At 32.6% G+C, this 57,671-nt stretch carries 50 protein-coding genes (2 of these 50 cut by a window edge); 19 read left to right on the top strand and 31 right to left on the bottom strand.

The genetic code is table 11. The annotated features are described in order from the left end of the window. The 5 genes from HRU50_RS09745 to HRU50_RS09765 all read left to right on the top strand — a co-directional run. Positions 1 to 592 carry the 3' portion of an FkbM family methyltransferase gene (locus tag HRU50_RS09745; protein ID WP_296350676.1) on the top strand. 209 nt of this gene lie to the left of the window's left edge, so the window shows 592 of its 801 coding nt (coding positions 210-801); its start codon lies beyond the left edge, outside the window; the stop codon is at positions 590 to 592. Positions 593 to 601: 9 nt separating this feature from the next. Continuing rightward, entirely contained in the window at positions 602 to 1,483 is an 882-nt protein-coding gene (locus HRU50_RS09750; protein ID WP_296350678.1) for a sterol desaturase family protein, read from the top strand. Between the two features lie 25 nt (positions 1,484 to 1,508). Further along, entirely contained in the window at positions 1,509 to 2,408 is a 900-nt protein-coding gene (locus HRU50_RS09755) for a DUF547 domain-containing protein (RefSeq protein WP_296350680.1), read from the top strand. Then, positions 2,401 to 3,144 carry a TIGR04283 family arsenosugar biosynthesis glycosyltransferase gene (locus HRU50_RS09760; RefSeq protein ID WP_296350682.1) on the top strand — a complete coding sequence of 248 codons (744 nt, stop codon included), beginning with the start codon at positions 2,401 to 2,403 and terminating at the stop codon, positions 3,142 to 3,144. Before HRU50_RS09755 ends, HRU50_RS09760 begins: the two co-directional genes overlap by 8 nt. A 127-nt stretch (positions 3,145 to 3,271) precedes the next feature. Continuing rightward, entirely contained in the window at positions 3,272 to 4,870 is a 1,599-nt protein-coding gene (locus tag HRU50_RS09765; RefSeq protein WP_296350684.1) for a carboxypeptidase-like regulatory domain-containing protein, read from the top strand. Positions 4,871 to 4,901: 31 nt separating this feature from the next. Here the strand turns inward: HRU50_RS09765 and HRU50_RS09770 are convergent, their stop codons facing one another. The 3 genes from HRU50_RS09770 to HRU50_RS09780 form a co-directional block, all read right to left on the bottom strand. After that, positions 4,902 to 5,630, bottom strand: a complete 729-nt coding sequence (locus HRU50_RS09770) for a metallophosphoesterase family protein (protein ID WP_296350688.1) — start codon at positions 5,628 to 5,630, stop codon at positions 4,902 to 4,904. Positions 5,631 to 5,702: 72 nt separating this feature from the next. Beyond that, positions 5,703 to 6,980 carry a POTRA domain-containing protein gene (locus HRU50_RS09775; protein ID WP_296350691.1) on the bottom strand — a complete coding sequence of 426 codons (1,278 nt, stop codon included), beginning with the start codon at positions 6,978 to 6,980 and terminating at the stop codon, positions 5,703 to 5,705. A 75-nt stretch (positions 6,981 to 7,055) separates the two neighbouring features. Continuing rightward, positions 7,056 to 8,069 (bottom strand): glycoside hydrolase, encoded by a 1,014-nt coding sequence (locus HRU50_RS09780; RefSeq protein ID WP_296350693.1) that lies wholly within the window; start codon positions 8,067 to 8,069, stop codon positions 7,056 to 7,058. A 172-nt stretch (positions 8,070 to 8,241) separates the two neighbouring features. On the opposite strand from HRU50_RS09780, the gene HRU50_RS09785 reads away from it, so the two are divergent. The 5 genes from HRU50_RS09785 (at position 8,242) to HRU50_RS09805 (ending at position 13,867) form a co-directional block, all read left to right on the top strand. Continuing rightward, positions 8,242 to 9,546 (top strand): FAD/NAD(P)-binding oxidoreductase, encoded by a 1,305-nt coding sequence (locus tag HRU50_RS09785; protein WP_296350695.1) that lies wholly within the window; start codon positions 8,242 to 8,244, stop codon positions 9,544 to 9,546. Between the two features lie 2 nt (positions 9,547 to 9,548). Further along, positions 9,549 to 11,144, top strand: coding sequence for a 4Fe-4S dicluster domain-containing protein (locus tag HRU50_RS09790; RefSeq protein ID WP_296350697.1), 1,596 nt, complete (start codon positions 9,549 to 9,551; stop codon positions 11,142 to 11,144). Continuing rightward, positions 11,144 to 11,614, top strand: coding sequence for a hypothetical protein (locus tag HRU50_RS09795; RefSeq protein WP_296350701.1), 471 nt, complete (start codon positions 11,144 to 11,146; stop codon positions 11,612 to 11,614). The genes HRU50_RS09790 and HRU50_RS09795 overlap by 1 nt, the downstream gene beginning before the upstream one ends. Before the next feature lie 73 nt (positions 11,615 to 11,687). After that, a complete protein-coding gene (locus HRU50_RS09800; RefSeq protein WP_296350703.1) occupies positions 11,688 to 12,377 on the top strand; it encodes a glycosyltransferase family 2 protein in 690 nt (229 codons plus the stop codon). Continuing rightward, positions 12,377 to 13,867 (top strand): cellulose synthase family protein, encoded by a 1,491-nt coding sequence (locus tag HRU50_RS09805; protein ID WP_296350894.1) that lies wholly within the window; start codon positions 12,377 to 12,379, stop codon positions 13,865 to 13,867. Before HRU50_RS09800 ends, HRU50_RS09805 begins: the two co-directional genes overlap by 1 nt. 7 nt (positions 13,868 to 13,874) lie before the next feature. Here the strand turns inward: HRU50_RS09805 and HRU50_RS09810 are convergent, their stop codons facing one another. Then, complete coding sequence (locus HRU50_RS09810) at positions 13,875 to 14,303, bottom strand: SRPBCC domain-containing protein (RefSeq protein WP_296350705.1); 429 nt, start codon at positions 14,301 to 14,303, stop codon at positions 13,875 to 13,877. A 323-nt stretch (positions 14,304 to 14,626) separates the two neighbouring features. Here HRU50_RS09810 and HRU50_RS09815 point away from each other — a divergent pair, with 323 nt between their 5' ends. After that, complete coding sequence (locus HRU50_RS09815; protein WP_366927372.1) at positions 14,627 to 15,772, top strand: mannosyltransferase; 1,146 nt, start codon at positions 14,627 to 14,629, stop codon at positions 15,770 to 15,772. Here HRU50_RS09815 and HRU50_RS09820 read toward each other — a convergent pair. Further along, positions 15,769 to 16,065 (bottom strand): hypothetical protein, encoded by a 297-nt coding sequence (locus HRU50_RS09820; RefSeq protein WP_296350708.1) that lies wholly within the window; start codon positions 16,063 to 16,065, stop codon positions 15,769 to 15,771. The two genes, HRU50_RS09815 and HRU50_RS09820, sit on opposite strands and share 4 nt — an antisense overlap. A 199-nt stretch (positions 16,066 to 16,264) precedes the next feature. Here HRU50_RS09820 and HRU50_RS09825 point away from each other — a divergent pair, with 199 nt between their 5' ends. After that, positions 16,265 to 16,678, top strand: coding sequence for a carboxypeptidase-like regulatory domain-containing protein (locus HRU50_RS09825; protein WP_296350709.1), 414 nt, complete (start codon positions 16,265 to 16,267; stop codon positions 16,676 to 16,678). An 83-nt stretch (positions 16,679 to 16,761) separates the two neighbouring features. Continuing rightward, positions 16,762 to 17,784: a transglutaminase domain-containing protein gene (locus tag HRU50_RS09830; protein WP_296350710.1), complete on the top strand. Its 1,023-nt coding sequence runs from the start codon at positions 16,762 to 16,764 to the stop codon at positions 17,782 to 17,784. Here HRU50_RS09830 and HRU50_RS09835 read toward each other — a convergent pair. The 13 genes from HRU50_RS09835 to HRU50_RS09895 form a co-directional block, all read right to left on the bottom strand. After that, positions 17,781 to 18,587: a pseudouridine synthase gene (locus HRU50_RS09835; protein WP_296350711.1), complete on the bottom strand. Its 807-nt coding sequence runs from the start codon at positions 18,585 to 18,587 to the stop codon at positions 17,781 to 17,783. The two genes, HRU50_RS09830 and HRU50_RS09835, sit on opposite strands and share 4 nt — an antisense overlap. Positions 18,588 to 18,628: 41 nt before the next feature. Next, complete coding sequence (locus tag HRU50_RS09840) at positions 18,629 to 19,576, bottom strand: carbon-nitrogen hydrolase family protein (protein ID WP_296350713.1); 948 nt, start codon at positions 19,574 to 19,576, stop codon at positions 18,629 to 18,631. After that, positions 19,576 to 20,478: a geranylgeranylglycerol-phosphate geranylgeranyltransferase gene (locus HRU50_RS09845; RefSeq protein WP_296350716.1), complete on the bottom strand. Its 903-nt coding sequence runs from the start codon at positions 20,476 to 20,478 to the stop codon at positions 19,576 to 19,578. The genes HRU50_RS09840 and HRU50_RS09845 overlap by 1 nt, the downstream gene beginning before the upstream one ends. Positions 20,479 to 20,544: 66 nt before the next feature. Beyond that, complete coding sequence (locus tag HRU50_RS09850; protein WP_296350718.1) at positions 20,545 to 21,474, bottom strand: mevalonate kinase; 930 nt, start codon at positions 21,472 to 21,474, stop codon at positions 20,545 to 20,547. Between the two features lie 75 nt (positions 21,475 to 21,549). After that, positions 21,550 to 22,629 (bottom strand): diphosphomevalonate decarboxylase, encoded by a 1,080-nt coding sequence (gene mvaD / locus HRU50_RS09855; protein WP_296350720.1) that lies wholly within the window; start codon positions 22,627 to 22,629, stop codon positions 21,550 to 21,552. A 201-nt stretch (positions 22,630 to 22,830) separates the two neighbouring features. Next, positions 22,831 to 26,520: a T9SS type A sorting domain-containing protein gene (locus HRU50_RS09860; protein WP_296350722.1), complete on the bottom strand. Its 3,690-nt coding sequence runs from the start codon at positions 26,518 to 26,520 to the stop codon at positions 22,831 to 22,833. A 226-nt stretch (positions 26,521 to 26,746) separates the two neighbouring features. Continuing rightward, the gene (locus tag HRU50_RS09865; RefSeq protein ID WP_296350724.1) at positions 26,747 to 27,100 is read right to left on the bottom strand and encodes a hypothetical protein; all 354 of its coding nucleotides are present in this window, start codon (positions 27,098 to 27,100) and stop codon (positions 26,747 to 26,749) included. 37 nt (positions 27,101 to 27,137) lie between these two features. Next, positions 27,138 to 28,217, bottom strand: coding sequence for a hypothetical protein (locus HRU50_RS09870; protein ID WP_296350726.1), 1,080 nt, complete (start codon positions 28,215 to 28,217; stop codon positions 27,138 to 27,140). Between the two features lie 27 nt (positions 28,218 to 28,244). After that, positions 28,245 to 28,925, bottom strand: a complete 681-nt coding sequence (locus HRU50_RS09875; protein ID WP_296350729.1) for a hypothetical protein — start codon at positions 28,923 to 28,925, stop codon at positions 28,245 to 28,247. Between the two features lie 146 nt (positions 28,926 to 29,071). Continuing rightward, positions 29,072 to 29,821, bottom strand: a complete 750-nt coding sequence (locus tag HRU50_RS09880) for a response regulator (protein WP_296350731.1) — start codon at positions 29,819 to 29,821, stop codon at positions 29,072 to 29,074. After that, a complete protein-coding gene (locus HRU50_RS09885) occupies positions 29,811 to 31,742 on the bottom strand; it encodes a histidine kinase (protein WP_296350733.1) in 1,932 nt (643 codons plus the stop codon). Before HRU50_RS09885 ends, HRU50_RS09880 begins: the two co-directional genes overlap by 11 nt. A gap of 411 nt (positions 31,743 to 32,153) precedes the next feature. Continuing rightward, positions 32,154 to 32,696: a DUF1697 domain-containing protein gene (locus tag HRU50_RS09890; RefSeq protein ID WP_296350735.1), complete on the bottom strand. Its 543-nt coding sequence runs from the start codon at positions 32,694 to 32,696 to the stop codon at positions 32,154 to 32,156. Continuing rightward, complete coding sequence (locus HRU50_RS09895; protein WP_296350896.1) at positions 32,696 to 33,904, bottom strand: NAD(P)/FAD-dependent oxidoreductase; 1,209 nt, start codon at positions 33,902 to 33,904, stop codon at positions 32,696 to 32,698. The genes HRU50_RS09890 and HRU50_RS09895 overlap by 1 nt, the downstream gene beginning before the upstream one ends. 30 nt (positions 33,905 to 33,934) lie before the next feature. Between HRU50_RS09895 and HRU50_RS09900 the strand changes: the two genes are divergently transcribed. Continuing rightward, complete coding sequence (locus HRU50_RS09900) at positions 33,935 to 34,792, top strand: hypothetical protein (protein ID WP_296350737.1); 858 nt, start codon at positions 33,935 to 33,937, stop codon at positions 34,790 to 34,792. On the opposite strand, the gene trxA is transcribed toward HRU50_RS09900, so the two are convergent. From trxA to HRU50_RS09945, 9 genes are all read right to left on the bottom strand, one after another. Further along, complete coding sequence (trxA, locus tag HRU50_RS09905; RefSeq protein WP_296350740.1) at positions 34,789 to 35,100, bottom strand: thioredoxin; 312 nt, start codon at positions 35,098 to 35,100, stop codon at positions 34,789 to 34,791. The two genes, HRU50_RS09900 and trxA, sit on opposite strands and share 4 nt — an antisense overlap. A 76-nt stretch (positions 35,101 to 35,176) precedes the next feature. Next, a complete protein-coding gene (locus HRU50_RS09910; protein WP_296350742.1) occupies positions 35,177 to 38,875 on the bottom strand; it encodes a metallophosphoesterase in 3,699 nt (1,232 codons plus the stop codon). Positions 38,876 to 38,918: 43 nt separating this feature from the next. Further along, positions 38,919 to 39,857 carry an L-histidine N(alpha)-methyltransferase gene (locus tag HRU50_RS09915; protein WP_296350745.1) on the bottom strand — a complete coding sequence of 313 codons (939 nt, stop codon included), beginning with the start codon at positions 39,855 to 39,857 and terminating at the stop codon, positions 38,919 to 38,921. Then, on the bottom strand, positions 39,857 to 41,026 hold the full coding sequence (egtB, locus tag HRU50_RS09920; protein WP_366927373.1) for an ergothioneine biosynthesis protein EgtB: 1,170 nt from the start codon (positions 41,024 to 41,026) through the stop codon (positions 39,857 to 39,859). Before egtB ends, HRU50_RS09915 begins: the two co-directional genes overlap by 1 nt. Positions 41,027 to 41,028: 2 nt before the next feature. Next, the gene (locus HRU50_RS09925) at positions 41,029 to 42,252 is read right to left on the bottom strand and encodes a bifunctional alpha/beta hydrolase/OsmC family protein (protein WP_296350747.1); all 1,224 of its coding nucleotides are present in this window, start codon (positions 42,250 to 42,252) and stop codon (positions 41,029 to 41,031) included. 19 nt (positions 42,253 to 42,271) lie between these two features. Beyond that, positions 42,272 to 42,553 carry a DUF427 domain-containing protein gene (locus HRU50_RS09930; RefSeq protein WP_296350748.1) on the bottom strand — a complete coding sequence of 94 codons (282 nt, stop codon included), beginning with the start codon at positions 42,551 to 42,553 and terminating at the stop codon, positions 42,272 to 42,274. 17 nt (positions 42,554 to 42,570) lie between these two features. After that, positions 42,571 to 44,133 carry a YdiU family protein gene (locus HRU50_RS09935; RefSeq protein ID WP_296350751.1) on the bottom strand — a complete coding sequence of 521 codons (1,563 nt, stop codon included), beginning with the start codon at positions 44,131 to 44,133 and terminating at the stop codon, positions 42,571 to 42,573. Between the two features lie 111 nt (positions 44,134 to 44,244). Continuing rightward, the gene (locus tag HRU50_RS09940) at positions 44,245 to 45,501 is read right to left on the bottom strand and encodes a hypothetical protein (RefSeq protein ID WP_296350753.1); all 1,257 of its coding nucleotides are present in this window, start codon (positions 45,499 to 45,501) and stop codon (positions 44,245 to 44,247) included. Next, complete coding sequence (locus tag HRU50_RS09945) at positions 45,491 to 46,816, bottom strand: DUF4270 family protein (RefSeq protein ID WP_296350755.1); 1,326 nt, start codon at positions 46,814 to 46,816, stop codon at positions 45,491 to 45,493. Before HRU50_RS09945 ends, HRU50_RS09940 begins: the two co-directional genes overlap by 11 nt. 403 nt (positions 46,817 to 47,219) lie before the next feature. On the opposite strand from HRU50_RS09945, the gene HRU50_RS09950 reads away from it, so the two are divergent. From HRU50_RS09950 to HRU50_RS09970, 5 genes are all read left to right on the top strand, one after another. Further along, on the top strand, positions 47,220 to 48,230 hold the full coding sequence (locus tag HRU50_RS09950; RefSeq protein WP_296350757.1) for a kelch repeat-containing protein: 1,011 nt from the start codon (positions 47,220 to 47,222) through the stop codon (positions 48,228 to 48,230). A 143-nt stretch (positions 48,231 to 48,373) separates the two neighbouring features. Beyond that, the gene (locus tag HRU50_RS09955) at positions 48,374 to 48,673 is read left to right on the top strand and encodes a DUF4907 domain-containing protein (RefSeq protein WP_296350760.1); all 300 of its coding nucleotides are present in this window, start codon (positions 48,374 to 48,376) and stop codon (positions 48,671 to 48,673) included. 262 nt (positions 48,674 to 48,935) lie between these two features. Beyond that, on the top strand, positions 48,936 to 49,712 hold the full coding sequence (locus HRU50_RS09960; RefSeq protein WP_296350762.1) for a sensor histidine kinase: 777 nt from the start codon (positions 48,936 to 48,938) through the stop codon (positions 49,710 to 49,712). Then, positions 49,712 to 50,440 (top strand): LytTR family DNA-binding domain-containing protein, encoded by a 729-nt coding sequence (locus tag HRU50_RS09965; protein ID WP_296350764.1) that lies wholly within the window; start codon positions 49,712 to 49,714, stop codon positions 50,438 to 50,440. Before HRU50_RS09960 ends, HRU50_RS09965 begins: the two co-directional genes overlap by 1 nt. 75 nt (positions 50,441 to 50,515) lie before the next feature. Continuing rightward, positions 50,516 to 51,733, top strand: a complete 1,218-nt coding sequence (locus tag HRU50_RS09970) for a Pycsar system effector family protein (protein WP_296350766.1) — start codon at positions 50,516 to 50,518, stop codon at positions 51,731 to 51,733. A gap of 5 nt (positions 51,734 to 51,738) precedes the next feature. On the opposite strand, the gene HRU50_RS09975 is transcribed toward HRU50_RS09970, so the two are convergent. The 4 genes from HRU50_RS09975 to HRU50_RS09990 form a co-directional block, all read right to left on the bottom strand. Beyond that, positions 51,739 to 54,111 carry a GAF domain-containing protein gene (locus HRU50_RS09975; RefSeq protein WP_296350769.1) on the bottom strand — a complete coding sequence of 791 codons (2,373 nt, stop codon included), beginning with the start codon at positions 54,109 to 54,111 and terminating at the stop codon, positions 51,739 to 51,741. Positions 54,112 to 54,202: 91 nt separating this feature from the next. Further along, positions 54,203 to 54,658 carry a hypothetical protein gene (locus HRU50_RS09980; protein ID WP_296350771.1) on the bottom strand — a complete coding sequence of 152 codons (456 nt, stop codon included), beginning with the start codon at positions 54,656 to 54,658 and terminating at the stop codon, positions 54,203 to 54,205. Between the two features lie 24 nt (positions 54,659 to 54,682). Then, positions 54,683 to 56,806 (bottom strand): glycoside hydrolase family 97 protein, encoded by a 2,124-nt coding sequence (locus HRU50_RS09985; protein ID WP_296350774.1) that lies wholly within the window; start codon positions 56,804 to 56,806, stop codon positions 54,683 to 54,685. 2 nt (positions 56,807 to 56,808) lie between these two features. Further along, positions 56,809 to 57,671 carry the 3' portion of an alpha-amylase family glycosyl hydrolase gene (locus HRU50_RS09990; protein WP_296350777.1) on the bottom strand. 796 nt of this gene lie beyond the right edge of the window, so only the last 863 of its 1,659 coding nucleotides appear in the window; its start codon lies off the right edge, out of view — the gene reads right to left on this strand; the stop codon is at positions 56,809 to 56,811.

The raw sequence follows: 57,671 nt of genomic DNA on the forward strand, positions 1-57,671 counted from the left end.
TAATAAATGGAATGTTCTTTTTGTAGAACCTGTACCGGAAAGTTTCAAAGCATTAAAACAGAATTATGGTAATGCATCAAGATTCAGTTTTGAAAATGCCGGAATTAATAAAACTGGTGAATCTCAACCCTTTTATAAAATAAGTGATAAAGCTTTTTTAGATATCGACGATTTATCAATAAGCTATAGGCAAATTAGCTCTTTTTCTTTAGCACATGTAAAAGCACTATCTAAAGATGTAATTCCAGAAAATTATATACATAGTATAGATATAAACTGTTTATCACTAAATGACTTATTTAAAAAACATAAAATAGACGCATTAGACCTATTTGTTATTGATGCCGAAGGCTACGATTGGGAAATTGTTTCTCAGTTAGACCTCAATTTATATCAACCTAAAGTCATTATTTTTGAAGCTGTAAATCTAAATCAAGATGAACTTTCTGAAGCTAAAAACAATTTAGGTAAACTGTACTTCATATTTAAAATGGGTATTAATTATGTGTGTTTCAGAAAAGACATCGTTAAGCAAAATGACTATAATCACCTTAACAAATTGAAAGCAATAAGCTTTAATAACGACCATTAGCAATAAGAAATGGACAAGTATATAGATATCATAGAAAAATCATATTTAGGGTATTGGAATTACCTTAAGCATGAACTTGTTGACGTTAGTCATTGGGATAATTATTTTTACGGTTTAATTGCAATTTCCATAATAGTTTGGTTGCTTGAAATGGCATTTCCATGGCGTAAAAATCAAGCGATTTTCAGAAAAGACTTTTGGTTAGATACATTCTACATGTTTTTCAATTTCTTCTTATTGAATTTGATTGTATTAATTGCATTATCAAACACAGCAGCTCAGTTTTTTAATGATATTCTAGGTGTCTTAGGTCTTTCAATTTCAAGTTTTCAATGGTTTGATGTAGACCAACTTCCAACCGTTTTAGGATTGCTTGTATTCTTTCTAGTATCAGATTTTGTACAATGGAACACACATCGCTTATTGCATCGTGTCCCTTTTTTATGGAACTTCCATAAAGTACATCATTCAGTAAAACAAATGGGATTTGCCGCACATTTACGTTACCATTGGATGGAACCTATAGTTTATAAATCCTTACTCTATATTCCTATTGCAATTATTGGTGGATTTGATGCTCAAGATGTTGCAATAGTGCACTTTTTCGCTTTAACGGTCGGTCATTTAAACCATGCCAATTTAGGTTGGGATTACGGCATTCTAAAGTACATTTTTAACAATCCTAAAATGCACATTTGGCATCATGCAAAAGCATTACCAGATAGTGCAAGGTTTGGGATTAATTTTGGTATTTCTTTGAGTCTTTGGGACTACATTTTTAAAACCGACTATGTACCAAGTAATGGTAGAGATATTGAACTTGGATTTAAAGGTGACGAGGATTTTCCACAAGATTTTATTAGTCAAGAATTGTATCCATTAAAAAAGTAAGAATACAACTGCATCTCAAATCGTAATGAAACATTTAGGTACCATACTAATTCTGACTTTTTTGATAGTTTCTTGTTCAAGCTCAAAGAAGGTTTTAGAAGATGCTTCCTTACCACAATCCAACCCAATCTCTGAACCGACTGTATCAGAAGAAAAGGTACTAACCGACAGTAGTCAACAAACAACTGTTATGCAAAATCAAAAAGAGTTAGAGTCTTTTACTGATGGATATATCACTGATGACAGCATCTCTGTTTCAATTGAAATTGTAAAACCGATTCAATTATTTGACCATTCAACCTTCAACATTCTTTTGAGCAAACATGTTTCAATAAACGGAAATGTTGATTATGAAGCTATTAAAAGTGATTGGAAAGCACTTAAAGATTATATTACTCAATTAAGTAACAATTTGCCTAATAATACTTGGACTAAAGAAGAGAAATTGGTGTATTGGATCAATACTTACAATGCGCTTACTATAGATTTAATATTACGCCATTACCCATTAAAAAGCATTAAAGACATCAAAGACCCTTGGAAACAACGTTATTGGAAACTTGGTAATAAATGGTATAATTTAGATGAAATTGAACATCAAATTCTGAGAAAAATGGATGAACCTCGTATTCACTTTGCTATCGTTTGCGCCTCTTTTTCTTGCCCAAAATTACTTAATGAGGCGTACATTGCTTCAAAACTAGAAACTCAACTTACTGAAGCCACAAAAGGATTCCTCTCTGACGGTGATAGAAACATTATATCAGAAAAAAGGATTCAATTGTCTAAGATTTTTAAGTGGTTTGCTAAAGATTTTAAACAAGATGGTTCACTTATCGATTTTTTAAATCAGTATTCCGAAGTAGAGATTTCAGCTTCTGCTAAAAAGAGCTATTTAGATTATAATTGGTATTTGAATGAATAAGATTTCTATTGTCATTCCTGTGCTCAATGAAGAAGCTACTATTGTCAAGTTATTAAAACACCTCATTGACAATTCATCTTCAGATAATATTGCCGAGATTATGGTGGTTGATGGCGGCAGCACTGATAAAACAATTGAAATTGTATCTTCTTTTGTGACTTCGAGTGAGTTCTCGATAAAATCACGCTTTAGCGTGACCACTCGAACTGACATTAAGGTACTACATTCAAAAAAAGGTAGAGCTAAACAAATGAATACTGGTGCTGAAGTTGCAACTGGTAACATCTTATACTTTTTACATGCAGATGCTTTTCCACCAAAAGACTTTGACCAACTTATTCTTAATGAAGTAGCAAAAGAAAATCTTGCAGGTTGTTTTAGAATGCAGTTTGACAGTAATCATTGGTGGTTGCGTTTAGCAAGTTGGTTTACGCAATTCTCGTGGCGACCTTGTCGTGGTGGCGACCAAAGTCAGTTTATAACCAAAGATTTGTTTGAAGCTATTGGTGGTTATGATGAAGATTACATCATTTATGAAGATAATATTTTAATTAATGAACTCTACAAACGGAAGCAGTTTGTAGTCATCAACAAAAAGATAAAGACCTCAGCACGCCTTTATAAAAAACTTGGTGTTTGGAAATTGCAATATCATTTTCTTCGCATCTACATTATGCGTTGGTTTGGCGCTTCTGCAGATGACATTTACTCTTACTTCAAAAAACATATTCCCTAGTATTATTTTTAAATCTGTATGGTGAGTATTTTGATATTGTGGCTCAATTAAGTTTAATATAAAATTAACGAATTTCAATAAAGATATACGTATACTTTTGTATGTTAATTTTTAAGGTTTAGACTTAATGAGAACACTAAGTTTCTTTATTTTATTTACAGCTTTTGTATTTCAACTTACCTATTCGCAAACTTCCGAGCAGCTATTAGCCAAGGTAATTGACATTGAAACATCCTATCCTGTTTCGTTTGCCACAATAAGAATTAAGGATTCAAATAAAGGCGTGATTGCTGATTATAATGGTGAGTTTAGACTTCCGATAGGATATAGAAATAAAATAATAATTGTAACTGCCATTGGGTTTGAAACTCGAGAAATCAATATTAAAGAACTAAAACTAGGTGAATTAAATATTATTAAAATAAACGCACAAATTGAAGCTTTAGATCCGGTATTTATTAGTGCTAGCACAAAAAAAGTTGACACGAAAAAACTAATTAAAAAAAGTAGAAAACTATCGGCAAAAGATATTGTTATAAAAGCCATAGCCGAGATTACAAATAATCTAAGCAATCAACCTCATTCCTATATTGGTTATTATAGAGATTACCAACTGGTACATAATAAATTTCACAACCTAAATGAAGGTATAATTGAAACCTTTGACCAAGGCATTAACACAAACTTCTTAACCAATAATTCTAACCAGACTGCAGTTTATAGTTACAATCAAAATAAGAATTTCTCTATAGATTCAACACTTTCTAGTGCTTATGACGGCACAACCAAGTATATTAAATATTCTGAAATTTTACCACGCGGTGGAAATGAGCACACTTTATTAAATATTCATAACCCAATTAGAAACTATAACATAAACACATTTTCTTATGTTTATAATCTGGAAAAAGATTTCCCAGCACTTCACAAATTCTCTAAGGGTAAAATTATTTTTTTAAACAATGAACCCATAATTATTATAAACATTAAAAAAATTAAACCACGTGATAATATTGCTTATGGGTTGCGAACTGGCCGTTTAGAAAATAACGAATATGTAAATGGTTCATTATACATATCACTTGTTGATTATTCTATTCATAGATTTAATTATCAAGTTCAACCACCTCAATCAAAAGAAGCCTTATTTAATGTTAGCCTCGAATACGCCAAATACAACAACAAAATGTATCTAAATTACATCACTTTTAATAATTCTTTTGAGATTGCTGAAGATTTTGTTCTTAGAGAAGAGCTCATTGAATATGACCCAAAACAAAAGGCTTTTATTGTAACATTTAACAATAAAGAAGAGCATCTTGATTTTAGTACCATATCTAGAAGAAACTTTAGTTTTAAAATAGGTAAAAAAAGATTAAAGTCTTTAAAAACTAAAAAAGTCAGCGATAGAAAGGTTAAGGTTAGCGTAGAAAATTTTGATAAATCCCCAATTGTTTTTAACGAAGATGATAAACGTGATTTATCCTATAAAATCACAAGAATTCGTGATTTATCTGGAAGAAAAATATATCAAAGAAGAACTCTAAAAGGGAATCAATTTAGAGAGTTCTTTGTTCAGGAAGTTAATGAGAACAAACATATAACTGACGGTTTAGTAGTAATGGATAAAAACCTACCAATGATTGAGTCTACAATTAATGATTTCCCAGAGAAGAACCAATACTGGCTAAACTCGCCTTTGATGGATAAAAAATATAGAGATTAAAAAGTGATTCTGTTTTACTTAGAAATCAATCTTATTTATTCCTACCCTTTTCATTAGGATATAAATCTGGTAGTATATCACTTTGAAAGATGTCCTTTGTAACAACATCTACAGCAGATAATCTTCCTGTAAAGGCAGCACCCGTATCAATATTCCAAACGTTAGCAGCATTCATAGGATGCATTACAAAGTAGTTAATTGTTGGTGTATGGCCTATAAAAATTTCACTGTAATGCTTTAATCTACTTGGGTAAAATTTAGACATCTTTTTCATTTGCTTATCCATAGTCAATGCCATTTCCCAAAGTGTTCTATCAAAATAAAAGCTTTGAATGTTATGCTCTTTTTCTACACCATGCATTGAGGTAAAACCTGCATGAACAAAGAGTCTGTTTTCTGTATCTATATGATACATTGGCATGGCTTCAAAAAAGTTGAGATGCGCCTTCTTCTCTTCTTCAGTAAAACCACTATAACTTTTAATAGTTTCTTTTCCACCATGTTGATACCAAATGTCATTAATATGATCTTCGGCTAGCCAAGTTTCTGCCCAAGCATCATGGTTTCCTTTTATAAAAACACAATCATTAGTTTTTGACAGCTCTATTAAATATTGAATAACCTGAGCAGATTCGCTCCAACCATCTACATAATCTCCTAAGAAGACAAGCTTGTCTTCTGCCACTACTTTAGCACTCTCCAAAACTTGTATAAGTGCTTTTAATCCACCATGAATGTCACCAATTACTAACGTTCGCATACTTTAAAAATATAATGCAGTAAACATACTGAAATAGGGATAAAATGCTTTTTATAAACTGTTATTAGAAGGTTAAAAGTATTGTCCTATTCCAAAGACAATACCATTATTTGCTTTTTCACCAAAGCCTAAGCCGTAGTCTATTCTAAAAACAGCATTGAATATGCGCTTGTGAATAAATCTTAGACCCAAGCCAGAATACAAACTTGCACTATTACCTTCAATTAAATCTGATAATTCACCACCAGGTTCTTGCCAAGTTCCCGCATCTATGAAAGCGTTTCCTTGCAAGGCAAACCAACCTTTCTCAAACAAAGTATGTCTATATTCTGTATTTAATACAATAGATGCTGTACCTCTATCAACCACATTTCCAACACCTCTAATATTTAATTGATTATCTAATGCAAATGCTGCAAATGGTGAATTGGTATTTGTTGCATAACCTAATCGTAATCTGTTAGCCCAATTTCCGTTAGATCCAATTCTTTTAAAGTATTCAAAATCGTTTCTACCAACAAAGAAGTTTTTCAAAAAATCTGTATCACCGCTAGCACCAACTGTTGTATTGAAGGTGAATAAACTTCTAAAACCTTCAACATACTGAAACTCATTAGTGATATTATTGTACTCGTAATCTCCAACTACAGATACACGGTTTAACTCTAATTGCTCAGGTATTGAAGTCGGCAAACTACCATCTAAATAAACATAATCTAAGTTTGCTATGTTAAGTCCAAACTCAAAACGGTTATTAAAATTGTGTTCATAAAACACTCTAAATTCAAAAGCACTGTTACTAGATTTAAAGTTGATGTCGTCGTTATTTTCAAGAAAAATTGGCTCTTGAAATACATTATTTTGATAATTAAAACCTAATCCCCATTTACGCGTAATCAAATTCGGTGCTTCCCAAAATAATCCATAAGAATCAAATACATTTCTACTATAAAAACCACCAACAATCTGATTTTGTCCAAACATATTAAAGTCAAAAACTGAAAGTCTATAAGCTAAATCCTCATTGACATCTTGTGATACATTTAATCCAGGAATAATCGCAAAGTTCTCTACAACTGTATAAGTCACTTTATAATTACCATCATCTAGCTTTTCTATATTGGATGATGCACTTGCCACTGAAGGTAATAATCTAAATCTCCTTTCGTCTGAAGCTACTCTTATAGTATCAATAGTACTGCCTTCTTTCACAAAGGCTAGACGCTTAAGAAATTTTGTTCGTGTTCTTTTATTGCCTTCAATCTCAACTTCAGTTACTGTCTCTGCTTCAATAGAAATTATACTAAACCTAAGCAAAACAGTAAGTACTATAATGATTCTATTCATCATAATTTTGGTTTATCAACTTTACTTTAAATCTTTTAAGCTTTGTCGCAAACCACTTTAATACTTACATGGTATATATCAATTAGATTGATAATAAGAAGATATTACAGTCTCGGCAGGCTTGTTTTGTGGGGTAAATCGGTTGTTGTTTTCTCCACCTGCTTTGTCATGAAAGTGAAACCATTTCCATACAAATCCACCAGCGAACCATTCTTCATTCCAAAATGTTTCAAATAAGGCTTTGGTGGTATTAACTTGGGCCTCCATATTTACATCGTTCTCCGTACGATCTACAGTCCAAGGTGCCTTGCCTGAATAATCCACACTCCTATATCCGAATTCAGTGAATAAAACAGGTTTATCATAGGTTTCATTGAAACTTTTTATTGTAGTTTTATGCTTCTCCCAACCTTTTAAACACTCTTCAACAGTTGGTGTTTTCTCATTACTTACAGGAAAATAGGCATCAATTCCTATGTAATCTAACAGATTCCAAAAAGGTGTTTTGCTAAACTCATTCCAATTAGCAGCATAGGTCAATTTACCCTTGTATATTTTTCTAACCTCAGAAATGAGATGCTTCCAATAGTCTGGTCGATTAGTCACAAAACTTTCAAGTTCGGTACCAATGCAAAATATGTCGGCATTTGCTTCCTCAGCAACTTTTGCAAAATCTAAAATAAAGTTGGAGTAGGTTTCTTCTAAAATTTTCCAATCCGCTTCATTGATCATTTTAATTTTTCCTGTAAAGACACCATCGTTCACCCAAATTTGAGGTTTCAGCATTACTTTAATACCGCTTTTATTGAGGACTTTAATATAGTGCTTTGCACCTTCTTTAGTTTCGCCAAACCATTGCCAGCTTTTACTGTATCCGATATTAGGATTGTCTATTGAAGACGTAAAACCAAAGGGCATAATTGCAGCATAATTGGCATGAAGCTTAACCACAGGCTTTACATGAGTACTATCTATTGCGACTCTAGAAGCCACAAAACTCACACCATTAATTTTTTGAACATCATGTGTTACTGCACAAGAAATTAAAAATATGACAAGTGTAAATGATAGAATGTATTTGAAAATCTTCATAAAATAAAAATGACGTTACAATTAAGTCTTTTCTAAACCACCATTCTCTTAATCCAATGTTAAAACTAAAAACCTTACAATTAATAGCTAATTTAAAACACATCTAAATTAGGACTTAAAATTAAGTTCTTAACTTTAAGAACGACAGACGTCACACTAACAATCAAGATTTATGGAACATATTGTTATTATTGGTAATGGTATTTCTGGTGTTACTCTAGCCAGACATATTAGAAAACTTTCAGACAAAAAAATAACTATCATCTCTGCCGAAACAGAATACTTTTTTTCTCGAACTGCATTAATGTATGTCTACATGGGACATATGAAATTTGAGCACACACAACCATACGAGAATTGGTTTTGGCAAAAGAATCGTATCAATCTTAAAAAAGGCTATGTGAAGCATGTTGAAACAAAATCTAAAACACTTCAATTTGCTGATGGTGACATCTTACAGTATGACAAACTTGTTATTGCAACTGGAAGTAAACCCAATAAATTTGGTTGGCCAGGACAAGATTTAGATGGCGTGATGGGTATGTATCACAAACAAGATCTTGAAAATCTTGAAAAACACGCGCCTAACAATAAAGTTTGCGAACGTGCTGTAATCGTTGGCGGAGGATTGATAGGTATTGAACTCGCAGAAATGTTGAACAGCAGAAGTATACCTGTGACATTTTTGGTTAGAGAATCTTCATTTTGGAATGGTGTTTTACCTGAAGGTGAAAGCGAAATGATTAATAGACATATTAGGAATCATCACATTGATCTTAGATTATCGACTAATTTAAAAGAAATAAAATCTGACGAAAACGGTAAGGTAAAGTCGGTAATAATTGAAGAAACTGGTGAAGAAATCGCTTGTAATGTCGTTGGTCTTACTGCTGGTGTTTCACCAAATATCGATTTTCTGAAAGATTCTGATATCGAAACTGGTCGTGGTGTAAAAGTGAATCGTTTTCTAGAAACAAATATTCCTGATGTTTACGCTATTGGTGATTGTGCCGAACAACATGAAGCTATTGGAAACCGAAGACCCATTGAAGCGGTTTGGTACACAGGAAGAATGATGGGAGAAACACTAGCGCAAACCATTTGTGGTAATCGCTTAAAATATAATCCTGGTCATTGGTTTAACTCTGCTAAGTTCATGGATATTGAATATCAAACTTATGGTTGGGTCTTTGGTAGCAAAGGCAGACCAGATAATGAAGTTCATTTTCATTGGAAACACGATGATGACACAAAGTGTATTACTGTTGCCTTTGACAAAAACACAAATACCTTTTTAGGTATCAACACTTTTGGAATACGGATGCGACATGAAGTTTTTGATAAATGGTTGACCGAAAAACGCGATGTAGATTATGTTATGAAACATCTTTCTATTGCCAATTTTGACCCTGAATTTTATTCTAGATATGAATCTGAAATTTTAAGAGCTTACACTAACCAATTACAAACTGTATAACCATGAGTAACAAATTAAATCATAGTATGTCTTTAGCAAAACCTGATGCTTTAGATATTACTAACAAACAGAAAATTGCATTGGCATTAGGTATTATAGGTTTATTTATCCTTGCATTAGCATTATTCAATACAAATTTTCCAAATAAAGGTATATTCTTATCGTTGTCATTAGGTTTGATAAGTGTTGGAACGATTTTCTATTCTAGAGAAGCCTATTTAAACAAACTTGAAGGTATAAAAAATGATGGTCAATGGTTTAAGTCTGTATCTTCACGTGGGGTTTGGGGATGGACTCTTGGTGTGGTGTTGACAACCTTCTACATTGTCCTTTATTTTTATCCAAAATACTTGGGGCTTGGCTCTGCAAAAGACTTATCTGACAATTCTGGCTTAATAAGTTTATTTGACCCTTTAAGTCAACTTCTTAGTGGCAGGAATGCGAGTCAGTGGTTTGTTTACGGGACCTTATACACCATAGCAATATTGGCCTTTGGCTATAAGTTTATTCTAAAATATAGACATAATCGCTACCAACAAATAAGAACAATTTCTGTAATGTTCTTTCAATTAGGTTTTGCCTTTTTAATTCCAGAGTTTATGTACGTCATGAATAATGACTTACCATATTATGATCTTAAGAGTGTTTGGCCACTTAATTACTACATTTTTGATGAATGGTCTGTAAAAGGATTTCTTTCCAACGGAAATATAGGTTTAGCCCTTATCGTTTTCGGTATTCTTTCCATATTCGTTATTACACCAATCCTAACCTACAAATTCGGTAAAAGATGGTACTGTTCATGGGTATGTGGCTGCGGAGGATTGGCAGAAACTGCAGGTGATTCATTTAGACATCTATCTTCTAAAAAAAGGTCTGCTTGGCGAATTGAACGTTGGCTTATCCATACCGTTTTAGTGTTTTCCGTAGTGATGACTACAGCCATGGTATACACTTATTTAGGCTATAAGAGTAATGATTTTTGGCTAACAAGGGGTGTTTTCATTTCACTAGTTATTGCTTTTCTAACTATAATCTTTGTAGGCGTTATGTATTTTAAGAGACAAGAACTTGGAAAAGATGCCAAATACGGAGCAATGGGATTCTTCGTTACAATAGCCTTGTTATTGATTATGCATTTCACTGGCACGACAGAACAATTATTTTTTGTTAAAGCAAGTTCATTGAGATCTACCTATGGCATATACATTGGCTCAATATTTTCTGGCGTAATTGGTACAGGTTTCTATCCTATTCTTGGAAGTAGAGCATGGTGTCGTTTTGGTTGCCCAATGGCTGCTATATTAGGTTTTCAGCAACGTTTGTTTTCAAAATTCAGAATTACAACTAATGGCGGACAATGTATTTCTTGTGGAAATTGTTCTAATAGTTGCGAAATGGGAATTGATGTCAGACATTATGCTCAAAAAGGTGAAAATATTGTACGCTCAAGCTGTGTAGGATGTGGTATTTGTTCAGCAGTTTGTCCAAGAGGAGTGTTAAAATTAGAGAATGATAGTATGAAAGGAAGAATTAATCCGACAGAGGTATTGTTAGGTAACGATGTTGACTTAATGAAACTTCTAAATAATAAATAATGAGAACTATCTTTTTACTTTTTCTTTTTAGCCAATTAGGAATTGCCCAAAAACATTATCAGAAAAATTATTTTGACAATGGACAATTAGAATCTGCAGGTTGGATGGAAAATGGTCAGAAGAGTAAATTCTGGTACTACTATCATAAAAATGGAAACTTAAAAGCAAAAGGCCATTATAAGGTTAATAAAAAAACAAAGTTTTGGGCTTTTTATAATGAAAGTGGCCAATTAGAAAGTGAAGGTCATTTTAATAGAGGTAAGAGAATAAATTGGTGGGTTTATTATGATAATAAAGGAAGAGTCACTCACAAATGCCAAGTACATAACAACAAAAAAAATGGGTATTGCCTTATGTATACCAATGGAAAATTATCTTCTGCAGTAAAATATAAATTTGATAAGAAGATTAAAGAGTGGACAGATTTAAGATCATTCAAAAAAGAAAACCGCTTAAGTGATTTACGATAATCAATTATCACTTTTTCATAAGTTATTAAGGATAAAAAATTACGTTATTTTTGCCCATCTATTCTAATAAAATATGCCGGTAATTAAAGTCGTCATTCCTGCCTATAATGAGGAAGATTCCATTGCTAAGGTCATAAATGACATTCCCAAATCTGTTGATGAAGTTATTGTAATAAGCAACAATTCTACTGACAACACAGAATTGAACGCTAAAAATGCGGGCGCAACAGTTCTGAGAGAATTAAAAAAAGGTTATGGTAATGCCTGCCTTAAAGGCATGGATTATATTTATCAACAAAAAAACAAACCTGATATCATTGTTTTTTTAGATGGTGATTATAGTGATTATCCTGAAGAATTGACTAAAATCATCCAGCCAATATTAGAAGAAAATATTGATTTTGTTGTTGGAGCAAGAACTAAAGAATTGCGCGAAGATGGTTCTATGACTACTCCTCAGATATTTGGTAATTGGTTAGCAACCAGCTTAATGAAGCTGTTTTTTAAATCTACTTTTACAGACTTAGGACCATTTAGAGCTATTAAATATGACAAGTTGTTGGCACTTAATATGGAAGACAAAACCTATGGCTGGACAGTAGAGATGCAACTTAAAGTTTTAAAGAAAAAGATGACCTACAAAGAAATACCTGTTAATTACCGAAACAGAATAGGCGTCTCAAAAGTTTCAGGAACCATAAAAGGTGCTATATTTGCAGGCGTAAAAATCTTATCTTGGATTTTCAAATACAGTATTAAGTGATTTATTTACATTATTTAATAATCATTATTTACACAATTGCCATTGTACTTATCTTTATGTACGCCTTGGCCCAGCTAAATTTGTTATACAATTATCTTTCGTCAAAAAAGAAAAGAGAGCAATGTGAAACTTTTGATCTCTCTAAACCTAATGAAGTTCCTTATGTAACTATTCAGCTTCCTGTTTTTAATGAAATGTATGTAATGGAGCGCTTACTAGACAATATTGCATTGCTAGATTATCCGAAAGACAAATTAGAGATTCAGGTTTTAGATGATTCAACTGATGAAACCGTGACAACTACTAAGGCACATGTAGAGCGCTTAGCAGAAACAGGATTAGATATAAAACATATTACCAGAACCAATCGTGTTGGATTTAAAGCTGGTGCTTTAAAAGAAGGATTGGAAATAGCGAAAGGTGACTTTATTGCCATTTTTGATGCCGACTTTTTACCACAACCAAATTGGCTAAAGCGGACCGTACCATACTTTAAGAATGATAAAATTGGTGTCGTACAAACACGTTGGGGCCACATCAATAGAAACTATTCACTCTTAACAAGAATACAAGCCTTTGCTCTTGATGCACATTTCACTTTAGAACAAGTTGGACGTAACTCCAAAGGTCATTTTATCAACTTTAATGGAACAGCGGGTATATGGCGAAAAGATTGCATTATTGATGCTGGTAATTGGGAAGGCGACACACTAACAGAAGATTTAGACTTAAGTTATAGAGCCCAGTTAAAAAACTGGGAATTCAAATATCTTGAAGATGTTGAGACACCAGCTGAATTACCAATAGTAATTAGTGCAGCACGTTCGCAACAATTTAGATGGAACAAAGGTGGCGCAGAGAACTTTAGAAAAATGCTTTGGCGTGTGATTAAATCAAAGAATATTTCAGCAAAGACTAAAGTTCATGGATTGCTACATTTATTAAATAGCTCAATGTTTTTAAGCATTTTTGTAGTAGCTATTTTAAGTATTCCTATGCTTTATATAAAGAATGAATATGCCCACTTGAGAGACTACTTTTATGTTATGAGTTTCTTTGTAATGAGTACTATAATCTTCTTTGTATGCTATTGGTTTATGTATCGTAATACATACGGTAGTGGATTTAAAAAGTTCTTTGGATATGTTGGCATGTTCTTTACATTCTTCTCTATTGCTATGGGATTCTCATTGCACAATTCTATCGCAGTAATAGAAGGTCATGCTGGTAAAAAGAGTGAATTTGTAAGAACACCAAAATTTAATATTCGCAGATTTAAAGACAACTGGAAAAACAACAAATATCTTAGAAAAAACCTTTCTAAAAATGTTGTATTAGAAGGTCTATTAATGTCTTATTTTGGTTTTGGAATGTATAGCGCCTTTATTGTTGGCGACCAAGGTGGCGACTTCGGACTATTTCCTTTCCATTTAATGTTGTTTATTGGTTTTGGTTACGTATTCTTTAAGTCTATTGCTTCTAAAGTATAATAAGCGCTTATTCCCTTTCTTCAAACGGAACTACAATTCCATTTTCAAGATAATCTCGTAATCCTTTTAACAGCATTGCCCAACAAAAGGATGAATATTTATAATGCTCATTGCATTCTGGCCAATCCTTGTGAAAAAACTTCATGTATGTATTACCATTCTTATCTTCTAAATCAAAACCAAAAGTTGTAGGATTCCAATCACCATCTGACTTTATCATTTTATAATGAATATGATCAGAAGTTTTACAACTTTTAACCTCAGCATACCAATCATACTCATCAGTAAAATTAAAGTTATAGGTTGAACCAACTTCAGGAATACCAGAACACTTTAAAGGCCACCATTTCTCTAGTTGTGATGGTTGAGAAATTGCTTCGAAAACTGATTTCTTTCCTGCCTTAATAAAGAAGCTAAAATATATGGAATGACCCATGTTATTAAATTTTATGATTTATTAAAGTTATAAATCTTTTTATTTTCCGACTATACAAGAGCAGTAATTAATTCTATATTTGATTCATGCTAGGACTAGCCAATATTTTTAAATACAAGAAAACAGCCTTAACCTACATTATTATAAGTTGTTTCCTGTATTTATGGTTTGCATATGGTATTGAACGAACCGACTTAACAAAGTTATTACTTATATATGTTTTGCTCTTTGTTTGTGCCTATCAGATTATAAAAACATCTGGGTTTTATTTTCGGGTTTTAGTCATATCATCCATTGTTTTTAGGTTGTTATTTCTGTTTGTAATGCCTAATCTATCTCAAGATTTCTTTAGATTTATTTGGGATGGACGAATGATTCTTGAAGGTTTCAATCCATATTTATATACACCAGATTCTTTTATTCAAAATGGTAACTTACCAATTTCACAAGCTCAAGAATTGTATGATGGTATGGGCGCCTTAAGTTCATCTCATTTTACTAATTATCCACCAATTAATCAATTGTGTTTTGTTTTAGGTAACCTATTTCCTGGTAACGGAATTTTGAGTTCTGTAATAGGCATGCGACTCATTATTATTTCTGCAGACATTGGCACGTTATATTTTGGAAAAAAGCTATTAGAACGTTTAAAACTACCTTCAAACAGAATCTTTTGGTATATGCTTAATCCATTTATAATTATTGAGCTTACAGGCAATCTTCATTTTGAAGGTGTTATGATTTTCTTTCTTGTATGGGCACTGTATTTATTGCACAATAATAAATGGAAATGGGCTGCAGTGGTATTTGCTTTTTCAATTTCAGTAAAACTTATTCCACTCATGTTTTTGCCTTTGTTTTTTTGGTGGTTTATGAAAATCAAACGTGAAGGTAGTATGGAAGTTTCTACAACTGCAGGAATCATAAAACTCATTACTTTTTATGTTATAATTGGCTTAGTCATTCTGGTTTTATTTCTACCATTCTTCTCTATGGAATTTATAAACAACTACTCTAAAACTGTTGGTCTTTGGTTTGGTGATTTTGAATTTAATGCCAGTATTTACTACATCGCGAGAGCAATTGGTTATTCAATTAGCGGCTATAATGAAATAGCAACAATAACAAGAATATTTCCAATAGTTTCTCTACTTATTATCATTAGTTTTTCATTTTTCAAGACAAATAATTCAATACCTAAACTTACCACATCTATGCTCTTAGCGTTTACATGTTATTTATTTTTAAGCACAACAGTGCATCCTTGGTACATTTCTACTTTGGTTATTTTGTGTGTTTTTAGCAGGTATAAATTTCCTTTGGTATGGTCAATAGTAATTGTACTCAGTTATTTGGCATATGCGAATGCCGCAAATACTGAGAACCTATTTGTCATTGGTTTAGAATATCTAATTGTATTTTTTGTATTTGTATGGGAAGTAATTTTAAAAAAAACAATTAAACTCTAATCTTCAAGCTTTTCTGGCGGTTGTACCGCTTCTGGGTCGTTGCCATCAAAATCTTCATAATTATCTTCATCATAATTTGCCATTGTTACTGCTAGAGTAGAACTTACCTTAACCAAATACTTGGTATCTTTAGTCACCACTTCCACAGCTTCAATCTTTTCGTTCTTATGATTCGTAAATGAAATAACATGACCATCATCGTATCCATAAGGATATTTTTCGACCAATAATGCCAAAATATCTGGTGTTAATTTCTTAAAATCAACAATGACCCTTTTAAGATTATCTTTCATTTTTTTGTGGTTGATTTGTTACTAAGATACGAAGGAATCTATTAGAAATATTAATTGTATATAAAGTTAGTGTTATGATACTTGTATTAATAACTCATCCAAAAGATGGGTTTACTTTGCAAATGCTACAGTTAACTAATGCCTATTTTATATCTTTATAGAACTGATTTAATTTTACCTCTAACAAAATTCAGGTATTATGAAACTAAAACTCAAACTTTTAAGGATAGACACAATCCTGCCAATTAAATTATTTGGTATGGTGATGTTATTATTCATGACTACAGCTACAGTTAGTGCACAAAAAACGAGCACAAATGAGCGAACGATTACAGGTATCATTATTGCAGAAGGTAAACCTGTTGCTGAAGCCAACATCACACTTCAAGGTACCAAAACTGGTGTAATGACTGGTGAAGACGGCACGTTCACATTTCCTAAAAAACTAAAAGCAGGTGATATTTTAGTATTTAGCTACTTAGGTTATGAAACTCAAAAAGTAACAATTATGTCTGATACTAGTTATATAAAACTAGAATTCACCGTAGACATGATTGAAATGATTGGTGCTTTAGATGACAACACACCTTACAAATCAAAACGAAAGAATTAATATACAACACTAGTAATTTTTCATTTTTAAAGCATAATCGATTAGCTATTATATTGATTATGCTTTTTTCAGATTAAAAGTCAATGCTTTACAAATTTATCCTTACTTTTTTTCTTTTTGTATTCCTTTTAAGGATTAATGCTCAAGCAAACGACTTTAATACTATAAACTTTAAAAAGGCTGATAGTATTGCCAAGGTGTATAGAGGTGAAACACTTCATAATTTACCTCAACTTTCATATAATCTCACCTACTCATTAAAAACAGAAGCAGAACAATTTAGAGCTATTTATAAATGGGTATGTGAGAATATTGCTAACGATTACAATCTTTACAAAAAGAACGATTACAAACGTCAACGCTTTAAAAATAACAGTGTAAAATTTAAAGCATGGAATAATGAATTTAGAAGGCAACTATTTCATAAACTATTGAAGAAAAAACGCACCATTTGTACAGGTTATGCGTATTTGGTAAGAGAACTTTCTAGACTGGCCGATATAGAATGTGAAATTGTACAAGGCTTTGGAAGAGTAAGTACAACTGATCTTGACAAACTAGATATCCCGAACCATTCTTGGAATGCAGTAAAGCTGAATAACAAATGGTATTTGTGCGACCCTACTTGGGCAAGTGGCATTCCAAATCCAAAATCTAATAGGTTTGAATTTAAATACAATGATGGTTTCTTTTTAGCAAGACCAGAACTTTTTGCAATTAATCATTTCCCTGTTGACTCAAAATGGTGGCTTTTAGATAAGGATATACCAACTTTTGAAGCCTTTTTGGCATCACCGGTACTTTATGGTAATGCATACAAGAATTTAAATACCATTATCACCTCTAAAGTAATTCACCATGATATAAAAAAAGGTGATTCTATTTCTTTTGAATTTGAACTGAAAAACATTGTCAGAAAAGAAGCTATAAAACTATTGATTGATAGTGGAAACAATGCTTGGGAACGTAAACCAACTTCAGTTACGAGCGTGAATAACAAATTCACCATTAAACAACGTTTTGTGAAAACAGGTTTCTACGATGTTCATATTTACATAGGTGATGATTTAATTGCTACTTATACCGTTAAAGTTAAAAAGACTTAAAGCATCTTCAAGGTATTGATTTCTTGTGTAGTCAAATGCTTCCAATGACCTCGTGGAATATCTTTTTTGGTTAAGTGACCAATGGCTACACAATCTATTTTCACTAGGTCGTATTTAAGTGTTTCGAAAATGGTTCTTAAAATAGAATTTCCTGTGTTCTTAATTTTTATTCCAATTTTGTTTTTAGATTCTCCTTCAACATAGCTTACTTCTTCAACAGTAATTGTTCTTCCGTCTACATTAAACCCTTCTTGAATCTTCTTTAAATCTTCAAATTTTAGGTTTCTATCTAATTCAACCTGAAACAACCTTGCGACACCATTCTTAGAATTGGTGAATTTCTGTACTACTTTTTCGTCATTGGTAAATAACAATAAGCCTAAAGAGTTTCTACCCAAACGCCCAATCGGTCTGATATTAGCAGAAGTCGCATTAGCAACCAAATCCATAACCGTTCTACCTTTGCCTTCTGCTGTGGTTGTTGCAAAACCTTTTGGCTTATTTAATAAGACATAAACTTTTGGCTCCGGACTAATTCTTTGGCCATCAAACTTTACCTCATCACCCGGCTTCACTTTATAGCCCATTTCATTTACAACCTTACCATTTACAGTCACTAAACCAATAGCAATATTCTCATCTGCTTCTCTACGAGAACAAATACCAGAATTTGAGATATACTTGTTTAAACGAATATCGTCGGATTTTGCACCCTGCTTCTTAGGTTGTGACTTCTTTTTATATGGCGCATTTCCTTTTCCTGAAAATTGTTTTTTACCTCTACCAGCTTGATTTCTGCTCATGTTGTAATTTTTTGCAAATGTATAACAATAGTTAACACTAACTACTTAATTTCTACAGTAGTTTGTCTTTCTGTATTTACGGTTAACTTGGTAACATCTGGTCTTGAATAATGCCCAACAGCATCAAAATTTTGACGCTCTTCTAGCACACGATTAAAGTCTATAGTTTGGATGATTAAACCTTCTTTGTGTAATACAGGTTCAACAATCCATTCACCATCTGGTCCAGCAATACAGCTGCCACCATTGGTTAAAGTTTCAGGTGCATTTTTTATGAGCTCATCATAAAAAGGTGTGTCTTTAGGAAAGTCTGCTTTTCTCATTAAAGCAGATACAGACACTACAAACGAACGTGATTCTCTTGCTATAAAACGTGTAATGTCCTTTGTATTATGATCACTTCCAGGCCAAACTGCTATATGAAGATTTTCACCTTGACCATATAAAGCGGTTCTTGGTAATGGCATCCAGTTTTCCCAGCAATTTAGTCCACCAACTGTAAATGCTTTTAACGGATGCACTTTTAATCCATTACCATCGCCAGGTGCCCATGTTAAACGCTCATCATAAGTTGGTCTTAACTTTCTATGCACAGATTTAATTTCGCCATCCGTATTGATGTAAACTAAAGTGGCGTATATACTATGTCCGCCTCTATCTTCTGGTCGTTCTATAATTCCTAAATAAATTGCAATTTTATGTGCTTTAGCTAACTGACAAACACTATCTAACTCACCTTTTTCAATACAAATAGCGTTATTTACATAATGCGCATGAAGCTTCTTATTGGTCTCAGTATTCCATTCTGCACCACCAGTTAAAGCCAACCAAAACGGATAACCAGGTAATAAGGCTTCACCAAACACTATCAACTCACAATTCTGAGCAACAGCATCCTTTATGCTTTGCTCTACTTTTTTTAGAGTATCTACTTTGTTTAACCAAACAGGTGCAATTTGCGCCATTGCAATTTTTAAAGATGTATCCATTATATTCTATTTAGTACGACTGATATATCTATGAGTAATATTGAAAATACACCAGTTACAATTATAAATTTTAAGATGTTATGTAATATCAAATAGTGCGTTTTCTCATTTGATTTGGACAGTATAAAAAAGAAGAAGAGTAATAAAACGATACTCAAAAAGAAAAATATATACATATGACCAATCTTGAAAAAAAGAATAAGTACAATAGCAGTAGCTATAGTTAATAATACCAAAATTTTCAGCATTAATTTAGAGGTATTTTCACCATAAACAACAGGAACGGTCCTGTAGTCTAATGCTAAATCACCTCTAATATTTTCGAGATCTTTTGTGAGTTCACGCATAGAAATGAGTAGAAACAGAAATATAGCATGACCAAAAATGACAAGTTCGAAATTTTTATAATAAATAAATATGGCGAAAAATGGTATAACTGTTAATATTGCTGAAATCAGATTTCCTGTTATAGGTTGCTTTTTTAAACGATGACTATAAAACCAAATACCGAAAATATACAGTGAATAAAATATAACCGTCTTAAATGAGACATAACTGGCAAAAATGACCGCAAGAAAATTTAAAGTAAAATAGAAAGACAATTTTGTGTTTTGACTTACCAATCTATCTAACATGGTCTTTCTTGGTTTATTGATCAAATCCTTTTCCGAATCATAGAAGTTATTAATGATGTAACCACCAGCAATTGTGGCCGAAGATGCCAAAACCAACATTAATAAGTTCAGATCGAAAAGTACCGTTTTAATTGGTTTATCTGGTGCAAAAATATAAACAGAAGCTAGATACTGGGCTAAAGCAACGACGAGTATATTATAACCACGTACCACAGAAAACAAACTGAAAAATTTTAAAAGAATGTGTTTCTGCCGTCTTGTAAGCATAATTATGAATTAAAAAACCCCACTAGTTACAAAAACAAGTGAGGTTTAGAATTAATATTTTTAAAGTTAAAAGTTATATACAACTTCTAATTTCTGACCTTTTAAAGCTTCTTTTGCCTTATCAATATTTTCTGTAAAACCTAGGATGTAGCCTCCACCTCCAGACCCACATAATTTTAAATAGTAGTCATTAGTTTCGAGTCCTTTTTTCCATAAATCATGAAACTGCTGAGGGATCATTGGTTTAAAATTATTCAAGACGACTTTAGATAAAGATTTTGTGTTTCTGAAGAGTGATTTTACATCTCCCTTTAAGAAATCATCAACACATGCATCTGTATACTTAATAAACTGGTCTTTTAACATACTACGGAAACCTTCATTTTTCATGTTTTCCATAAATATGCTTACCATTGGTGCTGTTTCGCCAACAATACCGCTATCAATTAGGAACACAGCACCTTTTCCTTCTGTTTTTTGAGAAGGAATGCCTGTTGCTTCAATATTATCTTTTGAGTTGATAAGTATCGGCAGACTTAAATAGCTATTTAATGGATCTAACCCCGAAGATTTACCATGAAAGAACGATTCCATTTCTGAGAAAATAGCCTTTAACTTCAAAAGCTTTTCTCTAGTAAGATTTTCTAAAACTGTAATCTTATCAGTGGCATATTTATCATAGATGGCCGCCACAAGAGCTCCACTACTTCCAACACCGTAACCTTGTGGAATTGAAGAATCGAAATACATACCAGCATCAACATCGTTTTGCAAGGTTTCAATATCAAAAGACACTAACGCTTTATCTAATTCTCTTAGATAAGTAACAAAACGCTTTAAACTTTCGTTTGATTTTATGGCTTCTTCAGAAGGATTTTCATCTACCTTAAGTGCTCCATTATAGAAGTTATAAGGAATAGATAAACCCTTTGAATCTTTGATGATGCCGTACTCACCAAAGAGTAGAATTTTAGAATAAAAAAGTGGTCCTTTCATTTATGATGGGCAATTCTTAAAGCAAATATAAGGATTTTAACACTATATGATTTACAATCAATACTTAAGCTATCGTTAATTTTTGATTAATTGTGATCCTTTTCCTGCAAAATCATGAATAAAATGCTCATTTTGACAATATTTAGCTAAATCAGTTTCAATAAATTCGTGAATAGCAGTTTGTTCACTTTCTGGATATAATAGGTGTACATTTGCGCCTGCATCTAATGTAAAACATACATTAGATTTGTGTTCTTCACGATACTTCCAAATTCGATTTATGATGTCTAAAGTATTCGGTTTCATCAAGATGAAATACGGCATACTTGTCATCATCATAGCATGAAGTGTCAGTGCTTCACTTTCTACAATTTTAACAAAAGTCTCTAAATCACCAGACGTTAAAACAGTTTTCAACTTTGCTAAATTATCATGCGCCTGAGAAAAACGTTGTTGAGCAAAAGGATGACCATACATTAATTTATGACCTACTGTGCTGCTCACTTGCTTTTCGCCTTTATCTACTAATAAAATAGTGTCTTGGTAGTTTTTGAAATTCTCATGTACCTGACCATCAAAAGGAATTCCGAATAAGTCTGAACTTTCAGTACTTTCATTTGCACCCCAAACCACAAGTTCGCCTTCTATACTTCTGCAGGCACTACCAGAACCTAAACGTGCTAAAAAGGAAGCTTTTTTATTAAAATAGTCATTTGAATAATCGCCACCTAATTCCTCTTCAACACTCATAAGACAAAGAGCTAAAGCGCTCATTCCTGATGCTGAAGATGCAATACCAGAACTATGTGGAAATGTGTTTTCGGTATCAATCTTAAAATGATAATCTCTTAAGAAAGGCATATACTGTTCAATACGTTCAAAAAAGGTTTGAATTTTTGGCTTAAAAGCTTCATTCTTTTCACCTTCAAAATAGACATCAAAACTAAAATCGTCACCTTCTTTTTTAGTGTAAGTTAACTCAGTAATGGTTTTACAATTTGAAAGCGTAAAACTAATGGAAGGATTTTCTGGAATTTGATGTTCCTTTTTTCCCCAATATTTCACCAAAGCTATATTACTCGGTGAAGACCATTTTACGCTACCTTTTTCTATGTTAGTATTGTATGATTTAAGAATAAAATCTTGTGCTGTCATGTCTATCTTTTTTAAATAGAATTGCAAAGATAAGTGAATCTATAATAAGAAATATCTAGAACTTAATAACCAAATGGGCATTTTATAAGTTAATAAAAAGATGAATAATTATATTTCTTTTCATTTTAACTATTATCAAAACTGTAGAAAAAATAGGCCATTGTATAGCACGTCAATGACCTATTCTAATTAATCAAAAAACTATTTTTTAATGAAACGCTTAATTGCTATTTGACCTGATTCTGTCTTAATCTGAATAATATAAACACCAGATTCTAGACGGTTAACTTCAAGAGATTTTTTTGAAGTACTCAGCACATTTTCACCTAATAGGGAATACACATTTACAGTTGTAACCTCTTGATTAGACTTAATATAAATAACGTTACTAACAGGGTTTGGATAGATAGATACATTTTTATTTAAGTCCAAATCATCTAAAGACAAACTGCAATTAGTGCTGAATATTGATGTATTATCTACATCGGTCCAATTGGTCTGCGCATAGTTAACATTATCTACTTGCACACAGATTAGATTAGGACAATTTAAAAAATCAATATTTCCGGCGGATATATTTGTATTATTTCCATTTTGAAGGTTAACTTGCGTTAACACCACACAATCGTTACCATTTACATCGGTCAAATTAGTATTGTTGGATAAATTTACGACGGACAATCCTGTATTACTGAAAACTAAAGTTTCCAATAGACTATTTTGAGAAAAATCAACACTTGTCAATGTTGGGTTATCATTAATGAAAAGAATTTCGAGACTACTTAAATTTGTAACATCCAAGCTAGTTAAATCATTGTCTCTTAAATTTATGAAATTTAGGCTACTACTAGATGGAAGCACAACAGACGATAGTGCATTACCTTGAAGATTTAAAGAAGCTAATACAGCTTGATTGCTCAAATCCAAAGCCGTTAAATCGTTATTAAATCTCATCTCAATATCCAGTAACAAAGTATTTGTACTTAAATTTAATGACGATACATTCGTATTGTCTATATCTAGTGATGTTAGCTGTGTATTAGCTGATAAGTCAATGCTTGTTGCTGGATGAATATTTAAATCCAGACCCGTTAAGCTAGTAAACGCCTCCAAACCAGTAAAATCTGAGACACCAGAAAAGAAAGTGCCAATAGGTAAATTTATAATGGTACCTTGAACAAAAATTGTCCCATTAAAATTACTGGCCTCGCTACATTGTATCTCTGTATCGCCATTGATGTTTATAGCAGCGTCGCCTACAAGTGCTTGCTTAAAAATAGTATCAGGTATATTTACTATACACGCCGAAACACAATTATCACTCCAAGTTGCCGAGTTATCTTTTCTCCAATTAATATTTGAATTTGGATTAAATCCGGCATCATGCTGAATACAACTTAGATTAGGATTAAATCGTGCATCCATAAAAGTTACATTATTATTGTTTGTATTGGCAACATTAAGACTTGTTAGCTGATTGTTATTAATGGTTAAACGAGTTAAGGCTGTATTACTTGAAATATCTAGATCACTCAGATTGTTGAATGAACACACAAGGTTTGTTAAATTAATATTGTTGGAAACATCTAAGTTATTTAAAAGATTATCACCACAAGTAAGTACTGACAAAAGAGTGTTATTAGAAACATCTAAATTGTTTAATAAATTTGAAAAACAACTTACAGATGTTAAAGCTATATTTTGACTTATATCTAAAGTAGTCATCTGGTTCATTCCACAATTTAAAATATTTAAATTAGTAAATGCTTCAATTCCTGTTAGGTTAATTATAGCTTGATTTTCAACATCAATAGTACCTGTATAAGCCTGAGCTTCTGTGGTACAAATCTCGCCATCTCCATCGGTATCAATCACACTAATTCCCGCACCAGTTATGCCAACACCATGATCTAACAACGCCGCTTTAAAGTTGGCATCTGGTATGTTTACAAATGTTGTACAACTACTTGCGGAACAGTTATCACTCCAATTAGCAGTAGCATCTTTTGCCCAACCTGATGCAAAAAAATTAATCACAACATAAGGTGGCGGTGTAAAACCACTATCGTGATTAATACAGACAAGGTTAGGATTATTTTGCGCATTCATGTATGACAAAATTCCATTATTATTGTTGGCAAGATTTAAATCTGTAAGTGAGTTATTTAAACATGTCATTTCGATTAACTGGCTATTATTTGTAAAATCTAAGCTTGTTAACATATTACCAGAACATTCTACAGTAGTTAATAAAACATTATTAGATACATCTAGATTTGCAAGTGAATTTGATCCACAGGCTAAAAGCGTTAAAGAAATGTTATTAGACACATCTAGTACCGAAAGGTTATTATTAGAGCAGTTTAACACGTCAATATTTGTAAAAGCCTCAATCCCTGTGAGATCAGATATGTTTAGAGAACTTGCTTGAATTCTACCCATGTAAGCCTGAGCCTCTGTTGTGCAAATTTCACCATCACCATCCGTGTCAATTATACTTATTCCTGAACCAGTTATGCCAACACCATGGTCTAATAGTGCAGCTTTGAAATTGGCATCTGGTATATTCACAAATGTTGTACAGCTACTAGTCGAACAATTATCACTCCAATTAGCAGTAGCATCTTTTGCCCAACCTGAAATGCCATCATATGTTGGCGGTGTAAACCCGATATCGTGCTGTATACAATTTAAATTTGGGTTATTATTAGCCTCTAAAGTACCTATATTTCCATTATTTCCATTAGCTACATTTAAACTTATTAGCTGGTTATAAGAACAGGTAAAAAGAAGTAAAGATGGACATTGACTAACATCTAAACTTGCTAGTTGATTATTTCCACATTCAATTCTATCAATTATTGTGTTTTGTCCTACAGTTAAAGTGGTTAGCAAATTATCATAGCAATACAATCGTGTTAGTTGCGCATTGTTACTTACATCTAAAGTAGTTATTTGATTTCCGAAACATTCCAAGGCAGTAATATTAGTAAACGCTTCAATACCTGTTAAATCTGCTATATTACTAAAACTTACACCTATAGGACCTGTATATGCCTGAGCTTCTGTTGTGCAAATTTCAGTATCTCCATCAGTATTTATGTTAGGGTCTGCAACTAGAATTGCTTTAAAATTAGCATCTGGTATGTTAACGAATGTTGTACAAGTATTAAGACCTTCACTGGCAAGTTGTTGAATTTCACTAGTGGTTAAGCTACGGTCGTAAATTCTAATATCATCCAAGATAGCTTCAAGCCCTACACCATTACTTATGACTCCTAAATTAAGAAATATGTTACTTGAGAACAGATCTGTTGACACACTACTGTTCACAGTGGTGTTTACGAAAGTACCGTTTATGTAGGTGTCGATTTCTCTTTGATTGGTTTCTAATCTAACGTTGAAATACAAATGTATAAAGTTTGAATTTGATTGTATAGCAGGATCTTGAATGGTGCCAACAGAAGTTTCGCTACCTGCTGTCATTCTGTGTTCAATGATGTCATTGCCTGTTCTTCTTATAATAAAGTTGTTAGTTCCACCAGCAGTTAATCTTAGTATATTTTCAGTAGTTCCAGCTGCTAAATTTTGGTCAAATTTATACCAGAAACTTATCCCAAATTCATTTATTGGATTCGTGTTGTTCGCCGTAATAGACCCTCCAAAAAACTCCGTGTTGTTCACACTTAAAGCACTGTTTGAATTGTTCAACCTATCATTAACAAACGAGCTACCACTACCTGTATTTATTAAATCCCCATTGCTACCAGTGGGTGCTGTATTTACCAGAGAACTGTTGGAAAATAAGTATTCTCTAACAGGATTTGAGGGTATTTGAGCAAACATGGTGTACCCTGTTAAAAAAGCGATTAATAGTAGATTTGTTTTCATAAAGTATATTTTTTGATTTTGGCGCAAAAAAAATGACATATGCCTTTAAGAACACTATTTCTTTTCCCAACAAAATGATTTGTTTTCCGAATAGAATATGCTGATTTATCTTATAGATAGGTGAATTTTATAAAACACAAAGGTTAAAAGCCCTAAAAACAAATAACCCTTAAAGCGTTTTAAACTTAAAAGGGCTATTTGTTTTTAGATGAAATTTCAAAAATGTCTAAAGTGGTGATGCTGGTAACTGCCACCCACTGTGTGCTGGAATAGTTCCTTTATCTTTATTTTTGCTATATAGTTTAGATTTTCCAGTCTGTGTATCCCATACAAGTACGAACCAGAAAAACTTTCCCTCTGAATCTTTAACTACTTGTAAATCCATTTGATATTTCCCATCACTGGTTTGTATTAATTTCGTATCAGTATGCGAAAGTGTGTCTGGAAAGTTAAAAGTTTTGTTATCGCTCTTCGCGTTAAGCGTACTAATTGAAAAGATGAACAAAGCACCACCAAATAACAAAATGGCAAATAGTTTATTCATTGCATAGATTAACGAAGTTTTTTCTTTTAAATTCATAATTTAGGTTTTTAAATATTAATTGATATATACAGTTTTACCTTACTGAAACTGTTCCACCACAAGATGAATTAGCACTATAGGCTAAAGGACCCGCATTACCACCACGTGTTCCTGAATTTCCATTAAATGCATAATAGTAGCTTGTACTACAGCTAAAACTTCCTTTACTTCCTGCACTAAGTCTACTGCCATTCATTGAGCCTTCCGCGTATAAATAAATATCTCTGCCTGTTTCATTTTTTATAGTCACATTGTTTTTAGCCGATGCAGAATTAGCACGTCTGTTGTTTTCTTGTATACGTCGCCACTCTGGTGTGTCCATTAAGTCTTCATTATACTTTTTCATGGCCTTAAGCATGAGTTCTCTGCGTTCTTCAACCAATTCTAGTCGTTTTGTATTATTGGTGTTTTGCGTCCATTTTGATTCTTCAACTTTTTGTTTGGCAATGGCTAACTTAAGATAATCTTGGACCAAATTAACGGCATCCATAGCATCTAGCTTTTGTATGATGTTGTAAGTCGCTTGCATCTCTGGGTTGGACTTTGCCAACTTTTTCATCATGCTCTGTTCCATGCGCTCTTTTAGCGATAGTTTTTTCTTCTTTTTTTTGTCGGATGCTTTAAAGTCCTTACCAAAATCCTCATGGACATAAAGGCGATAAGGCACAAATGTACTAGTGTCATCTTCGTTGAAGCTTGTGCTTAAATCAAAAACGATTCCGTCTAGTACACAAATTCTGTTTGTAGAACCTTTTCTGATTTCTCTTGGCACATAGCCCACTTGTTTTTTGAGCTTATCGTTGCCTTCGTAATAGAGTTTAGCATACGTAATAGGAAACGCCATATTATCTGGTATAAAGTTGTAATCTGTTCCATAAATTTTCATTTCAAAATAGTAATGCTCTGAAAAATTAGGTTCAGGATTAACCGATAATAGTTCGTGCTCACCTTTTAAGTCAATGTAGTTGTAGTTGCCTTTTTTGTTTTTCTTCACATCAAAAGCCAGATACTTTCCTGTTTTTAATGAATTGATGTGTTCAGATTGGCTTTTTGCATCTTGTGAATGTACTTTAGTTAACAGTAGCATTACGCACATCAGAATTATCTTTTTCATATTATTCTATTTTTAATTTTGAATGTATTAGTATTTTTCAATGGTGGTTATAACTTCAGTTTGTATCACTTGTCCGCTTAAGTTTAAATCGAGTTTCAATTCTTTCTTTACAGGAATTCCAGTCTTCCTATCTAACTCAATAGTGCCTTCAACAGTCCCTTTTAAAGCACCTTTAGGGATACCTAAACACTCCAGATATACTTTTTCAGGTGTGATCTCGGTAACCAAATAGGTATATGTTAGTTCTATTTTTCCGTTTTTCACGTCTTGTGTCCATTCATAATCTACTGATATTGGTTGTTCTGGAAGTTGGATAAAATTTGTTTTTTGAGATGCCATTTGCGCATTCAATGGTCCACTCACTTTTTTTCTATTTGAAGACACACCAATTTTGTTGATGTTCTCACTAATTACAGTATTTAGTGAAGGCTTAAATCTTGAATGTAATCCTTTTTCTGAAGGACTCATCTGCGACTCATCCTTTGAAGAATCGTAGTTAACTTGCTGGCCATTATTGTTGGTATTAACAACGACTCTCTCAATTTCTAGCTCTACTAAAAAATAGTTGTTAGAGGTTTCTTTTACTCTTAAAATTTCATGATTAGTAATTCCCCTGGTTAAGGAATTTGTATTTTTTTTGATGATTGTAGTGCGATATATTTCACCTTTTTTTAAATTTACCGAGATCATTACCGATTCTTTAGGCATTAATAGTAAGCTTAATAACAAGATTATATAAATAGGTATTTTCATAGTCTTTCAAGAGATTGAATTGACTACAAATAAAATATTCGGGATACTTTCAATTAAAAAAGTTTTCCGAACAAGATGCTTTTATTTCCGAATGTAATGACCTACAGAAAAACGTTTTCAAATACAGATTTGTAGGATTTGCTTACTGGAATCTGTTGCTGATTATTAAGTGTGATTACATGGTCTTTCTTTGAATATGATGCTATAAAATTAAGATTGATAATCCACGAGCGATGTACTCTAACAAATACCTGTTGTGGTAAGTGCTCTTCAAAATAAATGAGTTTTTTAGCGTAGGTATAGCTTTTTTCTGTTTCTTTTTCAGCATTAAAAACGGTAAGTTCTGAATACACTCTATTGGCCTGAATGCAAATAATATCATTTAATTTTACAACAACGCTATCTGTTTTGTAAGGTATGGCGATATGTTTTAGTTCTGAAGACGATATGTTTCCTTTTAAGACCTCAAAATTTTGATTGCGTTGTGTTTGTTTTAGAACTTTTTGTTCAGCTTCTTTTAATCGTTCAACATCAATAGGTTTTAACAAATAATCTACCGCAGAAACTTCAAAAGCCTTTACCGCATAATGGTTGTAAGCCGTAACAAATATGACATGGAAGTTTGGTGTGTCAAAATAATCAAAGAGCTCGAAACCGTTTTTTTGTGGCATTTCTATGTCCAAGAATACAATATCGGGTTTGGTATCTTTAATAGTATCAACAGCAACAGTAACTTTGTTTGCTTCACCAACAACAGTAATGGTATCACAATATTTGCCTATTAGATATTGCAGATTATCTCTGGCACTTTGCTCATCGTCAACAATTACTGCTTTTAAGTTAGTTGTCATTTGTTACGAAAGGTATTGAAATGGTTACACGTGTTCCTGAGGCTTTTCCATCTACGGATAAATCTTCAAAATCAAATCCGATGGGTTGGTCAAAGTACTGCTGATAGAGCTTTAAGCGTTTTTGTATAGCACTTGTTGAAAATGATTTTTGATAATCTGGCTTTAAGCTGTTTATTTCGTTTGAAGCCGCTCTACCAATACCATTATCTACAACAAGGCACTGTAGTATTCCAGATTTTAATTGAAAGTCAATAGTTAATCGTTTGTCACCTTCTTTATGCAATAAACCATGCTTGATAGCATTTTCTACAAAAGGTTGAATTATCATCGATGGAATTTTTATAGTTTCTAAAGTTTCATCAATATTTATATGGTACAAAAATTCCTTTCCGAAACGCAATTTTTCCAACTCAAGATAATTAACCAATTGGTCTAACTCATCATCAAGATATACCATGGATTTATCACTAGTAGTTAGTGTTTTTCTAATAAGTTGAGATAATTTGGTAAGGTAGTTATAAGCCTCATCCTTTTTGTCCTTTATAATTAATGATTGTACAGAATTCATAGCATTAAAAATAAAATGCGGATTCATCTGAGAACGAAGTGCTTTAAGCTCACTCATTTTTACCGCGAGTTCTTTTTGTTCGGCCTCTAGTCGTAATTTTAATCGGCGTCTATTCATATACCATCCGCCAGTAATTATAATTAAGATAGGAATAAGTAGTGAATACCCTAATATTAGCCGCTGTCTTTGTAGGTCGTTGATCTCTAGTTCATTGATTTTCTCCTTTTGCTCTAGAACTTTAATTTCTTGCTCTTTTTCCTTAGTTTCATATTGCGTTTGTATTTTTGCAATACTTTGATTTAAACGTAATTCACTTTGAGCATTATTGGCTCTTATTGCCTGTTTTATGGCAAAATCAGTACTATCTGGTTGCTGGTTATGAGCATAAAGTACACTTAGAAAAAAGTTCAAACTTTTAATACGACTATAATTTTCTGGATTAGTCGATGCTAGTAGTTGACGTGTTATATCTTTAGCTTGGTCATATTTTTTATTATCTTTTAAAATTACAGCATGATAGAACGAAGCAGTATATTCATAGTTTGAAGGTGTTTTACTCTTTGGAAGATCAATTACGGTTTCAATCAAATCTAGCGCAAGCTTCTTTTGGTTATTCATATTTAAAAAATCTGAAAGAATTACCGAAGACTTATATATACCATAATCATAATTGGCTTTTTTTGCATTGTACAACGCCTTTTTTCCATGATATAATGCAGAATCAATTACTTTTTGAGTACGCTCTTTGCTCAATTTCAAATGCGATTGTGCAATTTTCAGATGGATGTCAGACAAAGCCTTTTCTAAATTGTATTCTTTTGCAATCGCTAGTGCCGTATTTCTATATGATTTGACCTTATCATGTTGCCTAGTCAGATAATATACATCTCCCATATCTAAATTGGCTTTAACTTTATTTAAAGGGTTGTGCACTAACTTTGAGAACTCTAATTCTTTTGTAGCATAATAGAATGCACTATCTCGCTTATTTTCAAGGCTAAAACATTTGTAAAGAAGATTTATATCTCTGAACTGAAATAAGGAATCGTTTAATTTAACATGTTCATTATAAGATTTTCTCGCATATATTTCAGCAGAATCTGAGTCTTTTTCAATTTTAAGATATTCTATAGCCTTTAGATAATGCGATAAGGCTTTAAACCGAGGTGTTTGATTTATTAAAATGATACTATCTATTTTATTAGCAATCGCCATTGCATTTTCGTTTGAAAATAGTAACTCTTCTTCGAATTTGTTTATTAACTCAAGAGCTTCCGAATATTCTTTGTTTTGAGAAAAACTAAACTTTATGAAACAGAGAATTATGGTAATTACTAAATAGTTGGATTTCATTTCTTAACTATGACTTAAAAGCTTGACTACATTTAAATTGAATATTAGAATAGGGTATCTAAGTAAAGGGATTCTATATATAAAATTTAAAGATAAGAACTTGCAAATAGACTACTACAACTATTTTCCGAATAACGTAGAATATTTTCCCAATTATAACGGATTGTATGATACCAGAAATGAATGGCGTCGAATTTGTAAAACCTTGGGAGCAAAGACCATAAAAATCCCTTTAATTAATCTTTCAACAAGAAAAGACGATACTATTAATTTAAACATGTTTTGTATTCGTATTGATGCTTATGTCAAGAAAATTTTAATTAAAGTTTTGATCTTTGAATTTAATAATATGAATAGTAATTTCTTACATATTATATCTCTGCAGTCATAATAAATACTAAAACGCTTTACCTAGTATTTTATATCTTGTGATAATGACAAGAGTTTTAGCATAGTTTTATAATTTCTTGATGTTGCAGATACATTTAGCTTTTTTTCAAAATAATTAAGACTGAATTTTGCTTTGCCATAACCATTGGCACAATAGAGATACAAACAGTCATTTATAATCTCATATTCTTCGTTCTCATAAGTTTTTTCAGAAGCTTCTTTCACAAGGTTAGTTTCTGGTATTTGAGAAAACATTGCAAAATAACTTTCTATTTTTTTCTGTTTAGAAAAAGGACAATCGTTAAATATTTTTTGAAGTTGAGAACATGTTTTGACAATAACAGACACCTCGAAACCAAATTTACCAATAATGGCTTCGTAAATTATTATTTCTAATTCTTTGGTATTTTCTTTTTTAGTTTGAAAAACAATATTACCACTTTGAATATAAGTTTTTACATTCTCAAAACCAGTATCTGCCAATAACTTTCTTAACTCAGCCATTGGTACTTTTCTATGTCCACCAACATTAATTCCTCTTAATAATGCGATGTATGTTTTCATTACATTACTATTGATTGAGACACAATATATGCACCAGTCCAAGCATTCTGAAAATTAAAACCACCAGTTACTGCATCTATATTTAGAATTTCGCCTGCAAAAAACATGTTTGGGACTAACTTACTTTCAAAAGTTTTGAAGTTAACTTCTTTAAGGTCAATTCCACCAGCAGTTACAAATTCTTCTTTAAAGGTGCTTTTACTAGTGACTTGAAAAACTGCTTTAGTTAATTGCGTTGCTAAAGCTTCTAATTGCTTTTTATTCATATCTGCCCAACGTGTATCATCAGAAATGGAAGAAGCTAAAACTAACTTTTTCCATAGACGTTTTGGCAAATCATATTGAGCCGTATTAAATACCAACTTCTTAGCTAAACTTTGTTTAATATCTTTTAAGTCATCAAGACAATCTGAAAATTCACTTCGTATGAAATTGACTTCAATTTCAAAATTATAATTGCGTTTTGCAAGCTCTAAAGCACCAAATGCTGAGAGTTTTAATATGGCTGGCGCGCTCATACCAACATGAGTAACAAGTAATGGACCTTCAGAAACTAAATCCGTACCAATAACTTTAACTTCAACATCTTTAGCTACAACACCAGGAATATCTTTTATGCGCTCATCTTTAATATCAAATGTAAATAGTGACGGTACTGGCTTTATAATTTTATGTCCTAATGTTTCGAGTAAATTCCAGATTTTAGAATTGCTACCTGTCGCAACTACCAATTTATCACAGGTAAACGAATCTTGAGATGTGTTTAGTTTGAAACCATTATTCTCAATAATAGATTTCACAGAATGATTATATAATACTTCTACATTGTGCTTTTTTGCCTCATATAAAAAACAATCAATAATCGTTTGCGAAGAATTAGATATTGGAAACATGCGCCCATCTTCTTCTATTTTTAATTCCACGCCTCTTTTTTCAAACCATTCAATAGTATCACCTGTCATAAACTTATGAAATGGTCCTAATAGTTCTTTTTCTCCTCTTGGATAGTTTTGAACTAATTCTGAAGGTACAAATTCTGCATGCGTCACATTACATCGTCCGCCACCAGAGATTTTTACTTTTTGTAGTCCTTCTGTACCGCGTTCCAAAATAGCAACTGATAAATCTGGATGTCGCTCAGCAATATTCACAGCAGCAAAAAATCCTGCAGCTCCACCACCAATAATTATGATATCTTTGTGCGCAATCAATATTTTATATTTTAACTCTAAAATACAATGATATCCTACAATAGACTAATTATTCTTTTGCTTCTTGTTTGCAGTTGTCAAACACAAACAGGAAAACTTAAGGTTGTTGCAGATTTGCCATTAACATTAAGTGAAGTTTCTGGTATTGCAATGGACAAAAGTAACAATGTCATTTGGATGGTAAATGATAGTGGGAATAAACCTGTATTATATGGTGTTGATAATAATGGAGATATTATAAAAACAAAAAAAATAAAGGCTAAAAATAGAGATTGGGAAGATTTAACCATGGATCTGAATGGTAATCTCTACATAGGTGATTTTGGTAATAACGATAATGACAGTAAAGCACTAAGAATTTTGAAAATTTCTAAGGAGCAATTAAGTTCTAAGAAAAAGACAATTGAACCTGAAGTCATTAAATTTAGTTATCCTGAACAAAAGAAATTTCCACCAAAAAAAAACAAACGCCATTACGATTGTGAAGCTTTTTTTCATTTCAACAATGAATTATTTCTTTTCACAAAGAGCAGAGTAAAAAAACAAAAAGGGAAGACACACCTTTACACATTGCCAACAACAGCTGGAAAACATAAAGCTAAACTTATAGACACCTACACGACATGCAATGATGACGAATGCTGGGTAACCTCAGCAGATATTAACAACACAGGTAGTAAAATGGTGCTACTAACAGGAAATTCAGTCCTCGTTTTTTCAAACTTAAATGCTAATGACTTTTTTAAGTCTAAGATGGAACGTTATAAATTCACCTATGGATCACAAAAGGAAAGTGTTATTTTTAAAAATGACAGCACACTTCTGATTGCTGATGAATATTTAGGCACCTCTGGCGGAAATGTTTATGAGTTTAAAATCAACTAAACACTAGTGCTTGAATACGTCTGCAACACCTTTAATATGTCTTGCTTTTGTAGAACTCCAGACTGACGCCATACTAATTTACCATCTACAAAAAGTAACATGGTCGGTACACTTCTGACCTGATACTTTAGGGCGAGTGCATTGTTTTTATCAATATCTATTTTCACAACCTTTACAGCATCACCAAGGTCTTCTTTTACACTTTTAAGTATAGGCATTAATGCTTGACATGGCCCACACCAAGTTGCAAAAAAGTCTACTAAAACAGTGCGTTCTGAATTTATAATATCATTAAAACTACTTTTCATCTTTGAATTTTATTATCATATTTTAATTAGACGTAAAAGCTTTTCTAATATTACAATGATACAATGAACATATTTATTAAAAACCAAACCCTAATTGGAATGCCAATCGTAGTCCGTCATCACTTGTAAAGGCTGAGATATTTGCGCTTACCATACTATAAGCTGTTATAAATACTCCACCACCAATTGAAGTATTCCAATCGTCCTTGTTAAATTCTGAATCTAACACCAAATCATTATCTACCCAAACACGACCATAGTCGAAACCTCCATAAAAACCAATATTAAAAGGCAAGAAATTAGAAGATCTTCTTCTAAGGTTAAATCTAAGATCAGTACTTTGAGCAAAAGCATTTTTACCTGCAAAACGTTCTCTTCTAAAACCTCTTAGACCTGTTTGATCACCTAATACTGCAGCCTGGTAAAACTCAAACCCATCCCCAAAATTTAAGTGGCTTCTCATTTTTGTTGCTAAAACTATTTGACCTTCTGGCAACAACTTATAATCAAATCCTAACTCTGGGATTAGGTAACCAAAACCATTTGTTCTACTCACATTATTTTTATAACCAGCCAATAAACTAAATTCCATTCCTAAGGTTGGGAACGCTTCATTGTCCTTTACTTCATAATGATATTTTGCGTGTGCGCCGTAAAAATCTTGTTTATCAAAAACTTGATTATCTGGTGTTGTGATGCTCTCTAAAAAACGACCTGCTGTTCTATCTACCTCATTAGACTCATAAGATATCCCAAATTCAAATTGAGATCCAGCTTGTCCTCGCCAAACTAAAGTTGGTGCTGCACTAACAGTTCTAATCTTTACCCTATTATAATTAAGATCAGCATCAAAGTTGTCATCTTCGTCAGCCTCTGGATTTACTGTACTATTACCAAAACCAAAGAAATTTCTAGCAAAATTAGGACTTGTAAAATCTAAATCTATCCTAAGGTTTGTAGTACCTATAACATTAGCAAATTCAGCATTATAGCCTATATCATAACCACTAGTTGCAAAATAATAACCTGCAGAAATAGTGTGCTGAGAAGAAAAAGGATTACGCTCAAAATTGTAATTAGTAAATGTGTTTGTAAAGCCCATTCTAAAACCATCGTCTGGGTTAAAACCTATGGTGGGCATTAACTGATTGGTACTGTTTTTTAATTTCTTATAATTATAAACAATAGTTTCATAGTCATCGGTCAACTTTTGTCTGCCATTATCAGTTAGAATGGTATTTTTCTTAGACTTATAATCGTAGTAAATTACTTTTTTACCATTTTTAATATCATAAGTATCGTTGTTCTGACCACCGACCAATCGCAGTTTAATATAATTATCTCCTTCACCATAGACATTAAAAACATCGTCATCATCTAATGCGTAAATCCAGATTTCTTTAGTTTCGGTTCTTGAATATGTTCTCTCATGAAATACATCTGACTTTTTACCTTTCTTAATTCTATATGCCGTAACTTTTGTCTTACCTTCAGGCATTCTTTCCACATCAAACCAATCATCTTTATTAGTGCCTTTTATAACTGCGAACTTATTAATCACCTCATAATATCTATCTGAAATATCTTGAAGATTAGCACGTCTTTGCTTTAATATAGCTTTAATCTCCTGTAAATCTTGATCTCTTATTTCTTTTGGTACATTTAAGAACGCATTTTCAATGACCTCATCCGTTACATAATCTTGAATATATTTTACCTGTGCATCCCAAACTTCTTTAGTAGATTCTTGAATAATTTCCATATCTAAAGGATAAGGCTCAACATTAATGGCTTCAACATTATTAAGTGTCGCATCGTATTTTTTTAACAAGCCAGCAGTTGGCATTAAAGCTACAGCTGTCGACAAAAGGAAACCATCACTCATTTTAGAAAATGCTTGATCTCTATCTCTTGGCATAGGTCTGTACACTTTCTTACCATCTTCTTTAAACTGAATCCATCTCCATTGGTCTTGATGCCTATCCCAATCACCTATTAACATATCAAATAATCTCGCCTTAATATAAGCTGCTTCATCAACCACCAAATCCTCATCTTTATGAATCTTCTTCATCATATCATCAGTACTCAATAGCTTATCTTGAAAACCAAAACTGGCTTTATCAGAATGTCCTTCAGATGTATGTTCTTCTATCATATACAGCTCATCACCAAAGTCAGCGTTATATGAACCTAATGCATTTTGTTTTGGCACATAATATAAAACAGGATTAGTATGATAAACACCAATAGCATCAGCTAAATCACCCACTACAAAAGGCGCATAAGGATGTGCACCTGTAAAAACATCAGACACTAATTCTGTAACAAAATCATCATCTAATTTTTTGCCAATAAATTGGTCTTTAAACATTATGGCTTGTAAATACTGTGAGGCCTGTTTTCTGAGCGCACGCATTACATATTGTCTGCCAGACTTATCTTCTAATCGTAGTGATTTAGATTGATTTCCGCCACCTTTTCTAACAGGTATTAATCCACCAAAAAGTGTATCTAAATTTACGGTCGGCGCTAGAACTTCAGTTGCAAACTGTTCTCTATATCTCTCACCCCAAAGGAATTTATAGAATCCTGATTTATAAGCTTCTTCTTTTGTATGAATTGATGCTAACTTTTCAGATGGAAAGTCATCTGGAAAATCAACATTCTCTTCTTTTTTAGATTCAAATATTTCAGTTTGAAAAACAACTTCATCAGAACCAGCCTCATAAAAACGGACAAAAGAAGAACCATCATTAAAGACATCTAAGCGTGCATAACCATTTTTGGCATAAGAAAACTTGCCATTACCAACTAATCTTGTTGCCGTTTCTTTAGAACCTGAACCGCTAACTATTTGTGCTAAACCAGCTTCTTCAATATATTGAAGATTATGGTCATGACCTGACACAAAAATGACCTTATCATTTTGCTGCGCCATACTGACCACTCGTTTTTGCAATTCACTATACATTTTATGCTGTAAATCTGCGTGAGAAACACCTCCAGTCTTTCTAATCAGATTTTTAAGTGTTCCTAAAATTGGTAACGGTTTTAAATGACTTTTAAAATCGTATTGTCCACCATGTGAACCATTAGTAAACATTGGGTTGTGTACTGCAATTATTGTTGTTTTACCTCTTGCTTTCTTTATTTCGCTTGCCAGTTCATTTAAAAAATCTACTCTAGTTTTGATGTCGCAGTCATCATTTATGGTTGGGTGTTTATCCCAATTTGTTACATACCATTGGGAATCTACAATGATTAAAACTATTTCATTAGAGATTTTGACCTTATCAATCGGACAGCCATTTTCCGGTAAAAAAGTATTTTTTCCTAATTGCTTTTCAACAAACTTTTCCTGGCTCTTAAGGCCTTCTATACCGCTATACCAGTCATGATTACCAGGAATAAAAACCGTATTCCCTTTAAATTCTTGAGCTACGTCTGTTTGAACTTTTAATCTATGTTCAGCTAAGTTTCTAGAAGCATCCTTTTTATCAACCAAACCAACTGGATAAATATTATCACCTAAAAATATTGCTGTACTATTTTTAGATGCTTCCTTTAACTGCTTCCCAAAATCTCGAATAGCCGGATCAAGTTTATTTAAATCAGAATTTCCAGCATCACCGAGTAGATAAAAACTATGAGAAATCACCTTATCTTTAGGAAATGGTTTTTCTGAACCATCTGCTATTTGCTTCTTAAGTGTCGCACAAGAACTAAGAAAAAGTAGCAATGCAACTGTAATTAATTTTGGTGTATTTTCCATAGGTTCGATTTTCTACAACTTATCTTAAAAACAAAAGTAATAATTACTTTTCCCATAAGCTATCAGTAAAATAGTGCTTACAGTCCAAAAAATTATGATTTAATTTAAAATTAGATTGTATCGCCATATCATTTATATCCTTGATAGCAAATTTTCTTGATAATTCAGTCCAAATTAATTCATTATATTCAAAATCAACCTTAATTTTCAGAGCTTCAATATTTACTATTTGCTTTCTTAAACTTATAATATAACTTTTTACATCTCCTGTTAATGGGTTGTAGTGGCAATAAAAGTCAAAATCATCAATCTTAAAATCAGCCCCTAATTCTTTGTTCATCCTTAAAAGTAAATTAAGGTTAAAACGTTTTGTAATGCCATATTTATCAAAATAGGCGTTATGAATGGTTATTGGGTTCTTTTTTAAGTCAAAACCAATTAACAGTTTATCACCTGATTTCATATTTTTATTAAGAAGATTGAGCAACTCATTGCTTTTTTGATCTGGGTAATTACCAATATTACTACCTAAAAACAAAAGTAAACTTGGGTATTTACTTTTTCTATTATCCTTCAATATCTCAAAATAATCACCAACTTTAGGTTTTATTTTTAAGGAAGGAAGCCTGTTTTTAAGATTTTTGTTTAAAACATCTATTGCTTCTTGAGATATGTCTATTGGAACATAATAAAAATCAATTTCTTTAGTTACTAAATATTCTAAAAGTTTAAAAGTCTTAAAACCATCTCCAGCACCTAACTCAACAATATTAAAGGGTCCTGAAAACTTTAAAGCGTCAATAATTTTACCTGACTGTAATGATAATATTTCAAATTCTGCATCTGTTAAATAATAATCTGGCATATTCATTATCTCCTGAAATATGCGACTTCCATTGTCATCATAAAAGTATTTAGATGATAAGAATTTATTTTCGGCTGTTAAGCCTTTAATCACATCTTGTGCAAACGTGTCTAACATTATTTTTTAACTAATCTAATTCCTGAAAATTGCCATCTCATATCGGGCGTAAAAAAGTTGCGATAAGTTGGTCTTGAATGCCCATTTGGTGTTGCTATAGAACTACCGCGCATTACCATAGTATTTACCATGAATTTCCCATTATACTCACCAATAGCACCCTCAGCCTTAGTATATTTTGGATAGGGTAAATACGCACTATTTGTCCATTCCCAAAGTTGACCATAATTCAATTTACTCGAAGCTACCTCCCACTCAAACTCTGTTGGCAAACGCATCCCTTTCCATTCTGCAAACGCAGAGGCTTCATAGAAACTTACGTGACTCACAGGTAAATTTAATTGAACCTCTTTATACCCACCTATAGTATAGTAATACCAAGTTCCATCAACCTTATGCCAATATAATGGACAATTGATGTTATTTTTTTTGATGAAATCCCATCCATCTGCATGCCACAAATTAAAATCATTGTAGCCATTATCCTCTATAAAATCTAGAAACGCCTTATTGGTCACTAAACTATTTGAAATTTCGAAATCATGGATATAAACGTTATGATTTCCTAACTCATTATCCCAACAGAAGTCTTCACCTTCGTACCCAATTCTATAGAGCCCTTCATTATAATGAGTGAAAATCTCATTATCTAATTCTGGATTTAGAGTTACCTGAAAATTAATGGTTGGAAATGAAAGCTGATGCCCGAGAATATATTTTATATCGTAGATCAATAACTCCTGATGCTGCTGCTCGTGTTGAAGGCCTATTTCAATAATATCATAAACTTGCTTTTGAACTTCATTCTCGAGAAACTCGGCCATATTTTGGTTAACATGAATTCTGTAGTCTAATATATCTTGAAAAGTGGGTCTAGTCATAAGACCTCGATTAGCCCTAAGTACGCGTTCACCTACATTATTGTAATAACTGTTAAAGTAGTAAGCAAAATCATTATTAAACGCCTTATATCCTGGTTTATTCTTCGTTAAAACAAACTGTTCAAAAAACCAAGTGGTATGTGCTAAATGCCATTTAGGTGGCGATACGAAATCTACTGGTTGAACAGATACGTCCTCGGGTTGCAAAGATTTACAAATCTCTACTGATCGACGTCTAATTTTTAGAAACCTATCGAATGTGATGGGGTTAACTACAACAATTTGCACTATTAATCTTGTATTACTTGTGTTTCGAAAATAACTTCGCTCTCCAAGGTTCTATGTACCGGACAGCGTGACGATATCTCCTTTAATCGTTCTTTCTGACTAGCATCTAAGTTACCAACAAATTTTAGTTTTTTACTAATATGATCTAAGTATTTTGGTTTTTCAACGTCTACATTTAAATCATCACTATGTTTACGTGAATGTGATATATAAACAAAGACTTCTCTTAAATCCCATTTCTTGCGTTCAGCATACATTTTTAATGTCATTACCGTACAAGCCGCCAATGAAGCATTAAGGTACTCGTAAGGTGATGGCCCAAAATCACTGCCACCAATACTTTCAGGTTCGTCTGCAATTAATGTGTGATTTTTAGTCTGAATCGATGTAGTAAAATTATCATTAACGATATTTAAATGTCCCACCAGCTGTTCGCCGCCCGTACTCAACATTTTATTTTCAATCTTAGGAAAATAACGTTTTGCCCATGTGCCTATTATCTCACCTACGTATTGACTATCTTTTTCTTGGGTCAACAAATGGTCGGCATTATCAAGAGTTACAAAACTTTTAGGGTGGAAAGCTGTTTTATATAATTGTTCTGCATTTTCAATACCGACAATCTTATCGAATGGTGAATGCATTATAAGTAATGGTTTGCGCAATCCTTTAACAACTGATGGTAAATCCGTTTTATCAAACTCAGTCACAAAATCTCTATTTATTTTGAATGGTCGTCCTCCAATGTTTACTTCGGCTTCTCCTTTTTCTTCTATCTCATCAATACCATGAGAAAATAAATGTTTTACATGTGTTACGGTTGCCGGTGATCCAACCGTTGCCACTGCTTTAACCGCATCTAATTTTGAGGCAGCGACGAGAACAGCGGCGCCTCCTAAGGAATGCCCTACTAATAAACTTGGTGCACCAAAGTGTTCTGTCATATACGTATGTACATCTAACAGATCATCTATATTCGCGGAAAAATGACTGTCTACAAATTCGCCTTCGCTACGTCCCAATCCTGTAAAATCGAAACGAACTACAGCAAAGCCGTCTTGAGTGAGAGACCTGCTAACATTCCTTACAGCGCTTAAACTACTGCTACACGTAAAACAGTGAGCAAAAATGGCATAGTAATTAGGTTTTTGATTTGCTGGCAATTCTAGCTGAGCATTAAGGGTAAAGCCTTTTCGATTGGTTATTTTAAGCTTTTGAGATTTCATCTGATAGCTAATTTATGGTCTAATTTTCAACCTTAACACCGCGCCAAAACGCTACATAGTTTTTTATGCCTTTTGCCAGTTCTGAAACTTCAGGATAGTACCATGCGGCATCAGTATTCGATTTCCCATTAACCTCAACAGTGTAATAGAAAGCGGTTCCTTTCCAAGGACATACGGTATGTGTTTCACTGGGTTTAAAAAATTCTTTTTTAATATTCTCATGAGGAAAATAATGATTTCCTTCTATTACTACGGTCTCATCACTTTCGGCAATTACCGTATCATTCCAAATTGCTTTCATTTATTTTTGTTTAAATTCTAAGAACTACAAGATAACATAGAACATCCTACTTTATGTCTTGCCCAATCTGGTCGCTTAGCAAACCACTTTGAGTTTTCTGGTTGTTCATTGTACGGTTTTTTCAATAACTCGAACAATTCTGACACCAAACTATAATCTTCCTTATCTGCTGCATCTATGGCTAGTTGTGCCATATAATTTCTTAAAACATACTTAGGATTAACCAAGTCCATTCTAGTCTTTCTTTGGTTATCTTTTAAAAGCTCTTTTTCTAATCTTTGGTCGTAAGACTGAAACCAAACTTTCCATTGATCTAAAACAGTATCTTTAATATCATTTGGAACGTAAAATGACTCTTTGACAACCTCAACTCCATGTTCTGAATTTCCTCTTTTAAAGTCTGATAATAGTCTAAAAAAAATAGTCATATCAGTTTCAGACAGTAATAAACATTCTTCTAGGTCTGATATCAAGTATTTATCTTCATTTAATTTTAAATCTAAACCTAACTTAGAACGCATCATATCCAAAGACTTATTCTCAAAATCTTCTTGATATTGATTTAAAATGTCTTCAAAAGGTTTGGTTTCTTCAACCAATGGATATAACGCATTAGCTAATTGCAATAAATTCCACAACCCAATATTGGGTTGATTACCATAACGATATCTTTTGTTTTGAGCATCAGTTGTATTTGGTGTCCAGCCATAATCAAAACCTTCTAACCAGCCATATGGCCCATAATCTATAGTTAGTCCAATAATGGACATATTATCTGTATTCATAACACCATGCACAAAACCTACGCGCTGCCAGTGAATAATCATCTCTAATGTTTTATTAGCGACTTCCTTAAAAAAGATGATATAAGTTTCTTTTGATGGTTTACCTAATTCTGGGTAAAAGTACTTTATCGTGTAATCAACAAGATGTTTTAGATTAACATAATCTTGCCTTGATGCAAACAATTCAAAATTACCAAAACGAATAAATGTTGGCGACACTCTACAAACAATTGCACCTTTCTCATAAGCAGGGTTTCCGTTATACATAACATCTCTTAATACGTCATCACCAGACAGCATTAAACTTAAAGCTCTAGTTGTTGGCACACCTAAATGATGCATAGCTTCACTACATAAATATTCTCTTATTGAAGACCTTAATACGGCCAAGCCATCTCCTCGTCTAGAATATGGTGTTTCACCCGCTCCTTTTAACTGAAGTGCCCAACGGTTGTTTTTATGTTCAACTTCGAACAGATTAATAGCCCTACCATCACCTAACTGTCCTGCCCAATTACCAAATTGATGCCCAGCATAAGCCATTGCGTATGGTTCAGTGCTTTCATAAATTTTAGAACCTGAAAAAACATCTAAAAAAGATTGTGATTTACTATCAGAAAGTTGCAATCCTATCTGAGAAATCATTTCTTCAGAAACATGAACTATTGAAGGATTTGAAGGCTTCTTAGGACTTACAACAGAATGCGTGGCATTAAAAACCTTACGCCGAGAATTCTCTGTATTAGAATCTTTCGGCAGTTCTTTATTAAATGTATTACTGATATTTAGATGCATACAACCTAATTATCTCATAAAGATAACTAATAATGTATTCAACGTATCAAATAGAAAGTTGTTTGTGAAATTGGTGTATTGAAAAAAACTATAACTTAAGTTGTATGACTATTAGTTATATTTTCTTTTTTGGAACCAGATACCTGAAAGCGTTAAGTTAAGATTAATAGTGCTAAAATTATCTTGAACCAAGAAACTTTCAGTAGTTCCTCTTTTACCAACATTATATGAAATGTTAAGGTATGAACCCAATCTTCTACCTACTGGTAATCCCATTCCTAAGGATAAACTATAGCTATCAATCTTTTTGTCGTCGACTTCTAAAAATCCACTATTGTAGTTTAAACCTGCTCTGAAGTTTATACGCTCCCAATATTTTAAACTTACAGGGTTTTTGATGTACTCGGCGCCGAGTGCAAAAACATTTTGATCTACATAATTACTTACACCTTCTGATTGGTCAGTATCAGACCAAAAACTTGATGTGTAATCCGCTGAGAACAATACATTCTCATATTTAGTACTAAAACCAAAACCAACTCGTAGTGGTAAAGAAAAATTATCTAAAGACTGATCTGTTGTTTCTTCTAAAAGTGAAAACGATCCATCATTCGCAATTCTCTCTACTACTCTATCTCTGGTTGCAGTTAAATCCGCAGGTAAATCTAAAGTGAACCCGAAATTATATTTTTTCGCCAATTTATATTGTAATCCAAAACCAATTTGGAAACCTTCATAGTAATTGTCTTCAATAATACTTAGCACACTATTTTGCACTACGATCGTTTCACTCTCTTCTATATTACCAAACAAATACGAAAGCTTTACACCAACATTTAAATTATCAAATATTTTACGCCCATAATCTAGTCTTACATCATTAACACCTCCAGAACCTAAAATATTTGTATTGAACTGACCTGTACTGCCTTCAATATTACTTTGAACACCTATTAATTCATATCCTACACTTGTCGCTGGTTTTAACGATAACCCTACTCCATATTTACCATTTCCATTAAACCCTATAGCAATATTTGAAAAATTAGAATTTGCTCTAGTCTCATCACCATCATTACTCGATATATTCTGAAACTCTGTAAAAACACCAAAATCAAAAACAAATCGTTGTCTTTGTATTGATGCAAACGATGCAGGATTATATAGGTTTAGTTGATCAAAACCATCTAATGCTATTCCAGTCCTTCCCATTGCACTGTTTCTACCAACATTACTGTTGGTTTCAACGCCCAAGCCGAATAATGAATACGGAGAACTTGTATTATTAGTTTGAGCATAAGTACCTATCGTAAATACTAAGGCAAAACATAATATTGAAAGGTATTTAGTAGATCTATTAATCTTCATAAATAGCATAAGTAATTGTAAGTTCTGCTTCAAAATCTTCATTAAAAGCATCATTGAATAGTACACTATTTACCCTAGACTCATTTTCAAAAGGCAATAGAATTAGTGCAGTTTCTGTTATTGGCTGTTCATTGAGTTTTGTTTCCACAAACTCCAAAACAGGAATATTGTAAATGATTTCTCCAAATTCAGGATTTTCTTCAATTAAACGTGCAAAAACAAAATCTATATTATTAAATACTTGTATTGTAACATCATTGTTTTGATCGACAAGATATAAACCAAGTATTTGATCAATCGGTTTTATGTCTGAATAAGAATCTCTATTTGGCTTAATTCTTAAGTTAGCATTAAGCACTGTTCCTGTACCATTAATTTCAAACAAATTTCTTATTGAGGGAAATTCGATTCGAGTAGCATAACCAACACCAGACTGCATATAACTATTATTATTACTGTCAGTGGACAATAGATTTACTTCCTGATCATCTATTACTTCTAATGGAAGACCAGTGACATCACTAGTGATGTTGTTATAATATGCGAAAAGATCTATATCCATTGTGAGTTCAAAAACTTCTTCATTTTCCTCGAACTCTCCACCTTCATCCTCAGGAGTATTGTAATAAAACTTTATAAATGTCTCGTTTGGTGAAAACCCAACTACAGAGCCGTTATCAGTATCATCCGGTTGTATGGTTAATCCTTTAAGCTCTTGAAAAAGAGACTCATTATCCTGTATTTGGCCATTTTGTATTTTACTAAACAAATCAGCCCCGAAGTCATCCGGAAGTTCAATATATAACGAATCTCTCCCTATTCTTGGCTCAAATTGTTGAGATACAATAGGAGTAGCCTCGTACGGAATTTGAGTATTATTATAGATATCATTATCACCATCTTGAGCATCAATCTTATCGGTTAACCTGTGAAGGTTTAGATTTAGCACTTGAGTGGTATCATTATAGAAGTAACCATCGTAATTCATTACTAATGCTACACGATCTAAAACCGCACCTTCTTCAATAAAATAATTACCACCTGATAATCTAAAATATGAGGCAGCTCTAACTTCTCCAAAGTCTGGATCTGTATACTTTCCGAACAATAACCTAGAACTATTTGAAGTAGGAACTCTATCAAACTTCATGGTAGAAAGTTTAACATCAAAAGTATCAATCTCTAAAACTCTAATATTAGTATCTGTAAAATCTTGACCTACAACCAAAGATGTTGTCTCATCTTCTGTACAAGACACAAAAAAAGATACTACTGTGAGGAAAAGAATAAAAAACCTTGATTTACTATATATCATTAATAAACAGTTTAAGACAAATGAAACGAATACATCATGCCAAATGAATAAAATTATACGAGACTCTTATTTATATCTACACACTAACTATAACGCTCTACTAATCTTAATATTCTTATTAGCCTATGTTATGAATGCATTCATCTACAAAAAAACAGGATTAGTATAATATGTTTAAGAGTGTCTTAGCTATAAACTAAGTTCGTATTTGCATATTTATTCGGTTGAAACTTTTATTTTTGTTTTAATTTTTAATATTTGCCAAAATTAGGTCATTTTTGCAGAGTGTGAAAATTTATAGCTTTTTTATTTAGAGCATCATAATAAAGTGATATTGAATAAGGATTTTCGCATCAACCTAAAATAAAAAGAGAATTACATAGTTTTAAAAATAAAAAGACAAATGAAAACTAGAAAGACAAGTATTGTAGTGTTAATGAGCTTACTATTAATTACATTTTATAGTTGCGGTGATGACGATAATGGTGGTAGCGGAAGCAATCTCACGGGTAACTGGGTTGAGCGTTCTGTGTTTAACGAAGAACCTAGAAGTAGCGCTACGGCATTTACAATAGGAAATAGAGGCTACATGGGAACTGGATATGATGGAGATGATTACTTAGGTGATTTTTGGACTTATGACATCGCATCTAACTCGTGGCAACAATTAGCAGATTTCCCAGGAGTTGAAAGAAGCTCTGCAGTTTCATTTGTAATCGGTAACCAAGGATATATTGGCACTGGTTATGATGGCGAATCAAATCAAGAATTATCTGATTTTTTTAGATATGATGTTGCATCAAACACATGGAGTCAAATCGCAGATTTTGGTGGTACAGCTAGATATGGTGCGGTCGGATTTAATAGTGATTCAAGAGGTTATGTAGGTACAGGCTTTGATGGTAATGGTGATAAAAAAGATTTCTACAGGTATGATCCAAATACAGATACTTGGGAAGAAGTATTTGGTTTTGGTGGAGGCAAAAGAAGAGATGGTGCCACTTTTACAATCGGTTCTGACGTATACTTAGTTACAGGTGTTAGTAATGGTATTTACGAAGAGGATTTCTGGGTTTTTGACACAACCACAGAGACTTGGTCTCAATTAGAAGATATTAATGAAGATACTAATGCATTTATAATTAGAGCTAATGCAGTTGCATTTACGCTGAATGGATTAGGTTATGTTGCTACAGGAGAGACTGGCGCGACAGTTGGCACTGTGTGGGAATACAATCCAGCAACTCAAAATTGGACTGAACGCACTCAATTTGAAAGATTAGCAAGAAGAGATGCCATAGCCATTAGTAACGGTGAAAAAGCTTTTGTTGCATTGGGAAGAAACGGAACATTATATTTTGATGATAACATGGAATTTTTCCCAACTGAAGAACAAAATGATGATGATAACTAGGATCATCTAGTAAATATGAAAATTAAAAAAAAACAGGTGTACTATTAATAATATTGCACCTGTTTTTTATTTTAAAAGTTGGCATAATACAAGTGAAAAATTTACTTAAATACGTCGTTGTATTTTTTATTATCGTGATTTCTGTGTTCACGATTACACATTTTATTTCGCAACAAGACGAGAGTGTTAAACAAAGTAATAATAACATTACATTGCATATTTCTAAGCAGGAAAATTATTGGATTTATGAAATAAAAAGAAATGATAAGTTATTCATTCGTCAAGAATATATTCCTGCGGTTAGCGGTCAACAAAGATTTAAAACAAAAAAAGAAGTAGAAATCATTGGTGAAATTGTATTAGAGAAATTATCAAATAGAATGAATCCTACAATTACAGTTGATGATTTAAAAACTAATGGTATTACCTTTAAGGAACTTTAGATATTAAATCTTGGAGAAGACCTATAACATAAAAGAACCTGTAATTCATCTATCGGTTTGGCTATGTTTTTGCATAATCCCTGTCATCACTGCTTTTATTGAACTAAATAGAATTCCTAGTGACCTTATAATCGTAATTTTATTATTACCACTCTTATTTTACACAAATTACTTCATTCTAGTCCCTAATTTTCTTCTAAAGAAAAGAGTCATTTTATATGTTGTAAGCTCCATACTTTTTTTGGGGTTATTTAACTACATCATGATAAAAGTTTTTCCTAGTGCTGCATTCAACAGAATGCATGAAGAATTAGTAAAAACAGACCAAGACATACCATTTATCAAGGAAATGAAATATATAGTTCCTCTAATACTGTCTGTTTCGATCTTTCTTTTAGGTGGCATTTTTGCTTTAGTAATAGATTTTTATAAACGTGAAGGCGAATCTAAGGAGCTTGAGAGCACAAAAAAGGAAATGGAAATTCAGTTTTTAAGAGCTCAAATGAATCCTCACTTCTTATTTAACTCCTTAAACAGTATTTATTCATTGGTAAGAAAAAAGTCTGACGATGCACCTGAAGCCGTGATCACCTTATCAGAATTAATGCGTTATATGCTTTATGAAGTAGGCAAAGAAAAGGTACCATTAGAAAAAGAAATGAACTACATAAAAAATTATATTGTTCTACAGCGTTTAAGATTAAAGAATACCGAAGATGTTACACTCAACATTCACGGCCAAACTCAAAACCTTCTCATCTATCCATTAATATTGATTACTTTTATTGAAAATGCTTTTAAATTTGGAACAGACTATAAAGGAAATACTCACATTGAAATTCAAATAACAATTACTAACAATACGTTAAACTTTAAAATAAAAAATATAATTGGCGTTTATAAGAAGGATATGTCTAACTCTGGTGTTGGTCTTAAAAACGTAATTGATCAATTAAATTATCTTTATCCTAATAAACATGCTTTAGAGCAAACAGAAAGCAAGGACTATTATCTAACACACTTAACACTAAATTTGTAATGAATTGCATAATTATAGATGATGAACCATTAGCAATAGATGTCATAGAATCTTATTGTAATGCTATTGGATCCCTTAATGTTAGTGCAACCTTTACGAACGCTATAGAAGCACTTCAGTTTCTATCTAAAAACACGGTAGATCTTGTGTTTACAGATATAGAAATGCCTAATATCTCAGGTATTGATTTTATAAAATCCTTAGAAGGACAAGTACCTTACTTCATTTTTACTACTGCGTATTCTCAATATGCCTTAGAAGGCTTTGACATGAACGCTACAGACTACTTAGTAAAGCCAATACCTTTCCCAAGATTCATTACAGCAATCAACAGAGTTAGAGAATTAAAATCTTTGAATGATTTAGCCCAAAGCAGTAATGTAGCATCTGCTGGTTCTATTCAAAAAACACTCACAGATGACTTTATTTTCATCAAATCAGAATATGAAAATCTTAAAGTCAACCTCAAAGACATTAAATATATTCAAGGGTTAAAAGATTACTTAAAACTGCATATTGAAGACTCTAGTCCCATTTTAACACTGATGAATTTCAAACAAATACAAGAAAAACTACCCGAAGAAATGTTTCTTCGTATTCATCGTTCTTACATCATTAATGTTGAAAAAATAGAATCTATCCAAAAAAATAAGGTGGTTTTATGTAACGAACGTATACCCATTGGAGAGAGTTTTAAGTCAATTGTATATTCAAGGTTTGGAATTTAGATTTATTACGACTAAGACCAAAACTGCCTTTTAATGAGACAGTAATTATTATTAAATTAGCACTAAACTATACTTATGGAAGATATAATAACAGATGTTGAAAAATTTGTAATCTCTCATCTAAATAATCATCTAGACAAAAAGTTTGTTTATCATAATCTCGCACATACACAAGGTGTAGTAGGCAAGGTTAAAGAAATAATTGAATCTTGTCCCGTAGGTAAAGAAGAGGCACTTCAACTAGAAATTGCAGCTTGGTTTCATGACACTGGTTATACTAAAACCATTGATGGACATGAAAAAGAAAGCACCATAATTGCTGCAGACTATTTAAAATCTAAAGGTATATCTCATGACAACATTACTACAATAAGTAATATCATTTTAGCAACAGAAATGCATCATATACCAACTAATGAATTAGAAAAGATTATTAGAGATGCAGATTGTGCTCATGTGGCAAGTAAGAATTATGATGACTATGCAGCATTGTTACGCAAAGAATGGGAGCTCACAAAAGATTTAGACGTATCTAATGCCGAATGGATTGGTCAAAATGTACATTTTTTAACCGAACATAAGTTTTATACGGATACTGCTCTAAAAAAATGGGAATCACGTAAAGGGAAAAACTTAGCTAAATTAATTCAAGCACATCAAAAAACTCAAGACGACTCTAAGAAAATAAAGCAAAAAAGAGCAGAATTACAGTTCAAAAAACAAAAACAAGACTTACCAGATAGAGGTATTGAGACCATGTTTAGAGTGGCCTTACGTAACCATATTACCTTAAGTGACATTGCTGATACAAAGGCCAATATTTTATTATCTGTTAATGCTATTATTATCTCATTAGTACTTTCTAATTTAGTATCTAAACTAGATAATCCATCTAACGATTATTTAATTTGGCCAACAGTAATCTTTGCGGGCTTTACTGTCATTTCAATTATCCTTTCAGTTTTAGCAACACGACCAAATGTAACCAGCGGAAAGTTCTCAAAAGAGGATGTTGCTAATAAAAAGGTAAATCTTCTATTCTTTGGAAACTTTCATAAAATGAAACTAGATGACTTTGAATGGGCTATGCAAGAGATGATGCAAGACAAAGAGTATCTATATGGTTCCTTAACAAAAGACCTCTATTTTTTAGGTTTAGTACTCAACCGAAAATATAGCCTTTTAAGACTTACATATACCGTATTTGCTATAGGAATTATAATAAGTGTTATTGCTTTTGCTATTGCATTTCACTTTTACGGTGCTCAAGAAGCAGTAGATATGATTCAATAAGTTTACTAAGACTTTATCTCTTTCATTAAATCATCATAGGTGTAAAATGCCTTATCATCTTTATCCTTATGATATAACACACTTACACGAATCGCTTTTAAACCAGTAACAGCTTGCAAATCTTGAAGTTCAACAATTTCAATATCATTATCCAAATACTTTTTGTCTTGTAGGAATCTAACGTATCTCAAATACTCTTGTTCGTCTTCTTTTTGAGAATACACAATACTTATTTTTCCTTTTTGGGTAACGCGTTCGTTTGTGCCCTTTATAAATGCTTTGTCTACACGTTTCTTAACGATTTCATATCTGGCATTATATGTTCCATCAACATCAAACTGTTTCTCATCCATTCTAAAGCTAATAGACAATGGTTGATTAAAGACTAAAATCATTGAAGCTACATCTAAATGCACAGGAAACTGTGATTGCATTTGGTAGTAAGCATTTTCCATTTCTACCATAACTTGAAGTTGCCACAACCTAAGATTATATAAGTAAATAGGATTAAAGCTTTCTTCTTTTGTAATAGATTCACCAATGTACATATTATGCTCAACACCATCAGTTTTAAAACGCTCAAAATAATGTGGATACATAGCTTGTGCTTCAACCTGCTTTTGATCTAGAAGTGAAGCCATTTCCCTATTTATATTGGCGATAGTTTCATCATAATCCTTTCTATGATGGTAAATCACATTTAGATCATCATTGATAGTATTGTAATATTCTTCTACCTTTGAAGCTATGGGTCTTAACGTCTTAAGATGGCTTAAAACTGAATCTATATCTTCTTTGAAAAATGCTGAAATTTGATGTTCACTATCTACCTGAAATGCATTTTCTAATCCATTAAGATAGTTATTAACTTGATAAATATATTGATCATAGATAGGCAGCTTCTCTAAATTTGAAGCTTCTTCTAAGATACTTTTTACTGCATTTAATTGCAAAGTTAAATCTTGCCTTGTTGCTGAATTTCTTGCCTCAGAAGAACCCTTAATATCAATCTGACCATAAAGTGGATATACATTGTCAAAAGCTATTTTCTTAAATTGTGGTTCGTTTCCGTTCCATTCATCTTTAATGTATTCTCTTGCTTCTTTCTCAAACCTCCAATGTACACTTGGATGTATTGATGTACATTCCTTTTGAATAATTGCCTCAATTAGCGTTTCTTCTTCATTTTTTGATCGCTCAACAGCAGACACAATAAACGGCATAACATCTATCAGCTTATTTGCATTGATACTGTTCAAAACCTCAGGCTCTCTAGATACAATCTCAAGAATACCCATAATTTGGTTTTCATTAGCTATTGGCGCAAAAATGGCACTTTTAAACCCTTGGTCGTACAATGATTTAATATGAGGTGCTTTCCCGTTTGACTTCTCATACATGCTATCAACATTGGATATTGAAAAGAAGTTTTTATCATTTAATAATTTCCCGTGAGACCATCTACATAAGGCATCCTTACATGCTACTTTCTCGTTGTTATTTAGTAAAAAACTATTTATTCCAACACCATAGACCTTTTCAAAAGACTTTTCTTCTTCATTATAAATCGAAAAGCCAACTTCAATATTTTTTAATCCAAATAACGAACGGAAAACCTCATAAAATCCATGAATAAAATTCTCATCATTTCTTTTATCTTCTCCGATTAAAGATGATTTAATATTTGATATCGACTGGTCGTCAGTAACATCAAAAATATTCGAAATTACAAACCCTTTGAAATCATAGGTATTCGGTGGAAATTTTTCTCGCCACAAATCGATATTATCAAAATTATCTAATAACTCGTCATAATCCTCTTTAGTGATTTTTGGTGCATTCTCCCTAGGGATAATTTCCATAAAATCTACATTGTAAAGTATCTTGTAATATCTTATTATACCTTCAGCGTCAGGTATTTCATATAAAAATGGACGCTTAAAGTTTATATTATAACCACAGCACGCTTTTAGAATGATTGTACAAGCCATGATATAAATTTGCTCTTCTGGCATATTCATAACCTCTAGCTTAAAATCTTCACCTGCCGTTTTTAATATAGATTTAAAACGTTCTGATGAATTAAAAACATAGTCATAAAATGGTACAACGGCAACTTTTATCTCATTGTTAGTTAACAACGGATTAAAGGTATCTCTTAATATTACTGAGATATTTTCTTGTTGCTCTTGAAAAACAGTAAGATCACTAAAACCTTCTCGCAGCATCGGATTTTCTCGCGCTATTTTAAGAACCTGTTCTGCATTTGCTTTAACCGCGCTATTGTCTGAGTCTAACAATTCTTCATACTGTTCTAGAAGCTTGTTAAAACTCACCTTTATTACAAAAGGAGACTCAATTTGGTTGTTTATGTCCATGTCGTAAAACGTCTTAACTTAATGTAAAGTTACGAATAATCTAAATAGTCGTAGTATGTAAGACTATCTTACAAGAGTTTTGTTACAACTTTTAAAGCCCTAAAGCACCATAAGTCCAATTAGCTCCATCACTAATAAAAATTAAGGTCTTTGTAGGATCATTGCCATCTCCAGCTGTATCTGCAGTCATGTTAACAGGTGCGCCAGTTGCTACACGACTGTCACCAGAAAACATGCTTCCACCATTACTGTAAATTTGTGCCGTTTCTGTATCTGACACATTTCTTAAAATGTAGATTCTTCCTGGTAATTGCGTTGCATCGGGTAAAATAAATTCTCCATTACCCGATGTTGGAGTTAAATTAATATAAACACCATCATCAATTGGGGTTGCTGTACCACTTGGTCCACCATTAAGACTAACAACTTTAAGTGACAAATTTCCATTAATATCTAATGTACTTTTTGGCTCAGTGGTGTTAACACCAACTTGTGCATTTACTGTTAAAAAAAACAGTAGACATGCGAAGGTTAAAATATGCTTCATGACTGAAGTTTATTTATTAGTTATTTATTTAGTTTTTATAAGGCTAATTGCAAAGCCTCCACCTTCAGCAAGTTTTATAGTAAGATTTGAGTTTTTATTTATTTGTAATTCTTCAATTTTAATATCTAAAGGATTATTATCCCAATGGGCTTTTTCACCATCTTTATAAATTACAGCATCGTAGGTTTGCCCTTCTTCTAAAAAGTCAAAATTTAATGTTATAGTTCGTGCGTTTTCATCAGTAATACTTCCGACAAACCAGTTATCCGTTTCGCGTTCTTGTCTTGCAATGGTCACGTAATCACCTACTTCGCCATTTAAAACTATAGATTCTTTCCAATCTACACCAACATCTCGGATAAACTGCAAAGGTTTTGGATTAGCTTCATAGTGTTCTACTAAATCGGCTGCCATTTGTACAGGACTATAAATTACCACATATAATGCTAATTGCTGAGCAAGTGTTGTATTTACCTGATTGTCTTTACGATACTCATCAAATTTAATGTTGAAAATTCCTGGTGTAAAGTCAATTGGTCCTGCTAGCATTCTTGTAAATGCAACAATAGGCAAATGTTCAGGTGGATTTCCACCATCTCCAGACCAAGCATTAAATTCTTGTCCTCGTAACCCTTCTCTCGAAATGATATTTGGATATGTACGGCGTAAACCTGTAGCTTTTATAGGTTCGTGAGCATTAACAGCAACTTCATAACTTGCAGCTTTTATGGCCGCATTGTTGTACTGATTCACCATATATTGTCCGTGATGATATTCACCTTTTGGAATAATTTTACCTACGTAACCAGATTTTACAGCGTGCATTCCATATTTCTGCATTAAAGCATAGGCTGTATCTTGTTGTTTCTCGTAGGTTTGAGTTGCTGCAGACGTTTCATGATGCATAATAATTTCAACACCTTTTTCTTTAGCGTAACTTGTAACCTCATCTAAATCATAATCTGGATAGGTCGTGACAAAATCGAAAACACCTTCTCTATCTTCAAAACCAATCCAACGTTCCCAGCCAGTATTCCAACCTTCAACCAAAACACCTTTAATATTGTTTTTAGCAGAAAAATCAATGAATCGTTTTACATTTTCGGTAGTTGCTCCGTGTTTTCCGTGAGCTTTACCTGTATCTGTCCATTTTCCATCAACCATTTCCATTCCGTAATCCCAAGTTGATTTTCCTAAATGCATTTCCCACCAAACACCTGTATATTTCATTGGTGTAAACCAAGACACATCTCCTAACTTGTTTGGTTCATTTAGATTCACAATAAGGTTAGATGCAATTAAATCTGGTGCATTATCTGTAATTTGAATGGTTCGCCATGGTGTATTGAAAGGCAAACTTTGTTTTACTTTGTAATCTCTATTTTCTGAACCTACCAAATTACTTTTCAAATTAAAGTTTTCAGTGTCAACCTTCAAAGTCATTCCTGAATAATCGAGTAATGAAGCTTCGTGAAAACTCAAATGCAGACCGTCTTTCCCAACCATTGTTACTGGTGTATTTACAGCATTTTCTGGAATATAACTTTGTGCTAAATTAGTCTTTGGAATGTATGATTTTGCATCAATTTCTGAAAGCTTAGTTGTACTGTATAAATGTTCGTAGATATCCCAGTCACCTGGAATCCAAAAGGTTTTGTAATCTTCTGTGAGGTTAAATTCGGTGTGCTCTTCTTTTATTAGAACATCACCTTCAAACTTGTTTTGCTCTGGAAATTCATATCTAAAACCAATTCCATCATCATATACTTTGAATACGATATTTAGTTTTCGATTTAATTCTGAAGTTTCTTCAAGCTCAATCTTTAATTCATTGTAATTATTGACAACATCTAACTGTTCTCCCCAAGGCATTTGCCAGGTTTCGTTAAAACTTTGAGTAGTTGTGTTCTTTACTTTAAAATTCTTTTCTAAGCTTGGAATGTCTTTAAATTCAAAACCTAAATAAGACGTATCAACCACAACCTTATTTTTGAACTTAACTAGATAAAACGGTTTTCCTTCTTGATTTACATTAAAATCAACTTCAACGTTAGTATTAGGTGAACTTGAAGTTAAAACTAACTGACTTTCATTCTGACAAGAAAAAAAACTGATACTCAGTAAAACGATACTTACCCAAATTCTCATAATTATTGCTTTTCAAGTAATACAATTTCAAACTCAGAATTCACAACGGCATTTCCATTTTTTACAATGATTTCTGTAACTGAATATGCATCATTTAAAACATCCCCATCCTCAAAAACTTTTGACACATCAATCACTTTTTCTCCTTTAGCTAAATCTAATCCAATAACCACAAAATCTTTGTAATCTGCTTTTGCATAACTTCTATAAAACACATATGGCTCTGCTGTTATCATTTGATGCGTACCAGCACCAACTGCTGGATGATTTGCTCTAAATTGTCCAAGTTTTTGCCAATGCGTTAACACATCTTTCTTAGCATCCATTTCATCCCAATTCATAAATGAACGTAAGGTTGCATCACCTTCAGTTCCTTCAATTACTAATGAGCGAGCTGACTCATCTCCATAATACACTTGTGATGTTCCTGGCGACAACAATAACTTTGTACCAGTTTCAAAAGGTTTTTCTCTGCTGGCATCAAACGGACTACCATCATCATGAGAACTCATGTAATTCAACACACCAAAACCTTTTAATTCACTTTGAAGCATATTGTTATATCTCACAAACATATCTTCAGTCTTCATTTGCTTCGCATTCCATTTGAATTCAAAGTTGATTTGACTTGTAAACATATTATCGAAATAGTTGACTTTCTTGTCTCCAAAATCAAAAGCTTTACCGGCTGAAATTCCGTAGTTATAGACCTCACCTACTAGGTAAAACTCATTATCATCTAACACTTTTTCTGGATTATCATTCTTGTACTGAGAAAATGCATAATCACATTCAGTTTTAAACTCTTCCCACACAAAAGGTTCTGTGTGTTTTACTGTATCACAGCGATAACCATCAATTCCGA

Origin of the sequence: Winogradskyella sp. (assembly GCF_013213835.1) — a bacterium.
Taxonomy (GTDB): domain Bacteria; phylum Bacteroidota; class Bacteroidia; order Flavobacteriales; family Flavobacteriaceae; genus Winogradskyella.

Excerpts from the sequence above, each read along its gene's own strand:
- HRU50_RS09750 (WP_296350678.1), top strand. The coding sequence starts at position 602 with ATGGACAAGTATATAGATATCATAGAAAAATCATATTTAGGGTATTGG.
- HRU50_RS09755 (WP_296350680.1), top strand. The coding sequence starts at position 1,509 with ATGAAACATTTAGGTACCATACTAATTCTGACTTTTTTGATAGTTTCT.
- HRU50_RS09760 (WP_296350682.1), top strand. The coding sequence starts at position 2,401 with ATGAATAAGATTTCTATTGTCATTCCTGTGCTCAATGAAGAAGCTACT.
- HRU50_RS09765 (WP_296350684.1), top strand. The coding sequence starts at position 3,272 with ATGAGAACACTAAGTTTCTTTATTTTATTTACAGCTTTTGTATTTCAA.
- HRU50_RS09770 (WP_296350688.1), bottom strand. The coding sequence starts at position 5,630 with ATGCGAACGTTAGTAATTGGTGACATTCATGGTGGATTAAAAGCACTT.
- HRU50_RS09775 (WP_296350691.1), bottom strand. The coding sequence starts at position 6,980 with ATGATGAATAGAATCATTATAGTACTTACTGTTTTGCTTAGGTTTAGT.
- HRU50_RS09780 (WP_296350693.1), bottom strand. The coding sequence starts at position 8,069 with ATGAAGATTTTCAAATACATTCTATCATTTACACTTGTCATATTTTTA.
- HRU50_RS09785 (WP_296350695.1), top strand. The coding sequence starts at position 8,242 with ATGGAACATATTGTTATTATTGGTAATGGTATTTCTGGTGTTACTCTA.
- HRU50_RS09790 (WP_296350697.1), top strand. The coding sequence starts at position 9,549 with ATGAGTAACAAATTAAATCATAGTATGTCTTTAGCAAAACCTGATGCT.
- HRU50_RS09795 (WP_296350701.1), top strand. The coding sequence starts at position 11,144 with ATGAGAACTATCTTTTTACTTTTTCTTTTTAGCCAATTAGGAATTGCC.
- HRU50_RS09800 (WP_296350703.1), top strand. The coding sequence starts at position 11,688 with ATGCCGGTAATTAAAGTCGTCATTCCTGCCTATAATGAGGAAGATTCC.
- HRU50_RS09810 (WP_296350705.1), bottom strand. The coding sequence starts at position 14,303 with ATGGGTCATTCCATATATTTTAGCTTCTTTATTAAGGCAGGAAAGAAA.
- HRU50_RS09815 (WP_366927372.1), top strand. The coding sequence starts at position 14,627 with ATGCCTAATCTATCTCAAGATTTCTTTAGATTTATTTGGGATGGACGA.
- HRU50_RS09820 (WP_296350708.1), bottom strand. The coding sequence starts at position 16,065 with ATGAAAGATAATCTTAAAAGGGTCATTGTTGATTTTAAGAAATTAACA.
- HRU50_RS09825 (WP_296350709.1), top strand. The coding sequence starts at position 16,265 with ATGAAACTAAAACTCAAACTTTTAAGGATAGACACAATCCTGCCAATT.
- HRU50_RS09830 (WP_296350710.1), top strand. The coding sequence starts at position 16,762 with ATGCTTTACAAATTTATCCTTACTTTTTTTCTTTTTGTATTCCTTTTA.
- HRU50_RS09835 (WP_296350711.1), bottom strand. The coding sequence starts at position 18,587 with ATGAGCAGAAATCAAGCTGGTAGAGGTAAAAAACAATTTTCAGGAAAA.
- HRU50_RS09840 (WP_296350713.1), bottom strand. The coding sequence starts at position 19,576 with ATGGATACATCTTTAAAAATTGCAATGGCGCAAATTGCACCTGTTTGG.
- HRU50_RS09845 (WP_296350716.1), bottom strand. The coding sequence starts at position 20,478 with ATGCTTACAAGACGGCAGAAACACATTCTTTTAAAATTTTTCAGTTTG.
- HRU50_RS09850 (WP_296350718.1), bottom strand. The coding sequence starts at position 21,474 with ATGAAAGGACCACTTTTTTATTCTAAAATTCTACTCTTTGGTGAGTAC.
- mvaD (WP_296350720.1), bottom strand. The coding sequence starts at position 22,629 with ATGACAGCACAAGATTTTATTCTTAAATCATACAATACTAACATAGAA.
- HRU50_RS09860 (WP_296350722.1), bottom strand. The coding sequence starts at position 26,520 with ATGAAAACAAATCTACTATTAATCGCTTTTTTAACAGGGTACACCATG.
- HRU50_RS09865 (WP_296350724.1), bottom strand. The coding sequence starts at position 27,100 with ATGAATTTAAAAGAAAAAACTTCGTTAATCTATGCAATGAATAAACTA.
- HRU50_RS09870 (WP_296350726.1), bottom strand. The coding sequence starts at position 28,217 with ATGAAAAAGATAATTCTGATGTGCGTAATGCTACTGTTAACTAAAGTA.
- HRU50_RS09875 (WP_296350729.1), bottom strand. The coding sequence starts at position 28,925 with ATGCCTAAAGAATCGGTAATGATCTCGGTAAATTTAAAAAAAGGTGAA.
- HRU50_RS09880 (WP_296350731.1), bottom strand. The coding sequence starts at position 29,821 with ATGACAACTAACTTAAAAGCAGTAATTGTTGACGATGAGCAAAGTGCC.
- HRU50_RS09885 (WP_296350733.1), bottom strand. The coding sequence starts at position 31,742 with ATGAAATCCAACTATTTAGTAATTACCATAATTCTCTGTTTCATAAAG.
- HRU50_RS09890 (WP_296350735.1), bottom strand. The coding sequence starts at position 32,696 with ATGAAAACATACATCGCATTATTAAGAGGAATTAATGTTGGTGGACAT.
- HRU50_RS09900 (WP_296350737.1), top strand. The coding sequence starts at position 33,935 with ATGATATCCTACAATAGACTAATTATTCTTTTGCTTCTTGTTTGCAGT.
- trxA (WP_296350740.1), bottom strand. The coding sequence starts at position 35,100 with ATGAAAAGTAGTTTTAATGATATTATAAATTCAGAACGCACTGTTTTA.
- HRU50_RS09910 (WP_296350742.1), bottom strand. The coding sequence starts at position 38,875 with ATGGAAAATACACCAAAATTAATTACAGTTGCATTGCTACTTTTTCTT.
- HRU50_RS09915 (WP_296350745.1), bottom strand. The coding sequence starts at position 39,857 with ATGTTAGACACGTTTGCACAAGATGTGATTAAAGGCTTAACAGCCGAA.
- HRU50_RS09925 (WP_296350747.1), bottom strand. The coding sequence starts at position 42,252 with ATGAAATCTCAAAAGCTTAAAATAACCAATCGAAAAGGCTTTACCCTT.
- HRU50_RS09930 (WP_296350748.1), bottom strand. The coding sequence starts at position 42,553 with ATGAAAGCAATTTGGAATGATACGGTAATTGCCGAAAGTGATGAGACC.
- HRU50_RS09935 (WP_296350751.1), bottom strand. The coding sequence starts at position 44,133 with ATGCATCTAAATATCAGTAATACATTTAATAAAGAACTGCCGAAAGAT.
- HRU50_RS09940 (WP_296350753.1), bottom strand. The coding sequence starts at position 45,501 with ATGAAGATTAATAGATCTACTAAATACCTTTCAATATTATGTTTTGCC.
- HRU50_RS09945 (WP_296350755.1), bottom strand. The coding sequence starts at position 46,816 with ATGATATATAGTAAATCAAGGTTTTTTATTCTTTTCCTCACAGTAGTA.
- HRU50_RS09950 (WP_296350757.1), top strand. The coding sequence starts at position 47,220 with ATGAAAACTAGAAAGACAAGTATTGTAGTGTTAATGAGCTTACTATTA.
- HRU50_RS09960 (WP_296350762.1), top strand. The coding sequence starts at position 48,936 with ATGATAAAAGTTTTTCCTAGTGCTGCATTCAACAGAATGCATGAAGAA.
- HRU50_RS09965 (WP_296350764.1), top strand. The coding sequence starts at position 49,712 with ATGAATTGCATAATTATAGATGATGAACCATTAGCAATAGATGTCATA.
- HRU50_RS09970 (WP_296350766.1), top strand. The coding sequence starts at position 50,516 with ATGGAAGATATAATAACAGATGTTGAAAAATTTGTAATCTCTCATCTA.
- HRU50_RS09975 (WP_296350769.1), bottom strand. The coding sequence starts at position 54,111 with ATGGACATAAACAACCAAATTGAGTCTCCTTTTGTAATAAAGGTGAGT.
- HRU50_RS09980 (WP_296350771.1), bottom strand. The coding sequence starts at position 54,658 with ATGAAGCATATTTTAACCTTCGCATGTCTACTGTTTTTTTTAACAGTA.
- HRU50_RS09985 (WP_296350774.1), bottom strand. The coding sequence starts at position 56,806 with ATGAGAATTTGGGTAAGTATCGTTTTACTGAGTATCAGTTTTTTTTCT.